The following is a 57,671-nucleotide window of genomic DNA, read 5'->3' on the forward strand; positions in this document are numbered from 1 at the left end:
CGGGGGACGAGTTATTACCGGCTTCGTCAGGTAGACCAGGACGGACGGAGTGAGACCTTCCGGTCGGCCTCGGTGGTGATCGATGCTCGGTACGGGGTGTATCCCAATCCGGTGAGTTCTGCAGGTTTTACGTTGGAACAAGATGAGCCGAATGCCTCGGTGTTACATCTCTACAATGCCAGTGGCGTAGAAATGAGTATAAATAAATCGGCGCTTTCAGAAGCCAGTACTCAGGTGAAGCCTTTGACCAAACTAGCGAGTGGTGTTTATATTCTGACCGTCGAGGAAAGAGGTACTGTACGCAAACATCGTCTGGTAGTCCAATAAATCTCACTTTTTGGTACTTATGAATATTTGGCCTAATTTTGAAAAGTCTAACAACCTGAAACTGACAACCATGGGTATTAAAAGCAATCAAAATGTCTCTGAAAAGAAGACTTATCAAAGCCCCAAATTGAAAACGCTGGGCAGTGTAAAGCAACTGACGCTGAAAATCGGTTCAGTAAGTGATGGGGTATCGTTACACGTAGGATAATCGGTATCAAGTTCTTATAATGTAAAGTCTGATTCGTCAATGTACTGGTCGAATCAGACTTTTTGTTTTTATTCGTGTTAATTTTGGCGGGTTACCATCCACAGGATTCAGCCGCCTTTTTGAAATAACGTTTTCACTCGATGACACTTACACCTGAAACCCGTATCCAGCTGCTACCGACTCAATCCTCCTCCGTTCTGGGAAATGAAACTATTCTACTCAACTATGAACTGGGGAACTATTACGAGTTGAACGAGGTGGGTAGTTTCATTTGGGCGCTTCTGAACGAGAAGAAAGTGATGTCCGTTCAGGAAATTCAGGAAAAACTGCTTGACGAATTCGATGTAGATCCCGCTGTTTGCCAGGAAGAACTGGCGCTGTTTCTACAAAATCTACTGCAGGAAAAACTCATCGAGACAACCGCTTAGGAAAGCAAAAATAAACAGTTCGACAACCGTTTTCCGGCAGTAAACTTATAGCTCTGATCGGCTTTGCATAGCGGTTGGTTTTGCCAATATAATAGATTGTCGGGCGGCCCACGTGAAGAATGGATTTGTTCAGGTACTACTACACCGCATACGGACTAAAAATTAGTTCAGAAATTCCGCTTGCCTACCTAAAAGAGTTAGCTCCTACGCCAACCGACGTAACGATTCGACGGCAATCATTTGACGCAAATCCGTCCTGGCAACCGACGAAACTTCACCGGGCCGGGTTGTCGGCTCAAGTAGCCAGGGATGGAGCTGATCGACTTTGGCTGGACTGGTCACCGCTCGCCCGCTTCCTGGCCGTTGGGGGCAAAGATCTGTTCGTCGATACTGCCTCTGCAGACGAAGACCTGCTGTCGTTATTTACCATGAGCGAAGCTATGGGCTTACTGTTGTTTCAACGAGGCTATTTTCTATTGCATGGCAGTGCTATCCAACTGAATAACAAAGGTATTGTGTTTATAGGCGAACCGGGGGCCGGTAAATCGACAACCCTGGCCGCATTTGCGAATCGGGGCGTCAGCATCATGAGCGATGACCTAGTTTGTATCCGGGTGGATGAACAAGGGAAAGGAACCTTGATTCCAGCGTTCGCGCAGATTAAAATTTGGAAAAAAAGTGTTGATGGGCTTCAGATCGCCAAAGAAGGCCTGGAACGGGTCCGCGAAGGGGCAAACAAATTCTCCTGGTATGGCTCTGTTGCATTCGAAGAAAATGCGGTTCCGTTAGAGCAGATTTTTGTGTTGGCACCTAATGAATCATCGGAAACGCTGGTACGCGAGGTGCCCAAAAGCCAGCGGCCAATTGAATTACTGGGCTATTTTCCGTTGCCCGATTTCCTCTTACAGGGTTTGGCACTGAAAGATCACTTCGAAAAAAGCGTGGCACTTGCCAATTCGACTCCGCTGCATAAACTGAGCCGACCCGCTACTTTTGCAAAATTGTATGAGTTTGTCGACCATCTGAAAACAACGTTCTGATGAAAGCTGACCGTTCTCCCGAAATCGTGTTGCTGTTGATGGCCTGTACGGTTGAACTTACAACTGATCGGCAAGTGCAGTTAACCCAGTTTCTAGAGCAACGCCCGATCGACTGGGATCGACTTTATGCCCTGGCTAATCGGCATCGGGTCAGTCCGTTTCTGTACCGGACGCTTCAGCGCATGCCGAACCTGCCCCAGCCATTTCTGAATACTCTGCAGAACGATTGTCGACTGATAGCGACCGATAACCTGCTCAAACTTCATCATTACCGGGAGTTGAGCCAGCTTTTAACCAGTAAAGGTATCGATCATATTTCGCTGAAAGGAATTTATCTGGCGTCGACGGCTTATCCCGATAGTGGACTGCGCTCAGTGGGCGATCTGGATATTCTGGTTAAGGAGAAAGATGCCCTGCCAACGATACATCTGCTGCAGTCGGTCGGGTATCAGATGAACCAACGCCACGCGAGTTACCAGCACGAGGATGAACGAAGTATGTTGACCGACTTATCTGAGATTAGTCTGTTCAAACCTTTCTTCAATACCAGCCATTTCGATATCGACCTACACTGGGGCGTTGTTTGCTTCAATAAAGATTATAAGGTATTCGAGCTCGGTGAAATAGCTCGCCAGCCCGAGTTAGCCATCGAATGGCAGGTTATTTTACTGACGACGCATCATGGCGTAACCAATATCTGGCAGCATATCTACTATATAAACGATCTGTATTTCCTGATCCGAAACAAGTCGATCGATTGGGCATGGCTAATGCCGGAGTTAAGCCGTTATGGACTCGAAACGACTTTTTTGGCAGGAATGCATTGGTGCCAGGAAATCTGGCAGTTGCCTATCCCCCCCGCCATTCAGGACCTGATCAGTGCGAAAGTGCTTCGCTTGGTCGATGCCTACGAAAAAAACTGGGAAGCTTTACTCCCGGTGGCTTCCAGTCAGTTGATTATCGATCAGGTTTCGTTTTTTGCTAAAGCGCAGACCCAGCCGCGTAAACGGCTAAAAATGGGAGTTACCTTTTTCAGTAGCCGTGTGTTGCGAGCCAGTACGTTCAAAGTCGGACGTCGGCTGGTGTATATTCCGAAAGAGCTCGGGTTTATAACCGTATTTGTCCGCGCGCTTCGGTCGCTTTCCCGCTTCCTGCCATCGCACCGATAGCCACCAACCGATTCAGTGCCGTTTTTCAAACGAATCCAGCCAAAGCGCCAGATAAATCGTACGGCTTAACAGCCAGTTAAAGCGCGTTTTTCGGCGGGCCGGATAGTGGGGGCTATACACAAAGTCGATCAGCTTCATAAAGACACGCCGGTCGACCACCTCCCAGATCGGATGACTGGTCGAAGCTAGTTGTTCACGGGTAACTTCGTAAAGCTGCTTCACGGATACGGTACCGTATTCGACAAAATTGGCTTTTGTCACCCGCGACAGAATGGTGTCAGGAAGCACATGACGGAGACCCTGCCGAATCAGGCCACGACCGCGACCCTGATCAAAACGGACCGACATGGGGGTAGCCAGCCCCAGTTCGATCACATCCTTGTCGAAAAAAGGAAACGAATACGTGTGTCCGTAATAAGCGCCAATGTGGTTCATCTGCTCCGTGCAGACAACGTTCGTATTGTTAAGGACTTCGTCGAATGCAACGTGGTTTTCGGTCGATAGAGCATTGACGAGCGTTTCGGTCGAGTGAAGAAGCCGCGGGGGCACCTGGCGTTTGAAATCTTCGTTTAAAGCGGTATCGATCGCCCGAAGCTGCCCGAATTTGGCCGAAATTCGTTTGTAGACATAGGCTATAATGGCTGATTCCGAAAGGCCGAAGCGTTGTTGTTGCTGGCGGGCCAAGGCGAAAAAATCGCGGAGAGATCGGTTTTTAAACTGCTTTTTTAAACTACTCCCTACTACCGATAGAACGTATTTCTCATACCGGGCTTTTTGAGTCAATGTCGGCCAGTCTTCGCTGATATACTGAAGGTTACGCTCACGTGGGGCCAGAAACTGCTCCGCAGCCAGTTTGAAATCATCCCACTGGTCGGCCTTGGCCAGATCGCTCAAGTAATCGAACCCCGGCGTGACCACACTGTCGCCATCGTGTCCGGTCAGTAAAATATCGCAGCCAAGCTGTTGCGCCTGGAGCGAAACGCTCAGGTGAAAGCTGGAAGGAATAATGAACTGCTCGGGCTGGTCGAATTGATGGTGGATTTTCAGAATTGAATCCAGCACGTCGGGTACTGGAAGGACCCGGTGATGGTCTGTATGCCACTGCTCGACCACCGCTTTGACATAAGCTTGCTCTTCGGCATAAGGTTGTTCGGTATCGATGTTGAAGGTATGAAGCGACGGCCGGTGCTGCTGCATCAGCAGCGATTGAGCGACGCAGCTCACCGAGGACGAGTCCAGTCCACCGCTCAGTTGTGAGCCGACGCTTTTCTTTCCTTTGATCCGGTTATCGATGGCCTTAGTAAAACAGTCGTTGAACAGAGCTGAATAGTCCCCGATGCCTTTCAGACCATCGAACTTACTGAAATTTACCTGCCAGTAAGCGTGTTCAGTCAGACCTTGCGGGCCAATCCGGAGGTAATGACCCGGCAATACACTGTTAATGCCTTCGTGAAAGGTTTCGTTGGAATAAGCCAGGTAAGTCGTCGGCCAGGTGAGGTATTCCCGAAACTTGTGGCGATTAGGCTTGGCCGCCACCTCGTGCAGGGCTGTCAGGGCTTTAATTTCGGAGGCAAAGGCAAAAAAACGATTGGGCTGATAGATGTAGTAGAGCGGCTTTACGCCCATAACGTCGCGGGCGCAGTAGAGCGTTTGCTGGTGGGCATCCCATAGGGCTACCGCAAAATCGGCATTGGGCTCATTGAATGCGGCTGGCCCCGCCTGGGCATAATACTGACTAAACGGGTAGTCGCTGAACCGACTGACGAACATGTCGGCATCGACTGCGGCAACCAGCGGAGCAGTTGGATTGACTTCGATCGTTCCCCCAAAAGCCAGCAAGAGACCCTTCTCGACAGAATAGCTGAGGGGATTGCCGCGGTGCTTCAATAAGTCGATTATTTTATTCGTATCCGTCGGGTCAATTGCCTGCCCATCGAATCGAATCATTCCAGCGATTCCGCCCATGTTTGTGTTAAAGATGAAAATGCCTGCCTTATGAATCTAAAAGGTATCCTTACTGTGACAAGCGGCCAGTTAATTCGTCACTTACAAAGTAACAGAAAGCGCGGGCAATTCCTGTTATCTTTGTAAGTTCGTTGCCAACGAAAGATCGGTAGCTTGTACGTATCATTGACATGTCAGAAAATGGTGAAAAAATACAGTCTGTACCCCGCGATATTTTTCCTGCTTTTCCTGGGCCTGGGAGTAGGTTGTCAGAACAACCCTGATCCGGCGCTCGACGGGTCGGAATATTTTCCGCTGGAAATCGGCGATTACTGGATTTATCAGGTAACCCAGGAAAAATACGCCCCATCCAACTCAGTCACAAAGAGCGTGTATCAACTGCAGCAGAAAATCAGTAGTTCGTACACCCAGAACGGTCAACTGTTTTATTTACTCGAAGAGTCGATTAAAAGATCAGAACAGACCGGCTGGCAGTTGAACGCTATTCGGACGGTCTATAAAAACCTGAAGGAAGTGGTTGGCCAGGAACATAATGTGCCGATTGTGAAAATGGTTTTTCCGGTTTCAACCACGACATCCTGGAATATTAACACCTACAATGCCAATGCCGATACGACCCTTCGCTATCAGGATACCGGAAAAGCGTTCACCCTGGGTAAGCTGAACTTCGATCGTACGATTTCAGTGCTGGGGGCCGACGATTCTACCCTGGTCGACCAGGAACGCTACCGCCGGGTATATGCGCACAACGTCGGACTGGTATACAGCGAAAATATTTCCCTGGCGTACTGCCAATCGACTCCATCCTGCATCGGTCAGGCTATCATCGAGTCGGGTACCAAGCAGAAATGGGAACTTCTCTCCAGTAATCGCCTGCCGTAGGGCCGTTCTGAATTCGGTTCGTCGTCGGGGGGAGCGGTTAAGTTGCTGCCCCCGACGACGAGCCGGGGCCGAAAATTTACGGCAACCAGATGACTTTGCCTTTATACGTTTCGTTGCGTCCATCCTTCCAGTTAAGCCGAAGCGAATAAACGTACAGACCCGGAGCCGCTCCTTGCCACAGGAATGAATTCTTGCCCGGATTAATCGGGAAAGAACTCTCGTACACCAGTGCCCCCGATAGGCTGTAGATGGTGAAGTGCGAATCGGTTGGCAACTGCTGGGTGTTTAGCATCAGATCGAAATTCGCGTAGGTGGTCGCCGGATTTGGGTTCGCCTGAAACGTAATCGATTCTTCCTGACCCGTTACGGTCAAATTGAGAACATAGGGCGGCTGAGTCTGGTTACCGGCGGCATCTTTCCCGAAGATAATAAGCTGATACGTACTCCCGGCCTTCAGGTTGAGGTTCGTTGTCACCAGCAGTTGGTTGTCCGAAACGGCGGTTACCGATAGGGCACTCGACGAAATCTTTTGCTGGGGACAGGTGTCGCAGGTTTTTAAATAGACATTGATGGCCGACGTATCTTTGGCCGACAGCGGGTTTTGATCCAGCAGGTAGATAGCTACGCTTGGGGTCGTGTTGACCACGGCCTGATTCTCCCGGATGACGCCGTTCACAAAGACGTTCATCGCCGGTGCCACCACATCCGGCAGGGCATTGATCGGGTAACTGCTGCCCTGGATCTGCGACCAGTCGATAGTCAATACCGCCGAATTGTTGGTTTTATCCAGCTCCGTAATTTGGTTCGCCGGATCGATCATAACCTCTAACTTCTGCAGGTTGGCATCTTTGGCGATCGTATACACCAGCGTATCCCGGTAGCGGAAGGCGGTAAAGCCCAGGTTGTTTGTCGTTACTTTAGTCGTGTTGGTCTGTTTCAGCGATACGGCAACGGATTGACCCGCCACGAATTTGCCCAGGTTGGCCATTGGAATAACGATGCGCAGCGAATCGCTGGTTTTCAGGGAGTTTCCGCCAATGTTCGACTGAATGTAAAATCCTTTCTGATCAACCGAAAAATCAGGGTAAGGGAGCGGGTAAATGCTGACAGCCGGGTCGCCCTGTAAGACCATCTGCAGCAGTACGCCCACCTGGAAAAGATCGATATTTTCTTTCTCCAGCTTCTGATTCAATTGCTGCTGTAACAGTCCGAACGGCATGCCGAGCGTCGATGGATTGGTGAACAGGCTGGAGTAGAGCCGGTCCAGGTACCAGGTGGTCGACTGCTCATAGCTGTAATACGAGTGGGCCAATACCATACTCGCTCCTTTTTGGGGAGCCAGCAGCCAGTCGGTCGAGAGCGTGTTATATTTCGAGAAAATTTCGCCAACACCGCATCCGTTGAACACCATAAGCGGATAGTGCGTGTTTCGGAATCCGTTTTCTACCGGCGATGCATACCCGAAATTCATATCGGTAATGTTTGGGCCGGCGTGACCGAAAAACGTAATCAGGCTGACGCCGTCGTTGACGACCGGAGCAATGTTTATTTTCTCGACTTCCTGCGCGAACTGGCTTTTACTGAACGAAGTGACCTGTCCACCGAGCTGACCGTTGGTGAAGATAGCCCCGAAGCTATCCATGCCAGCCCGAAGCCCCTGCGCTTCGTCGGGGGTTTTGCCTCCGCTGATGTGCAGGATATTTTTACGCCACAGCCCGTTTGCCGATGAAGACTCAAATTGCTTGATCTTTTCGAGATACGCTAAAATCTGATCGCCGGTAGTTACGTTCAACCGTCCGGTCGGAATGGCGGGCGTATTAGCCGGATAGGTTCCTAAACCCGCCGTCAGCAGAATGTCTGAGCCAGGATAGCCAATGGTTGGCACCCAATCGTCCGATGTTATTTTGACCGTGTACGGATAACTATTGGCACGACCAACCAGAAACAAGTATTTGATGGCCGAATTGACCCGCATGTAATTGGCAAACCGCCGGAGCGCCAGCGGGCTCTTTTCGCCGTAATTGAACTGGTCGTAGAGCGAATCGGCTTCTACGATGAAAGGCGTATAGTGACCACCCTGATCGGAAGCCCGATAGGCTGCGTACGTGCTGGCTGCCTGACGCAGCGTAGCCTGGGTGATGATTACATAATCGGCGGTTTTAGGGAAGTTGGTCGAAAATCGAACTGCCTTGATAGACAGGGGCTTACTAATCTTGTTCGTAACGTAGATCGTTCGGTTCTGACTGGCTTCGCTAACAACGAGCTGCGTTTGGCTATCGGTGGTCTGGAAAGGTAAAAAGCGAGCGTTGGCTTTGTCGGTGATGTCGTAGGCAACGGAGCCTGTCGGAACACTTTTGATGTTCATCAGGGCCAGTTGCTTTGCATTCGGGAGTATGTGAAAAGTTTTGGTGGTCAGCCCCGTCATGTCCAGCGCCTGTGGATACGACAGTTTGGCGAAGGTAATCGAATAATTGTTGGTCAGGGGGCCTTTAAGTGACTTAAACCGCAAGGTAAGCTGCTCGTTGGGCAGGTCGTTTGCCGTTAAAGTTGTCTGGAATGTCTGGCTGGTAAAGCCGGTAAACGAGAAGGTCGTGAGGGGAGTGGTGGCCGAATTCAACGTCATTTGCACCTGACGGGAAGAGTTATCGCGACCGTTCAGCAAACCACTGAGGGTGATTGGCCAGTCTGCGGTTACCCGACCCGCCAATTTGAAGGTAACCATCCCGGTCGAATCGGTCGTCAGCAGCGTACCTGACCAGCCTTCGCCCGGTTCGAAATAGCTCTGCTGAACAAACGGCTCGATGCCGATCAGGCTGTTGAACGTATACTGGCTAGTAAATGCCTGGACAGTTTCTTCAACGTGAAATTTCTCGGCTGCAAGTCCCTGTGCCGAGGTCGTCAGCTCGGGGACGCGTTTACCGGGCGATGCCGCACTGGTCAGAAAATAAGCCGTTACGTCCGTATAAAGTGTCTGGTAGGGATGAAGCCGTTTTTGGGGGCGGTAGAGTAACGAATCCTGGGCGCCATCGTTGCCTTCGCCGTAAAATTCAACGTAATCCTGAGCATCGAAAACGCCATCTTTTTCGCCCACCACCCGAATGGCCATTTCCTGACCTCTGAAAAACAGTTGCCAGGTGGTCGGGTTGGTTTGTAAAAAAGCGGGGTCGACTGCCTGGATATCCTGATAGCTTACCCGATAGACGCCGGTTTGATTGACTGAAAATTTGAGATATTTCTGACTCGGACGTATCCAGTCGTTACCGAACTGACTTTGGGCGCTTACTGCCAGCGAACTCACTAAACACCAAAACAACAGTAATCCATTCTTCATACGGGGAACTCAATTTTAGGTACGCTTTGACTGTGCTCTCTATGCCTTAATTATAGTAAAGGACAGTCGTTAACCGAATCAGTAACAGGGTACTGACACTTTTCTTCAAAGATAAGAAGATTGCCCCAATTAATGAGCGTGTGACTGCCTGACCATATATACGCAGAATCGTCCCCGTTCGTTGTGGGCGCGTAAGGCAGTGGGGCAGAATGGGCAGCTGAGAACAGCCAGGCGAAACCCTAGGACGTGACCTGTTCGGTTGCCGGAATCAGGGGGACGATGACGTCGAAGACCTCGGATGATTCGCGAATATCGAGCGGTGGCTGATTCAGGAGTCGGTACTTCATGTTGATGTTCTGAAGACCTTTCTGGGTCGACGTGAGTCGATTGACGCCTTTGCGTTGCAGGTTGTTCCGGACGATCAATCCATGGGGAGGCTTCATGAAAATTTGAATCGTCAGCGGAGCGTTGGGCGAAACCACATTGTGTTTCACCGCATTTTCGAGCAGCAATTGCAGGGTCAAGGGCGGGAGTAAATAGTCCTGACTTGCGCTATCGATGGCCACGTTCAGCAAAATGCCCTGACCATAGCGGGTTTTCAGCAGATGATAATACGAGTTAAGAAACTTCAGTTCTGCGGCTAGGGTAGTGAGCTCACGGTCATTCGTCTGTAGCAGATATCGATATACGCTCGACAGCTCATCGACGAAGCGCTCGGCTTTAGACGGTTCGTCGGCAATCAGTACCGACAGTGAATTCAGGCTGTTGAAGAGAAAATGCGGGCTTAGCTGGGCCTGAAGCGCACGCATGTGCATTTCGTCGACTTCCTGCTGCAGGGACTGAACAATCTGCTCGGCAACGGTATGATCCCGCTGACGCTGCGCCCGTTCGCGGGTCAGCGCCTGCTTCAGTACGGCTTTTCGGAGCACTTCACGCCGGTGACGGTATGCCAGCCCTGTTGAAAAAAAGATCAGTTCCAGGACGATGCCAACCTGTAGATAGGTAAGGGGAGCCCGCCAGAAGACGTCCGGGCCATTGGCTGGTAAACCCAGTGTCAGACCCATGGCCGCCAGCGCACCCAGCACCAGTAGGGCGGAGCCGGTAATGAAAAACCGGCTAATCGGATCTTTCCGCTGGTAGATGGTGACGACGATGTAGCCGGACAACACCGCGAGGCTCAGGCGGACTAACGTGTGCACAAGCTCGTGAACCGGCTGCTGCCAGAAGTCGGATAAAAAGCAAAAGACCACTTCCAGCGCCAGATAAGCGACCAGCCCCCACTGCACCTTCCGAAATAAGCCCAGTAACCCAGGTCGGTAGTCTCGCAGATGAAGAAAGGCAATCGTGAAATCGTAATAGACGAAGTAAGCCGCCATGGGCCCAATGATGCGGATAAAATGACCCACATTATCGGGAAACGCACTAACTGTTCGGAGTGGAAAATAGCCCAGCCAGACTAGCAGGTAGATGGTATAAAGGCCGTAAATCCGCTCCCGGTACAGGCACCATTGTACAATGTTGTACAGGAACAGTGCGATCATCATACCCAGAAAAAGAATCAGCCAGGATTCGTACCCCATAAGTCTTTACTTCCCGTAGATTAAAAAGACAGGATAAAGTTAAGAAAGCTGCGTCAGAAAGTTGTGAACTATTTCACTAGCGGTAATAACGCGAGCCTGTCGGCTTCATTGCCCGGATTTATGGAGTAAGCCTGAAGGTAGGCAGGCTTGTAAAAAAACAAGGACTCTCATAGCTGAGAGTCCTTGCGCCTATAAACAATGCGAGTCGATTACTTGATCGAATCTTTCTTCGTTGTGTCGGTCGACATCGTTGAAGACGAGTCACTCGACATGGTCGAAGACGAATCGGTAGACATGGTCGAAGACGAATCCGTTACGGCTGTTGTCGACTCGGTGGTTTCGGTTTTCGTGCTTGAGCAGGCGGTTGCCAGTGCCAGGATGGAAAGAAAGAAGAATGCAGATTTTGCCATGTTTGTAGTTGAATTTGATCCGTTAGTAAGTGATAAACCCCTCTTTAATCCGTTTAAATAAGAAAAGTAACCCATGTTCCTGCATAAATTTCGTGCCAGACTGCGTATTTATTCGCCAAAGCCAGCGGACTAGGCAATTACCCAGCCCCATAATTGGCTCGCTTATAAACCCATCATTGGGTCTTGTCTTTGAACAGAAATTTTGCAAGGTTACTGATACGTAAGTAGATAGCTTGAATAATTGTTTTCAGAAGTGACCATTGGGAGAGTACAGTAGCCCTTCGTCGGTAGTTTATAAGCTGAGTTTAGTATAAGCAAAGTAGCTACGCAGATAGTAAGCTACTTTAATCGGCTGTCAAACGGATGCGGTTCAATACTGATTAATTTGAGTGTTGTGTGTTCAGGATGAAGTGGATTCAGGAGGTAATTCTTTTCTAAAGGGGATTGCGCAGATGGCACACACATAATCCAGTATTGCTGGGCAAGAATCCAGCGCTCCGCTATGTCGGCAAGATCTTCTGAGTAGGGGATCGCATCCCATCCTGTTGGTAATTCATCAGAAGTTACCGATAATATGCTGGCGTTGTCAGGAACCTCGACTATCACCAGCGATTGATTCTTAGGGATGATGCGGGAGTTGGCTAAAACTTCTAACTTGGCTAATGAAACGTGCTCCGAAAGATAAAGTAGTTGGGTGCCCTCCCGGTGCCAGCGCCCAGGTCCATATAAACAGCCTGTGCCATTTAAATCAGTTGCAAACTGAGTTTTGGTGATTCGGTACAGCTTCATGAAGGTAAAATGATGACTTCACTACGCAAAATGGATGGTAAATTTTATTGCTTAGAAAGCGCTTTTTACGAAAATAACCCATGGAGCAGGGCATTCAGTACATGTAGTATCTGTTGGCGGCCAACCATCGTATTTAAGAGATCAATCGGTTTTTTTTCCTGTAATGCCGGAATAGGCGAATTCAGCCAGTACTCCAGATCAGCTTTGTCTTCGAACACCTCCATGCCTCTCTGATACACTTCAGCCAGTGAGATCGCTTTTTCCGTCTCATCCTGTGACAATTTTGATTTAGTTCGAATTCGGCGTTGGTACGTGCTTTCAGAAATGCTTAAAATAAGACTCATTTCTTTATTCGTAAACCCAAAGTTGTTTTGCAAAAAGGCGACCGACTCCATTGGTAAACCTTCTTTGACAAGTTCAATAAGGTCAAGTTCATGCCTGATAGGTCGGTTTATAAAGCGCTCCCCGCCTAGGCCAGCAATGAGTTGTCGGACGGATATCTGCATTGTCTTTTGACAGTTTTTTTTCTGTTATTTGATAACGACCAGACAAAGATAAGAATTCATTTCAACGCTGTTCTGCTGGGTCCTACCTTTGCCGGCAAAAGTCGTCAGTCGATAACCACACTGGCAACTATCGGCTCCCGGCTAATCACTAACGACTGTTTTCATGGAATACCGCATCGAAAAAGATACGATGGGCCAGGTGCAAGTACCGGCCAACGTCTATTGGGGCGCCCAAACCCAGCGCTCGATCGAGAACTTCAAAATTGCGCAGGACATTAATAAAATGCCCCGCGAAATTATCCGGGCTTTTGCCTACCTCAAAAAAGCCGCTGCCCTGACCAACCTCGACGCGGGCGTATTGACGAAAGAAAAATGTGACCTGATCGGTCAGGCCTGCGACGAAATTCTGGCCGGAAAACTCGATGATCAGTTCCCGCTGGTAGTCTGGCAAACGGGTTCGGGTACGCAGTCGAACATGAACGTCAACGAAGTGATTGCCTACCGCGCGCACGTGCTGCACGGCGGTCAGCTGACCGACGAGAAAAAATACCTGCACCCCAACGACGACGTCAATAAGTCGCAGTCGTCGAACGACACCTTCCCGACGGCCATGCACATCGCGGCCTACAAAATTCTGCTGGACGTAACGATTCCGGGCATCACGAAACTGCGGAATACCCTGGCCGAAAAGTCGAAGCAGTTCATGCATATCGTCAAAATCGGTCGGACGCACTTCATGGATGCCACTCCGCTGACGGTCGGGCAGGAGTTTTCAGGCTATGTGTCTCAACTGGACCATGGGCTGCGGGCCATCAACAATTCTCTGGCGCACCTGAGCGAACTAGCGCTGGGCGGTACGGCGGTTGGAACGGGTATCAATACGCCCCCGAATTACTCGGAGAATGTAGCCAAACACATTGCCAGCGTGACAGGCCTGCCATTCATAACGGCCGAAAATAAATTCGAAGCCCTGGCTGCCCACGACGCCATTGTGGAAGCTCACGGCGCCCTGAAAACCGTAGCGGCCAGCCTGATGAAAATCGGAAACGATATCCGGATGCTGTCGAGCGGCCCACGGGCGGGTATCGGCGAACTACACATTCCGGATAACGAGCCCGGTTCGTCCATCATGCCCGGTAAAGTAAACCCCACCCAGTGCGAGGCCATGACGATGGTAGCCGCGCAGGTTATGGGCAACGACGTAGCGATCAACTTCGGCGGAGCCATGGGTCACTTTGAGCTGAACGTATTCAAGCCAGTTATGATCTACAATTTCCTGCATTCGGCCCGGCTAATTGGCGACGTCTGCGTATCGTTCAACGACAAATGTGCGGAAGGAATCGAACCGATTGAAGCGAACATTCGGAAGCACGTCGAATCGTCGCTGATGCTGGTAACGGCCCTGAACACCAAAATTGGCTATTACAAAGCCGCTGAAATTGCGCAGACAGCCCATAAAAACGGTTCGACCCTGAAAGAAACTGCCCTCAAGCTCGGCTACCTAACTGAAGAGGAATTTAACGAATGGGTGAAGCCCGAAGATATGGTTGGCGAGATCAAATAGATCGCTTCAGCGTGTCAGTCATGCAAGTCCAGCAGAGGTCAGCCGTTCAGACGGCTGACCTCTGCTGCTTTAGGACGGGGCCAGCTAATTCCCGGAGAAAGCCCATGGCCGATTAAAAAAGCGTTAAAATTTCTACTGCTGAATCGGGGAAAGTAATGCGGTAAGAGTCGCTAAAGGTATGTTCTGGTAGACAAATGACAATTGTATTATTTTAATGCGGTGATATTCTTGTACTAATTCCAGGTCATTAATCTTTTACCTATTCCGGGATGGTACAGCCACTGAAAATTTTCTGTTTAAACGAAATTTGTTCAAACAAATATTGGTTATACATTTGTCACGCTATCAGAAATCATGGAAAACGAGTTCCGAAATGAGTACCACCGGTTGATTGTTAATCTGCACAAAACAGATGGGTATGTGTTTAATTACTTTCAACAGAAACTGACCCCATTCGATCTCTCTGTGCAGCAATACAAGACGCTTCGGCTGCTTTCGGATGTTTATCCAAATAGCCTGACAGCGGGTGAGTTGAAGGAGAAAATGACCGACATGAATTCGGATATGACCCGGCTCATCGATCGGTTGGTGGCCAAAAACCTGGTCGTGCGGGAAGTCGATACGCACAACCGCCGACGGGTCAATCTGCGCCTGACCGGAGAAGCTGCCCGGTTTATTCAAACAGTGGCGACCGAGTTCAAAAATTTTGAATCGATCGTCAGCCACCTGACTGACGAAGAAGCACGTACAATGAACACACTACTGGAAAAAATTAGAAATCGCTGATTATGAAAAAGTACGTAATGGGTGCTGGATTTTTGCTGGCTGGCCTGAGTCTGGCGGCTGCGCAACCTGCACCGACCGTAATGCCACTGGACAAGGCTGTTCAACTGGCTTTACAAAATAACAAAGGAGTCAAGCTGGCCGATGCGCGTACGCAGGCGGCTGAAGCCCGTTTGCAGGAAGCCAAAGATCGGAGTTTACCGACGGCAAATGCGTCGCTGGCTTATTCGCGTTATAGCCTGACCGGTCCGTTTGCGTTCGGACAAGGAGATGATGGCAAAGCGCTGTTTGGCATTCCGGCAGGGGCATTCAATGCAACCATGGGGGGCGCTACGATCAGTAAGGAAGTGTTTGGCGGCTTTGCCGAAAAATCCGCTGAAAAGTCGGCCGATCTGCTAGCCAAAGCCAGCCACCTGGATGCGCAGCGTAACCGGTCCGAACTGGTGTATACGGTTACAGACGCTTACTACAACATCGTCAAGCTGGCGCGCTCCATTGGCGTGATCGAACAGAATATCCGGGAGTTTGACGAAAAAGAGCGCGATGCGCAAAACCTGCAGAAAGAAGGGGTCGTTACGGCCAACGAGGTACTGAAGATTCAGTTGCAGAAAAATAACCTGAACCTGAGTCGGCTACAGGTCGAGAAAGCCCGTCAGACCGCTCTGTATAATTTCAACCTGCTGGTGGGCCTTCCCGAAAATCAGCAGATTGCGATCGACACCGTGCTGACAAATCCGTCTGTTGTGAGCGAACCGCTGAACGTGATTCTGGACCGGGCAGTACAGACGCGCCCCGAAGTAGAAGCCAACGCACTGCGGGTACAGTCGGCCGAACAGATGCTGCGCAACACCAAAAGCACCATGTATCCGCACCTGGGGGTGTCGGCGGGCTACAACTACATCAACCCGACGGCTCGCCTGATTCCCGAAGGGAGCTCATTCATCAGTGCCTGGAACGTCGGCGCAGGTATCAGCTACAACATTGGTTCGCTGTATAATATGAAGGGCCGACTCCACAGCGCACAGAACGCCATCGATCAGGCCGGTTTGCAGAGTCAGCAACAAAACGACCAGATTCGGTCGGAGGTCGTTACCGCATACAACAACTACCAACTGGCGCTCGAACAGCAGAACGTGATTCGCACGGCTGTGGAACAGGCTCGGGAAAACTACCGTCTGACTGAATCCCGGTTCCGCAATGGGCTGGTCGGTTCAACCGATCTGCTGGAAGCCGACAGCTTTTTATTGCAGGCTCAACTCAACGTTATCAACGCAACTGTAGATGCGCAACTGGCTTACCAGCGCCTGTTGAAAGCTACGGGTACTAATCTTAAGTAAATGAATAATGGATAATGAATACTGATTACCCGTCATCGTACATCATACATTATCCATTAATTATACATTCTTTTTAATAATAACCATGGATAAGAAAACTTTATTCCGCGTAGGGGGCGTCATCGTCCTGGCTATCGCTCTGTTTTTCGGGTATAGTGAATTCAAATACCTGCAACGCCACGAAACCACAGACGACGCACAGATCGACGGCGACGTGAACCCGGTTATTCCCAAAGCCAGCGGATACGTAAAAGAAATTCGTTTCAAAGATAACCAGTACGTGAAGGCAGGCGACACGCTGATCGTGCTTGACGATGCCGATTACCGGCTACGGGTGGCTCAGGCCGAAGCGGCTCTGCAGAGTGCAACAGCTTCTGACCGGGTGTCTCGTTCGCAGGTAAACGTGGCACTGGCAACGGTGCAGAGTTCGCAGGCGAGTGTACAAACGGCCCGCAACCAGGTTGCTACCGCACAGGCCAATGTGGCGGCTGCTCAGGCGCGGGCCCGGAAAGCAACCCAGGATTTTGAGCGGTATACCCGCCTGTTGGCAGAAAAAACCATACCGCAACAACAATTCGACGCAGCTCAGGCCGAACGGGATGCCGCTCAGGCTCAACTACTGGCCGCTCAGGCGCAGTTGCAAACGGCTCAATCGCAAGTGAATGCAGCGGGTACGCAAACTGGAGTGACCAGTTCGCAAAGCCGGGCTACCAAAGGCCAGATTTCAGTTGCCCAGGCGGCTATCAAACAACGCCAGGCTGACCTGGACGTGGCCAATCTGCAACTGTCGTATACGATTGTACGGGCTCCGGTATCGGGAGTGGTTTCGAAACGGTCGGTGCAGATCGGTCAGCTGGTACAGGCCGGTCAGGCGGTGTGCTCGATCGTTGGCAATCAGAATCTGTGGGTAACGGCTAACTTCAAAGAAACGCAGCTGAAGCAAATGCAGCCCGGCCAGGAAGTGGAAATCGACGTCGATGCCTTCGAGGGCGAAAAGCTGACGGGCAAAGTGGGTTCATTCGCGGGAGCCACGGGCGCTAAATTCTCGCTGCTGCCTCCCGACAACGCCACGGGTAACTATGTGAAAGTCGTACAGCGCGTTCCTGTCCGGATCGAGATCGATAAGAACAGTCCGCTCTTCGCCAAGATTCGCCCGGGTATGAGCGTAAACGTAGCTGTGGATTTGCAAGGCAAATAGTTTAAATGAATAATGGACAATGGATAATGAATAACGATGGAAACAAACCATTAGAGATTCAGCTGTTCACACAGCTAACCTTATCCATTGTTCATTATTCATTATCCATTTCTTTCTACGATTATGAAATTAGGATTTGATAAATGGATCGTCGTCATCACCGTGACGACGGCCGCGCTGCTACAAACCATCGACTCGTCCATCGTGAACGTTACCCTCAACCAGATGATGGGCAACCTGGGGGCCTCGCTGGGTGATATTAGCTGGGTCGTTACGGGCTACGCAGCCGCCAGCGCCGTTATGATTACCATGTCGGGCTGGCTGACGGCCAAGCTGGGCCGCCGGAATTACTTTGCCGCATCGATTGTCCTGTTTACGATTTCATCCATCTTCTGCGGTACATCGACCAACGTCTGGGAACTGGTGTTCTTTCGGGTAGTACAGGGTATCGGTGGGGGAGGGTTGCTCACGACGGCACAATCCATTCTGATTCAGACGTTTCCGAAAGAACAGCTTGGTATTGCCAACGCTATTTTCGGAATGGGCGTCATCATCGGGCCGTCTATTGGGCCTACGCTTGGAGGCTACATTACCGACAACCTGTCGTGGAACTGGGTATTCTATATAAACATCCCGTTTGGAATTGCGGCTACTGTACTGACCTACCTGTTCATTAAGGAACCCGCCGAAAAAGTACAGGCGGGAAACATGGACTGGCTGGCGCTGATCCTGCTCATAATGGGGATCGGTGGCCTACAGATCGTGCTGGAAAAAGGGCAGGAAGAAGACTGGTTCACCTCCGAATTTATTATTATCATGTCGGTTGCTGCGGGTATTGGTCTAATTGGGTTCATCTGGCGGCAACTGGCCGTAAAACTACCGATTCTCGATTTGGGCCTGCTCCGTCAGCGTCGGTTTGCGGTCGGCACGTTGTTCAACTTCATTCTCGGCTTCGGGCTGTTTGCATCGGTCTTTATCATTCCGGTGTTCTGTCAGACCATCCTGGGCTTTACCGCCAGTCAGACCGGACTGCTGCTGATGCCCGGTTCGATTGTCACCGGGATGATGATGCCGATCGTGGGTGGTTTGCTCAGTAAAAACTACATTTCGCCCGTCTGGTATGCAGCCATCGGATTCATCTTATTTTTTGGCTTCTGCTTCGATTTGTCGGCTATCAGCCTCGATGCCGGTCCGGATTATTTCTTCTGGCCGCTGATCGTGCGGGGTATCGGCATGGGGATGATCTTCATTCCGCTGACGACCATCACCCTGGCCGATCTGAAAAACGTTGAAATTCCGCAGGGATCGGCTCTGACGGGGATGATCCGTCAATTGGGCGGTACGTTCGGCACCGCTATCATGACCACCTACATCTCGACCCGTACCGTACTGCATTCCTCGCGGCTGGCCGACAATATTTCGATATACAATCCGCTGTCTGCCGAGCGTATCCGGCAATACACTAATCTGTTCCTGTCTAAGGGCGACGCGCTGATCACGGCAACGGGAAAAGCCTATGGGGTCATGCAGGGAGCCGTGATCAAACAGGCGTTGGTGATGACCTACGCTGATTCGTTCTTAATCATCGGCGGTTTCTTCCTGATCTGCGTGCCGCTGCTGCTGCTCTTTATCGGTAAGAAAATCGAAGCGCCCGCTCATACCGAAATGGTTATGGAGTAAGACGCCGGGATTATTGAAGAAAATAAGTAATGTTCTGTTTGTTGTTTGTTTCAGCGTCGGATAACCACATAGCTGGTTATCCGACGTTTTTTTGTGAATTGAGTTCTACGGAAATAATGGATTTAAATCCACTAGTTTGACTAATCTAGAATCTTATATATATTTTTTAAAAAGTTTAGCTCAAGTTGCTCCCTGAATTTTTTACCATTCCATGCTTTGTAGGCATTAGCTTGAATACCTTTAAATATAAGCTTGTTTTTTGGCCAGGTTTTGTTCTGAGATTGGTTATTTTGATTGGATAAATTATAGGACCCTTCAAAAACCAAACAACGGCATACGTACGTAAAAAATAATGAAAGAAGTTTTTCGTGATCTCTTTGCGCAAAACGATGGTTCGATTCATCCGGGGAGTGGCTCAAAAGGATAGGATCAATACTATTCGAGAAACCCCGCCGGTAAGTATATAGGCTGCTGACGGCTTTAAAACTAAAATCGTTATTTCTAAATACCGGCAGATTGTCCTTTCTGTAATAATCGCTTAAACTTTCTTTTTCTAAAAAAACAGTTACGTGATTGTGATGTTGCCATGAAGGCATCAATAATACGTCGACACATTCCTCTTTCCACCAGCTTCCGCAGATTCGTTTCTTGTGTGCCCTGATCAGGTCTGCTCCATCTGAGCCTGGATGGAGCATTTTGACAGCTTCATAACTACCGATGAATATCATTCGGCGTTTACCCAATAAAAGCTCTTTTTTAACATGCTCAATTTGTCTTTTGTGTTCGGGCTTAAGGCCATTTAATTCGGAGTCGAACTTCTTGTTTAAGAAGCCGGAAAGTCCTCCAGTCTCAGAAACGCATAACAATATATCCCATTTCTTGTGAAGGAATGCCTCCTTATACTCATACCTAAGGGCTAAGTTTGTATGTAAAACTTTCTTTTTTTGAAAGCTCTCCCAAATGAAATGCTTAGGATCCTGATGATTTGAATTAATGTAATAATAATGACTTCCAAATGATTTTTGTAAAGATCTAAATAATTCGGCCAGTAAACGGTTATCATTTATTAGATCCTGATTCAAGCTTGAAAGCCCGTTTATAGACGCATTAGCTTTTCTGCCGGAGAAGACTTCTTTTGAGTGGTTATTTAAAAAATTTTCTTTAAAAATATTAGATAGCTTGTCGCTTGCAAACAAGTGAAACATGACTGACAAGATAGGCTCCTCAACCGCCTTGTTTTTTCTGTATCTAATAATGGATTCATGAAGATTTTTTGCGAATTTATAGCCTGTAATGTTTTTATTTTCAGAGTTAATGATTTTTGTGGTTTGCCAGTTTTTATTTAGACTACTAGTTTGTTCTGGAGCGAGATCGTCATTTTTATATGCCAGGGATTTGACCTCGAAAATATTTCTTGCATACTGGAATTCTTCATTCGATTGCTGATCTGCTTGTGGAATATCCCCAGGCGTGGCAAATTCATTAACTAACTCATATAAGGAATAGGACTGTTTCGTAGCGCTACTTTTGGTAAAAGCGTTTCTATACGCTTGATAATATATACCAACTCGACCAAGAAGGATTTCTATTAAATCGATGATTCCGTTGTTTCGTATGATGGCAAGTGCTATCTCAACCAATGTTCTATCGCAGAAATATTCATAATTCTTCTCATAAGTGTCAGTAATAAACTGCCGTTGTTTCTGCCTTTCTTCTATGCTTTGCTTTTTTCCCCTGGCTCCTAAATCATATCTATAAAATAAGTAAGATATGATTTCATGACGTGCTATACTTCTTGGTCGGTAAGAGGGTTTGAAATTATTATATATCTCTCTCCATATCGTGCTAAATATTTGCCCTAAAGGAGAAGTTAAAGTATTTTCGAGATTATCGGAACAGAATTTATTTGTACTAAAACTTCGGAAAATCTCTCTGTAATTTTCTAGTGCCTGATCATCAGTATTGTCAATAGTATCATTTTGTCTGTTAAATCTTCCGGAGGCATTCGCTCTGTTATAAAATGATGGAAGATCCGATTTGAAAAGCTTCCTGAGGTCGGTTTCGTTGATCTCGCTTCTACTGATGTGATAAATTTTCGAATAAGGTGGTAAATATTGGTCTATTATTTCATTCAGCTCGAAGCTTTCCATCTTAAAGCCTACGCATATTACATTGACCCGCCGGATTGAATCATAACCTGCTCCCCGTTCCCCGCCTATGATTGATTTTAACATTAAGCGAATGTCTTCGGGCAGATCGAGGTAGTGGCGTTTCGTAAAACGGAGTGAAGTCTTATGGCTATGCGTGCCATGTGGTTTTATATAAATCGGCGCTTTCAAACGGCCATCTACTAATATTTCAGATAGTTTTACTGCATGTCCGTCGGAAAGGATATAGTGGTAATTCCCTTCTCCTATTTCTTCACTTATAGCTTGGTCTAATAACTCTTCGAAATTGAAATTAATGATTGCATCGATGAAGCCATGCTTCAGCATATGTGCAGTAATTTCGTAAAACAAGTTAGGGCTATTCCGAAACCCTGTCATTTCTGTTATTTTTTTTCTTAAATCATCCTGCTTAACAAAGAACGATGACAGAAGATATAAATAATTTTCAAAGTCGAGTTGATTACCAGTGAGTTTTTTTATTTCCTCTTCTTCCTGCCTGTATCGGTCAGCTAAAAAAGGAATAGTTTTTATTTTTTCTACATACTCTTTTTCGAGTTCCTCGATCATCTGACTGCCAATCGGAATCCCAGCATAGGCATCAGAGGAAGCACCAGCGCCAATAATTAGAATATTTCGACAACTCTGAAACTGTTTATCTTTACTTAAAAATTTATCTGCAAGATCTGTGTTGCTAAAGATTTCATTTGTTCTAATAGCTTCAATTCTAGGATCTCCGAAAGAGTTAGCAAAATAATCATAGGTAAGTTCTTCCGAAATTTCTTCAATAAATTTATTTAACTGATCATTCATTAATATATGTAGCTAATTTGGTGTGGCAATTATTTTCCTGAAAATAAAACTTGTGAATTACCCAGGTTGGCCAGATGTGATCAGGCTATAATGAGAAAAGTAGACGGAGGTCTATGGCAAAATGCTCCTGGCGGGTGAGTCCAATGACTAAACAGGACCTATGAGGTATTTGAGGGATATGCTCTGATAAAGACATAAATGAAAAATTTCTGGATAGAAGTTCACGATACTAGCCAGTTTGAACTATTTACACAAAAAATAGAATAGATACATTTTGAGAATTTACTATCCGGTATAGTTTATCTGATAAGCCAAAGATGTTGACGATGATGGCAACATAACTCTTACAAGCATAGGGTTATTTGCTTGCCTTATTTAATGAATATCACATGATACCTCTAACCCGTGGCTCTGGTGAACAAAGCGTTTAGCAAGCTGGTATCCGTTGTTTTTTTAACTGCCGGGTCGACGACGCTTATTCAATTTCAGCATCTATCAGACGATGATCCCAACGATTGCTGCAGCAATCGTTGGGCCTGTCGAGTGGAGGCCGATCTGTCGTAAACAGCAGCCAATAAATCTAGAGATAGTATACACATTTTTACGTCCAACTGGCCCGGTGGCTTATGTTGGCTATGATTTGTATTACAGCCGCTCGGAGAGCAGCCGCTGGGCAGCACCATCAATACACCTTACGCCGATGTTCCGACCTGTTTTGGCCGGGACATCGGCGTTACAATCAACTCATAACTTTCTCGTCCAACCGGCTGGGTGTGTACATGACTGGTGTTGATATGACAAAATAATAGCCAGGCCAGCATCGTACGGTTTCGCTGTACAACTTATTCGCTGTCTTCGGCATTGAGCCAGACTACTTTCTGCTCGGGGTCGTGGTGCTGACCCAGAATATTCCGGTACAGGTCGGGGCGACGGGCCTTTCGGTAGCGATAGCCGCCTGCCTGCTGCAATTTTTCGGGTGTGCAAGTCGCAATAGCGATCTCATTGCCTAACTGACGGCATTCCGCAATAATATCGCCAAACGGATCAAGAATCATCGAGCAGCCGTTCTTCAACTGATCGTCGTCCATACCGATGGGGTTGGCGAAAACGACGTAGATGCCGTTGTCGTAGGCACGGGCGGGTAACCATTTCATTAGCCAGGCTCGGCCTTTCATGCCATCGAATTCCAGACGAAGAGACGTTGGATCGCTGGTGCGGTTTTCCCAGAGTTTAGGATCGACGAACCCCGCCCCAGGACGGGTTGAGGGCGTCAGCATGGTGACGTGGGGCATAAAAATGATATCGGCTCCCAATAGCGCCGTTGCCCGCACGTTTTCGACGATATTGTTATCGTAACAAATCAGAATCCCGCACTTCCAGCCCAGCAGATCGAAGACCACGTACTGATCGCCCGGCAGCAGATGCGGATTGATGAACGGGTGGAGCTTCCGGTATTTGGCTATCAGGCCATTTTTATCTACGCACACATACGCCTTGAAAAGCTGATCCTGTTCGTCTTTCTCGAACAGCCCTGCCAGTATAACCATGTCATTGTCGCGGGCAATCTGCGTAAGTGCCTGTATGCTTTCGCCGTCGGGAATGGGCTCGGCCAAAGCCAGCATCTGCTCTTTCGATAAATGACGGGCGAAGGTATAGCCTGTAATGGAGCATTCGTGGAAAGCAATGACCTGAGCGCCTTGCTGGGCTGCCTGAGAGGTTAACTGACGGATAATGCCCAGGTTATAGGCTTTGTCGCCACTGGCATTTTCGAACTGGGCCGTCGCAATCTTAAGGTTTTGCATGACACAAAAGAAGGTGACTGCCAAAGATCGGGGAAAAGCCTGAAAAAATAGAACCGAATAATAAGCGAAACGTCTACACGCTGTCGGGCTGCTGCTTTCGCTGGTTTTTTACCAAAAACAGCAGGATAATAATCTCCTTTTCTTATAAACCGCGTAAACGTTTTTGAGAAAAACGAAAGCAATGATTTTGTCCTGCTGACGCAGGAAGCATCGCAAAGCACGCTTACCCGCGAGCGATGACGTTTTAAGATGCTTCCTGCGTCAGCAGGACAAAAAGCTATCTAACAAAGTTTTTGACATATTTTTACATATCGTCTGACAGAAACTTCCGGATAGTCTGGTAAGGCCGCAGGCTCTGTGGTTTCCCGTTGGTGGCTTTCTCAGACGATGTTCCGTTCGGCCGCGGCTCGGTAGGGCGTGTTCGGGAGCTGTTTTGCAGCGCCAGCATCTCTTTTCGCAATTGCCGCTGTTCGTCGTCGCTCAGGCTATTGAGGGTCGCTTCGCCCTGGCCATACCCGTCGTTGAAGTTACTGATGCGGCTATCCGTCTGAGCCAGTTTCAGCTCGGCCAGCAACTCAGCCATATCTTCCGAAATGGTCTGTCGGCGCTCTTTCAGTTCGGTCAGGCTGGGCAGCAGATCAAGATTATGCTGGAGTACGTTTTGTTGCGTTCGCTGTTCGGCCAGCTGTGCTTCCAGCGGATTGATTTCATTCGTGATTCGCTTGATCCGACGTCGTAATTTCCAAAGCTTGATATCGGCCTGCAACCATCGAAACCAGAATGCCGACAGAACCGGCAGGGCGATACCCAGGCAAACGGCTCCCGCCAGGGCGAATAAAATTCCGCTCAATACGAACGATAAAAGTGCCCACGGACTGTTGACCAGGGCAAGATTCAGTTCGCTCGATTCGTTGAGCTGCTTCTCAATTTTGCTTAGCGTCGATGGACTCAGGACCTGCGTGGCGGCCGTTGGATCGGTATTGAGCTGAAGCTGTCGAACGGATTTATTGATAGCCGCTTTGAGCTGATCTGTGCGGTAAGCTTCGTACCGAAACCAACCCAGTACGGCCAGGGTCAGTACCGAAAACACGGCCAGCGCTATCTTGAACCGTTGGTATTTGGTCTGGTTCTGCGCTGGGTTTTCCTGATATGGTTTCTCGATGAGCCGATCGTAAGCGGGTTTCAGCAGAATCGATACCATCGCCAGCCCCACGGCAAACGCCCAGGCTTCGTTGGTGTTCCGGATGTTGAGCGCGTAGGCGACGATCTCGTGCGAGATGATCAGATCACCAGCCAGAAATGAAATCCCGGCGATGAGAAACAGCAGACCCGCCAGCAGCGAATAATCGGGAGCTGCTTTTGTCCGGCGTTCCCGCAGGTTGTCGCGGTCGGCTTCGAGTGCCTGTCGGTCGGCTTCCTTCTGCTTTACCTGCTTATCCAGCCGCTCGACCTGAAGCGCGTGATTCTGCAACTCCGCAAAGGCCGACCGGTTGGCTTCGGTTGCTTCGGTTAGCTGGCGTTCCGTATTCGCCAGGTCGGTCCGCTTTTCCTGAATGCGTTCCGAAAGCCAGTCTGTATTGACCTGGCTCGATAAATATCCTTCGTATGTTTCCCGATTGGTTCCTTCCACACCGCTGGCGTAGCCGTGCTGAAAATCGGGGTTATTGGTTGGTTCCATAATCAATGATAACTGATGAACGATAAATTGAGTGTTCAGTATCAATTAGTCATAGGTCATGATCAGTTTACGTTGTTGTTCGGAAAGCCGCTCACGCAGGCTGCGGGCGAGTTCGAACTCGCTCATATATAGGTTAACAAGCCGATCGCGCCGGGTGTTCAATTGAGTCGAATTTGCCTGTGCCTGATTTAGGGCCGTAACGATGGGCCACTTCTGCGCCCGAATCTCATCTACCTCCCGCTCCAGCCGCTCAATGTCGCTGGCCAGAAGGGGTAAGTGCTGGGCTTTCTCGATAAGATGCTGCTGGTTTTGCCGGATCACTGTCAGGTCTGTTTGGAGGGCGGTCAGGGTACTGAGCAGTAATTTACCCGCCAGTAAAAACAGGAAAGAAACAAAGACAAACAGACCCAGAGCGGCCCCGGTCGATTGGGTCTGTAAGGCATGAACCAGGATGAAAACCGAAGCGGCCAGTGGCAATCCAGTTTCCTCCATGATCCGTCGTCCCGAAAGTCGGCTATCGGTTTCATAGAAGAACGAAGTCCGACCGAATAAATTGAACATGCCGGCCAGAAACACGCCTACCGCTACCCAGCGATTCGGAAAAGCAGGCCGCAGGGTTTCGTCGATCAGGAAAAAATTGCCGATACACAACGTTATCGACAGGCAGAGGCTGGCTACCGTACGAATTAGGTTATTGGGAGCCGGCTGACGGTCACTCAGTTCCGTAAACTGGTTTTGCAGAGCTGTGAGTCGGTTCTCGCGTTGTTCTATGAATAGATTCAGCTCACCGATCTTTTCGGTACAGTGCTCAATGACCTCTTCCAGCGGAGCTGCCAATTGCCCAAAAGCCGCCCGTATCTCCGCCACTTTTCCATCCGGAGGGGCGTCGGAAAGTCCGAACAAAACGCCTTCATCCCGCAGGGTTTCCTCGTCGAGGAGCCAGGCTGGTAGCGGTTCAGGCGCACTAAATTCCGGTAAGGGTTCGGGGCCGATCAGGGTACTCTCCGATAGACTGGTTCCTGGCGTATTCGTAAATCTGGGCAGGGGTGTATACACGGGAGGCAAGGTGCCGGAATCTGGTCCTGAAGCCTTGCGTGAAAAAAGCAATCGAAATCGTTGAATGAGCGTCATCAGAAATACCAAGCAAGCTCCGGCTTGCGTGGATCAGGTTGTTTGACAGGAAAACGGCCGTAAATACGTAAATAGTACTCCAAGAATGCAATGGCCGGGCGCAGGAACTGTAAAATATTATTTATTCCCGCCGGTAAACGACTTCACAGCTGCGTTTTTTATACCAGAAATTCCACCACCTGTTTAGCCAGATGCCCCCGCTGTTCAGTCGCTCTGGTTTCGCTCTTTTTTACCCATCAGCTTTGCAATCGATGCAGGAAGGCCACTGTAGGCTGCCTCACTAACGCGTCGATATAACCATGGGAAATGTAAAAACGCTTATCGACCAATGGTCGGTGAGAGACCTGGAGGACAATTCATCATTAACCGTTGTAGTACAGGGTTGTACCGAACTGGGAAATCAATCGGTACCCGGTATTCAGATTTACACAATGGGTTCAATCCTGAACTATGAGCCGGGCATTGTCGAGCAGTGGGTTTATAAAGCCACCAAAGCGAACGAAACCGAGTATCTGCTCGAAAATAACTCTTGGATGGTGCACGAGGATCAGTACATCAAGCATTATCTGCTTGTCGGTAGCCCGCTCAAAGCCCGGGTCATTGTAAAAACCCGGAGCTCGAAGCCCGTCAGCAAAGACTATGAGCTTCCGTTTGACCTCTGAGTCGGGATGCCAACTAGTAAACTAGCTTATGAAGGCATTGATCGGCCAATAGCACCGAGCGCTACTACCGCAGGAAAACGCGCTGTAGAGCGCCCCAGAGCCGTTTTTTTAGGTTCTGATCGGCTTCGATGGTGGGCAGGGAGTCGGCCATCAGAAATGTGATGCCCTCGAACCGAACGGGCGCGTACCGGTCCATCATGATGTCGAGGTGAATGCGTTCGAACGGAACCCCGAAGGTGATGAAATGATGAATGTATTTGCCGCGTAGCAGCTCGGTAAAATTCACATCCTGAACTCCATGCAGATTCAATAAATCGACGCCGTTGACGTTCAGATTCACGGCTTTCAGGATTTTCTCCAGAAAAAGCAGATTGCTGGGGTCCAGCGCTTCATCGGCCAGCAACAGCACTTTATGGTTGAGTTGCGGCAGGCGGGATGGCTGTTGAATAGGGGGTAAGATCGAAGGGGTCGTCGGGCGGGGTGGGGGCTGGGGCAGTGGTTCCGGTGTTGAAACGATCACAACCGGCTCCGGCACGAGACCTTGTTTCGCTGTTTCCTGACGGGTAGGCGCCGGTTCGAGTGCACCACCGCTCACGCCCGTCGACAGGGCGTCCAGTTCGGTTAATAAATCCAGCTTTGGCTGAAGCTCAGCAGGATGCTCAACCTCAACCGACGATTCCTCTATACTTTCGGCTGTGGTCTGGTTTACCACGCCCCACGGGTCGTCGGCCAGCCGAAAAAGCGCATCGGTCTGGTAGAAGGTCTGGTAAAAATTCTTTGACGACATGGGTGGTGATACGAGAAGCTAACCAGCAGAACCGAAGCCTTTACTGAAAGGATTTTTATCGCCGGAAAGGCCAGGGTTATGCACAAAACTCACTGGGCAGTATCTGCTTAGTAAACTCTGAGCATAACCTTTGGGCGCTCTACGGTTATAAACTTATTGTTTGAACGACAGGTCGTTAGGCAATGACCGCCTGGCGGTGAATGATCGCTTCGCGGTCGGGGCTGGTAGAAATATAATTGATGGGCAGCCCCAGCGTGTCTTCCAGGAAATAAACGTACGCAGCCAGTTCAGCCGGTACGTCGCTGAACGAACGGATATCTGTCAGATCTGTCTGCCATCCTTTGAAGGTCTTGTAGATCGGCTTCACCACCGTGTCGCACAGGTCGTAAGGCAACTGCTCGGTGATGGTTCCGTCGGGTAGCTGGTAGTGCGTACAAACGTCGATTTCCTCGAAAATATTCAGTACGTCTACCTTCATCATCACTAGCTGCGTAACGCCGTTGATCATAATGGCATACTTCAGCGCGGGCAGATCCAGCCAGCCGCACCGGCGCGGACGCCCGGTGGTAGCCCCAAACTCACGCCCTTCCTTGCGGATTCGCTCGCCAGTTTCGTCGGACAGTTCCGTCGGGAAAGGGCCGCTGCCGACGCGGGTGCAGTAAGCCTTGAAAATCCCGTATACCTCGCCAATTTGGCTGGGTGCTACGCCTAAGCCGGTGCAGGCTCCGGCGGTCATGGTGTTCGACGACGTGACGAACGGGTAGGAGCCAAAGTCGATGTCGAGCAACGAACCCTGCGCACCTTCGGCCAGTACTTTCCGGTCGCTGCTCAGCGCGTCGTTGACTACGTATTCGCTGTCCGTTAGTTGAAACTGCTTCATGAAAGCAACGGCTGCGAAAAATTCTGCTTCCGCCTGCGGCAATACAGACGCATAATCGAACTGGTTCTGTTCCAGAATGATCTTGTGAATAGCTACCAGTTTGTTGTACTTCTGCTGAAAGTTTGGTGACAGCACATCGCCTACGCGCAACCCCTGTCGGGCCACTTTATCCTGGTAGGTCGGGCCAATGCCGCGCAGGGTCGACCCGATTTTCGATTCGCCTTTGGCCTGTTCGTAAGCGGCATCCAGAAGCCGGTGCGTCGGAAGGATAATGGAAGCTTTTTTGGAAATCTGCAGATTCTCGGTTAGCGACAGGTTGAATTTAGCGAGCCCTTCGATTTCCTTTTTAAAGACAATAGGGTCCAGCACCACACCGTTGCCGATGATGTTGAGAATGTCGTTCCGGAAAATTCCGGACGGAATCTGGTGCAATACGTGCTTGATTCCGTTGAATTCAAGGGTATGCCCGGCATTGGGGCCGCCCTGAAAACGAGCTACGACCTGATACTGTGGTGCCAGAACATCCACGATTTTACCTTTTCCTTCATCGCCCCACTGGAGGCCCAATAAAACATCGATCATTATGAATGGCCGTTGATACGGCTGTGGTTATACGACTTCACTACGTTTATTCACACCCCTGGTCCAGATGGATCACCCCTCAATCGGCACCTGAACGCCCTGTTCTTCCTTTTCCGTCTCCTGCCGATTTTCGCACAAATCGCGGGCGCAGGAGCCGTAGAAAATGAGCGAGTGGTGCATGACGTTGAATTTGAGCAGATCGCCCACCATATTCTGAATGTTCTGAACCCGGGGGTCGCAGAATTCCATCACTTTATGACAGTCCGTGCAGATCAGGTGATCATGCTGACGGTATCCGTACGATTTCTCGTACTGGGCCAGGTTGCGCCCAAACTGATGTTTCGTCACCAGGTCGCAGTCGACCAGCACGTCCAGTGTATTGTATACCGTGGCCCGGCTGACGCGGTACTTCTTGTTTTTCATGGAGATGTACAGTTCATCCACGTCGAAGTGATCCTGCCGGTTATATATTTCTTCCAGTATGGCAAAGCGTTCGGGGGTTTTCCGGAGCCCCTTCCGTTCGAGGTAGGCCCGGAAAATCATCATTGCAGCCTCTAAATTGGTTTGTGTCGGAGCAGGCATATCCAGAGACAATTAGTTTAAAGTACAAAGGTAGAAGTTTGTGGTTAACGGTATTCGGTTTGCGAACAGGAATGCACGGCTTATTTCCACAAAAGCCAAGCAAGCGACCGAATCCATAGGTCCCGAACCGATTCTAGGAGTCGAACCGGACCACTTCGTAAACACCCTGAACGTGTTCCAGCTTCCGCATGAGGATTTCCAGATGGCTGGTGTCGTGCACGTACAGTCGGATGTTTCCCTCGAAGACGCCGTCTTTCGAGTCGATCGCTACCGACCGCATGTTGATGTGCAACTCATTACTGATCACCCGGGTTACGTCGTTGATCAGCCCGACGCGATCGGTACCCGTAATCCGCAGACCGGCCAGAAACGCCAGCTCTTTCTGCGACGTCCATTTGGCTTTGATGATTCGGTTGCCGTGGTTCGACATCAGTTCGACGGCGTTCGGGCAGGTTACCCGGTGAATCTTGATGCCGTCGTTGATCGTTACGAAGCCAAAGACGTCATCGCCCGAAATCGGGTTGCAGCACTTCGACAGGGTGTAGTCGATCCGGTCCATGTCTTCGCCGATGAGCAGCATATCCGCATCCGCCCGCTCGCCATGAATCTTTTTAAGTTCCTTGACGAACGCTTTGGCGTCGGGCAGCGTATCGGTATTGAGCTTGTTGGCCCGATTTTCTTTCGCTTCTTTGTCGGATTTGAACTTTTTCAGCTCCTGAACGTCGATGTGCCCTTTGCCGACGCGGTAGAAAAAATCATCGGACGTCTTCGAGCCGAAATATGCCCGCAACTGGTTAATGACCTCGTTGGTCATTTCCATTCGCAGCACGCGCAGCTTCTTGTTCACCAACTCGCGGCCATCCGTGATGTAGCGCTTGTTTTCTTCCTTGATTAAATCCTTGATCTTGGTCTTGGCCTTCGACGTAACGACAAACCGCAGCCAGTCTTCGCTGGGTTTCTGCCGGTTGGACGTGATCACTTCGACCTGATCGCCGTTCTGCAGTACGTAGCTAAGCGGCACAAGCGTGTTGTTGACTTTAGCCGCCATACACCGGGCCCCAATCTGCGTGTGGATATCGAAGGCAAAGTCCAGGGCGGTGGCTCCGCGCTGCAACACCTGCAGATCACCCTTGGGTGTAAAAACAAATACCTCTTCGTTGTACAGGTTGCTCCGGAAGTCGTCTACGAATTCGATAGCGGCTTTCTTTTCGCCACTACCCGCCGACTCGATCATATCCCGCACCTGATTGATCCAGGCTTCGATGCCAGCGCCCGTCTGGGTGTCGTTGCCTTTGTATTTCCAGTGAGCCGCGTAGCCTTTTTCGGCGATTTCGTTCATGCGCTCCGTTCGAATCTGCACTTCGACCCACTGACCCAATCGGCTCATCACTGTCGTATGTAGCGATTCGTACCCGTTGGCGCGTGGAGTACTGATCCAGTCTTTCAGCCGGTCGGGGTTTGGTTTGTAATGGTCCGTTACGATCGAATAGGCACGCCAGCAGGCGGCTTTTTCTTCCTCCTGCGGCACGTCCAGAATAATCCGGACGGCAAACAGATCATAAATCTCGTCGAACGGCTTTTTTGATTTATTTAGCTTGTTCCAGATCGAATAAATGGACTTCGGCCGGCCCTTGATAACGAACTTGATCCCGGTTTCGATGAGTCCCTTTTCAATCGGGTCAATAAACCGGTTGATGAAGCGGTCGCGGGCGAGCCGGGTTTCGCGCAGTTTTCGGGCAATGTCCTTATACGCTTCGGGCTCTACATGCTTCAGGTAAAGGTCTTCCAACTCCGATTTAATGGTGTACAGCCCCAGCCGGTGGGCAAGTGGTGCGTAGATGTAAATCGTTTCGGAAGCGATTTTCAACTGCTTGTCGCGCGGCATCGATTCCAGCGTACGCATATTGTGAAGCCGGTCGGCGAGTTTGATCAAAATAACCCGCACGTCGTCCGACAGCGTCAGTAGCATTTTCCGGAAGTTCTCTGCCTGCTGCGACGTGCCGTATTCGAAATAACCCGAAATTTTGGTCAGTCCATCGATGATTCGGGCCACTTTAGGGCCAAAAGCCCGGTCGATATCGGCAATGGTGGTGTCGGTGTCTTCGACCACGTCGTGCAGCAGAGCCGCTACGATACTAGTCGTTCCCAGTCCAATTTCCTCCACGGCAATCTGAGCGACCGCCAGGGGGTGGTAGATATACGGCTCCCCCGACCGGCGTCGCATATTTTTATGCGCTTCGGCCGAAGTATTGAACGCTTTCTTAATCAGTTTGGCGTCGTCGCCCTTCAGCATAGGTTTAGCCGCTCGCAATAATCGCCGATAGCGTTTCAGGATTTCCTGCCGCTCCAGCTCCAAATCGATAACGGGCTCCGGACTGGGCCGACGGTCAATGGTATTCATCATTGGTGGCTTCTTTACGGGTAAGTGCCTGTAGGTTGTAGTCGTACTACCAAGATAACAAAATAATAATCGAAAATTGATGTTGAAGACGGAGGAAATTTATCCGCTCCATTTATCTTACGCCCTGTCTAACAGAACGAACTACCACAGCGTCAGCCAGTAGGGTAGGGGCGGGGCGGGTCTTCCTCAAAGATCCAGGTGAAGAAATAAATAAAATATTGCCTGGTGTGAAATCTTTTCTTACTTTTGCAGCCTGAAAAGAAAGCAACACCGATTTGCGGTGGGTTTAGCGCCGGCCAGGTCGATTGCTTTCGAGTCACGAATGCGGGCGTGGCGAAATTGGTAGACGTGCCAGACTTAGGATCTGGTGCCGCAAGGCATGGGGGTTCGAGTCCCTCCGCCCGTACGAAGTTGAAAGAGTGGAAGGATGAAAGAGCGAAAAGCTACGCGGTTTTTTTCACTCTTTCTTTCTTTTGCTCTTTTCCGTTTTTAAACCGATACGAACGTGGATATTACCTTAGAAAAAGCCAGCGATACAAACGCTTCGCTAAAAATTACGCTGACACCGGCTGACTATAAGCCCGAAGTCGATAAGAAACTGAAAGACTATGGTCGTAAGGTTCAACTGAAAGGGTTTCGCCCCGGCCACGTTCCGGCATCGCTCGTGCAGAAAATGTACGGGAAAAGCATACTGGTCGATGAGATCAACTCCATGCTGAGCAAAACCGTCAGCCAGTATATCCGCGAAAATAAATTGCAGGTTGTCGGCGATCCGGTGCCGAACCGCGAGCAGGCCGATGCCATCGATTGGGACAATCAGACGGATTTCGCTTTTAGCTACACATTGGGACTGGCATCTGAATTCGATATCGATTTCAACGATCTGCCCAGCGTAACCCAATACGATATTCAGGCGGGTGAGGCCGAAATTGACAGCACCATCGCCGATCTGCAACAACGCTTTCACACTCACGCACATGGCGAAGAAGTGGGCGATGGCGATACCATTTATGGCGAACTGAAGCAGGTGAACGGTGAGTTTTCCTCGAAAACAGCGTTCCCGATGAACCAGATGGCCGAAGAAGCCAAAGGTCAGTTCGTTGGAAAGAAAAAAGGCGATGTGATCACGTTCGCCCTGGAGCAGGCTTTCCCGGATGAGAAAGCTCGGGCCAATGCCACCGGTGCCAAAAAAGAGGAAGTGGGTGACCTGGCGGGTGAGTTTACCTTTGCCATCGACGACATTACCCGCCACGAACCCGCTGAACTGAATCAGGAGTTCTTCGATAAAGTACTGGGCGTTGGCGCTGTAGAAGATGAAGAACAGTTCCGGACTAAAGTGGCTGAAGTCATTCGGGGAAACTACGCCCGTGAGTCGGCTCAGTTGCTCCGGTTAGACATCGAGAAAACGCTGCTCGACAGCACGCCGATTCTGCTGCCCGATGAATTCCTGAAAAACTGGCTGCTGGAAGTGAACGAAGGAAAGTTTACTCCTGATCAGATCGATGAGCAGTACGACGACTTTACCAAGTCGGTGAAGCTACAGCTGATCAAGAATAAAATTGCTGAAAAGGCCGATATCAAAGTCGAATTCGATGAAGTGCTGGCCGTAACCCGCCAGATGGTTCGGGAACAGTTTGGCTTTGCCGGCACCGAAGACGAGGAGATGACCAAAACCATCGACCGCATTGCCCGCAATTACCTGATGGACGAGAAAAATAACGGTCAGAATTATACCAGTACCTTCAACCGGGTATACGACGATAAAGTAATCGAGTATGCCAAAACGCAGCTTACGATTGTATCGCAGGATGTAACGGTAGATGAGTTCAAGGCGTTGGTTGAAAACCGCTAATCGATACTGACCAAGTCTAGAAACAGCAATGCCCCGACGAACTCGTCGGGGCATTGCTGTTTATGGGGTATCTACCTACTATTGTCGAATCAGTTTGATCGTTTTGGATTCGGTCGGAGTGCTTACCTGCAGGAAATACAGCCCTGGCGAGCGGCCAATCGATACTTTATGACGCTCGACAGATTCGGCCATCTCGACCGCATGCGTGCTGGTCAATTCTCCCAGGGTGTTGTTCACGCGAAGCTTCAGCGGCTGGCCCTGAGCGCCTTTTACTTCTACTTCCGCAAAATCAGCAGCAATCGGGTTGCCGATCACCGAAACCTGCAGACCGGTTCCTGGCTCGCCGGAAGCGGCTTCACGAGCGCGGTTCTGACCACTGCAATAAGCGGCAAAATTGAAATCGAAAACAACTTTCACGCCACCCTGCATGGCTGTAATGATGATCGACTTCGGATCGTTCCGCAGACCCGCTTCGACAATACCGGTGGTGCTGGTCGGCGACGTACGCGTAACACCGGGTGCCGTGAAGGTGATGGGCGAACCATCGCCACCGCTGGTTACGAAGGTAATTCTGCCCGTCTGGCAATCGTAGATCGGCTGTAACAAAACCAGCGGTTTACCATCGATCATCAGGGCTTTATCGGCCTGAATGAAACCGAAGCCGGTTCTGAAATCGAAGCCGGTGTCGAAGCCCGGTGTGGTTGGATCGTCCATGTCGATAGCCGTCGTTTCCAGTCGCTTCAGGATGTCGGTGGGGCTCATGGTGTTGCGGGCGCGTTCCTGCAACAGCGCAGCTACGGCGGCTGCGTGTGGAGCGGCTGCCGATGTACCGAAGAAGTTCGGGAACGTATCGCCGTCGTTGAGCTGCTGCCCAAAGAACGTGTTGTTGCCACCATCGGGAGCAACAATTTCAGGCTTCAGACGAATTTCGGCTGGGATGGGCTGACCGTAGGTCGTAAACAGAATGGGTGTACCACCAGCCGATGAGAAGCTCTCGATCAATGGCAGGGGATATAGTCTGGAACTGTAGCCAGGTGTCTGGAACCAGGCGGCTGCACCCACGGAAATGGCACTCTGCGCGTTCGAGTGGCCATAGGTCGTGCTGCTTTGCGTGACGAACTGAGCCGTTGCATTCCCAAAATCTACCCACTTGATGAGGCTAGGGTCTGGACCATCGTATTTGACGATGGCAATTTCGATTTCAAGAGGAGTAGTACCGTTATTGACGATGTCGACCGCTTCGATGGGGTCATCTCCGATGTTGCTGCCGAAGCTCGACAATTGCGGCTGCAGCACCCCTCTGTAATAGACGAAAATATCCAGATCAGTTCTCGCACCCGAAACACCGCCCGACTGAACGCTCTGCGAATAGAATGGATCTGACCACTGAAGAATCGGAAAGAACTCGCCACCGCGGGCCGGAATCGTTACTTTCTGAGTGATTACGCCCGTACCAGTGAAATCATGGGCATTTCCTTCAACTTTGAACGTCGGAATACTGGGGGACGGACGACCTGAGTTCAGGAAGTACTTCTGGTAAGACAGGCGATCCGTGTTACCAGCCGACGAGAAGTAGGTAACGTTCTGTTTCTTGACGACAAAATCAACCGCCTGGGCGATAATTCCATCCTGGAAGAACGGTTCGGCAAAGTAGATGATATCGTCTACAATGATGTTGCAGCCCGCATTGGCTAGTGCCAGAATACCCAGGGCAAAATCGACCTGGCTTTCGTAGGCCGTATGGAACGCAATTTTTGCACCGGGTGCTACATCGTGAACGATTTCGGCCATTGCCCGGCCTTCATCGGTTCCGTCTGGAATATCTTTCAGCACCTGCACATCGGCCGGCAGGTCGTCGGAAGCGACTCCGGCAGCTGCGCCGTTGAGCGAATTATAAGAGTCGGAGATGACCCCGACTTTCGAACCGGCGCCGGTAACGCCGTAATTTTTACGGGCATAGTTAGCGCGCATCACCGTATCGCCCTGCGACGTTACTTTGCCTGCATTCTTGAAGGGTTTGTAAGCAGGTCGGGCTACGTGCAGGGGGGTAACATTTTTCAGCTGGTCTAATTTGCTGATCGGAAAGTAGCCGAATACGATCCGTTGATAATACCGGCCATCCTGCAGACCCATTGCGGTGAGGTTCTCTAGCAGCGCTTTTCCATCGGCATCGTTCGACACGGCTTCAATAGCGATCAGGCCATTGCGCACCTGCGTCCGGTCGACTTTGGTCAGGGGAAGGTCGTCGTTGTCGGGAGCCGCCGATTGCCGAAGACCTTTGCTTTTGGTGGCGTTGGGCTGGGTGTCTTTCCGCTGAAGTTCCAGCAAATCTGGCGTAAGCTTGGCCGCTCTGGCCTCGTCCTTGATGGCAATTTGCCCAAAACTGGCAAAAGGAGTGCAGTAAGTTAGCCCGATTACAGCGATAATCAGGCTATTTCTTCGTAAAAAGTTTAACATAATACAGGGATTAATGGATGAGAATATTGGATTGGTTACCCAGGTGTGGACTTGGGCAGTAAGGTAGTAAGACAAATATCTATAATCAAGACGTAGAAGTCCAAGCAATAAGTAACAAAAATATTTTTTATCGTCACTTACTGCCTGGATAAGAATTGAATTTTTTAACTAACTCTCTGAATTATAGGGAATTGTCTATAAGAATAAGGTCTGCTGTACCGATTGTGAAAGGCATAAGCCGCTTTCCTTATTGATTTACCGGTCTAAGAAAGTTAAGCGGGTTTAACTCCGTTAGTAAATCCAAAAGCCCTTCAAACGTAGCTTTGCCAGGACATCCTGGCAAAGCTACGTTTGAAGGGCTTTTAGGCCTGATACTCGATTTACTGATATTGAATATACATCGGCTTCGGATCGAGCGCCAGCACTTCTTCGGGCGTCATTATCCGGGAACCTGGCTTGCGGAAGTCGTTGTCGTAAAATAGTTTGAATCCTGTATACTGAACCGGCTCCTTCTGAATGTAGTCGTGGTAAGAGTCTTTCTTCAGGACGGGCGGCCCCCAGCCGTCCATGTCCATAACGATCTGTACGTTCGGATTGAGCTTGATGTTCTTGTAATTCTTGATCATCCCCTGCGTGAAACGGTGTACGACCAGCACCTTGGGAGGTAATTTATTTTCCCGAACTACCCGGCTCAGGAACTGGACAGCCTCGTTGACATCGGCTGCATCGTAACTGCCAATTTTAGTACCTGGTTTAGCACCCGTTACCATCGAAAATTCAGGATCGATACCCAGATGAACAAATGGTAATTTGAGGTATTTTTCCAGATAAGCCATTTCGCCCCCCAGATCGGCATGGCCGCGCTGAATGTCGAGGAAAACAATGGCCTTGTGCTCATTTCCCCATTTGATAACTTTCTTGATGGTTTTGTCCGACATCCGCAGCCGGTAGCCGCCATCTTTGCCCGGAAGCCCCTGCGCCGAAATCGCGACCAGGTGCAGAGCAGGTTGAATAGGCGTGTTAGGATCGGCTTTCTGCCAGTTCTTGATTTCCTGATCCAGCCGTTGCAGCATTTCTTCCTTGGGGTATTTACCCAGAATCCCCATCTTCTTGGAATGAGGATTGCCGTAGTAGGCAAAAATCCGGTGTTTGGGTAAAATGGCGCCTGTGGGCGCGTAGGTCAGGGAATCGAGGGTTGAGTCGCCGGTTGAAACGCCCCGTGTCGACGAAAGACTACCGGTCGATGCGTTGCCAGCCGTATCGGTTTTGACAGGCTCGGCGGATGTTTCGCTAGTAAGTTTACCGGTTTTGGATGTATCGTCTTGTTTAGAGGGAGAAGAACAACCTGTAAGTTGACAAAAAGCCACTAAAGAGAGCGCGGCTAGGGAAAAACGCATATTAATATAATTATTATTAGATGATTCATAAAAAAAGGGTTACACTCCAAGGCGAGGAATGTTAACCCTACGGTGCAAGTATAGAATCAAATCCGAACTTTTCAAAGGATTAATTCTCCTAGGCCCTGCCGGATAATCGAAAAATCGTCGTCGGTGGCGTCTATAATGGTCGAGGCTATGTTACCGCCGTAGCCGCCATCGATTACGATATCGACCTGATTCTGGAACTTTTCAAAGATCAATTCCGGGTCGGTCGAGTACTCGATGATCTCATCTTCGTCCCGAATTGAAGTGGTAATGATGGGATGGCCCAGCTCGCGGACGATCTGCCTTGGAATATCGTTGTCGGGCACCCGTATACCTACCGTTTTTTTGTTGGTATTCAGCAGCTTGGGAACACTGCTGGTTGCTTCCAGGATAAAAGTAAACGGGCCCGGCAGCAACTTCTTCATGAGCTTGAAAGCCTGATTGCTGACGCGGGCGTAATCGGCAATGTGGCTCAGATCGTAGCAGATAAAAGAGAAGTCGTTCTTAGTCGGTTTGATGCCTTTGATGCGGGCCACCCGTTCGACCGAGCGGGTATTGTGGATGTCGCAGCCCAGCCCATAGATGGTGTCGGTCGGGTAAATAATGACCGCTCCGTCGCGCAATGCCTTGACAATGGCATCGATTCGGCGCGGATCTGGGTTTTTCGGATAAAGCTTGATGAATTCGGCAGCCATAAGTTTACGGTTTACAAGCCGCGATCTGTAGTCGCTGGTGCTCCCGGCGGCAACATCAGCAATCGAGGCTCACAACGCATAAACGCTAAACGATCTAAACCGGTTTTGTGGGAAGAAGTGGAGCAGAGCGCGAAGGTTGCCATTTCCGATAATACCGGTACAGATTATTGACCGGCAGATGCAGCCGGCTGAGGCTCAAAATCAGTTGGCTGCGCCAGTTGGGGGGCTCGATCTGCCGCAGTAATTTCCCGAATTGTAGTGCCAGATCGAACTGCTCAGCATAGAACGCTTTCCGAATAAATGTTTGAATGCGGCTAGCCAGCGTTCGGTACTCTTCGGGAGTAGCGCAACAGCGGAGGGCTTTCTGACAGACCACCAGCGTTGATTGAAGTAGTTCATTGCCGGGAAGGACCACCTGCGACGACAGCGAGTTGGGTAACTGACGCTTTTGCATCAGCACTTCATCTACATAGGCGTATTGATAATGGCGGGCCGAACGTACCCAGAAGTCGAAGTCTTCGAAAGCCAGGGTTTCGTCGTACCCACCGAGTTCGTTCAGCACATCCCGGCGCATCATCATCGTGGGTGTACAGATGAAGTACGATTCCAGGATAGGCCGAAAAACGTCGCCCGTTGGAATACGTTCCCGAGCATGCCCTTTACCATCGACGGCGTAATGAATGCCAATTTCCTGCCCCTCACTGTCGATGTAGGTTGCGTTGGAGAAAACAACGGCATACGGACCGGAAAGCTCCTCGAAAAGAGCCGTTTGTTTGGCGATCCGGCCGGGCAGTAAGACATCGTCGGCCGACAGGTCGATGATGTAGCGGCCGCTGGCCAGCGCCAGACCCTGGTTAAAGGCCCGGTTTAAGCCAAGGTTTTTCGGATTCTGAACAAACTGTATGGTAGGATGCTGCTGAATGAACGATTGAATGCGGGCCACCGATTGGTCGGTGCTGCCGTTGTCGATGACGATCAGCTCGACGTTCGGGTACGCCTGATCGACGACAGACTGGAGCGCCTGCCCGACGTACGCTTCATGGTTATAATTGGTGCAAATCACACTCACCCACGGCTTTATCTGGTTCAGATAAGGGCTCATGGGCAGGTGGTTCGTTTGGCTGGTGACAGATAGCATAAAACGAATAAGTAGGATTCTGTTAGACGACAGAAAGCCTAAAGGGACACAATTGGCTGATGGTAAGCCCTTAACTCAATGATGAGTTAGCGCGCCTGATTTCAGTAATACAAAATAAGGATCGAACCCAACTGGATGGGTCAATTTTTGAGCAAACGGAAGCGATATTGAGTTTTTGTTCACACAAACGGTAAATAGAGCGGTAATCGGTTACTCCGCCGGAGCGTTGTCGGTTGTTTTCGCCGATACACTTGGGTTCTTGTCGCCTTCGAGATTATACAGAGCGATGTTCATGTCGAAGCCGATGATCAGCAGCAGCGAGATCAGGTTGATCCAGATCATCAGGGCGATGAGCGTACCGATGGAGCCGTAGACCTTGTTGTACGAACCGAAATTAGACACATAATACGAAAAGCCGAGGGTGGTCAGCACGATCAGTACCGAAGCGGTAACCGCACCGGGCGTGATGAAAACCCACTTCAGCTTTACGTCGGGGCCGAACCGGTAGATTACTGAAACCGTCGCTACGAACACGGCGAAAACAATCAGGTAGCGGCCAATGACGAGCAGATTGATAAAAATGATGTTGTTGAGAATACCGAAACGCATCAGGTAATCGCTCACTATCCCACCGATAATCAGGACGAAAACTGCCAGAATCAACGCAAAGGCCAGCGTGAAAGTCAACCCGACGGCTATCGCCCGGACCTCAAAAAAGCCCCGCCGATCGGCCCACTCGTACGATGAGTTGAAGGCGTTCATCAAAGCGACCAGGCCGCTCGTAGCCGAATAGAGAGCCAGTAAAAAACCAAACGACAGAACCCCGCTTCGGGGCCGGCTGATGATGTCGCGAATGGTGGTATTGACTGTGCTGAAGGTGTCGCCGGGCAGCACTTCCCGTAAAAATCCCATGATCTGGTCTTCCAGTTCGGGAATGGGAATATAGGGGATCAGGGTAAAGAAAAAGATGACCGTAGGGAAAACTGCCAGAATAAGACTGTATGAAACCGAGGCTGCCCGTTCGCTGGTATCGTTGTCGGCAATCTTAGCAAACATGTTCTTCAGAAACGTGTACCAGTCATTCCGGGAGTTGAACGGATGATGATCGTACATCCAGACACGTACCCCCTGCAGTGCCCGTAAACCCATCAATTTGTCGAACATAGTAGCAGTAGTCGGTGGTCAACAGTCGATAGCCGTCGGCCGGTAGCGAGTAGGCAAACCTACTAACTATCGACTCACAAGGCCTTTTTTTGTAACCTACGGCACAAAAAAAGGTTTGGTGGCTGCGAGCAGTTCGGGGGGAGCGGCACAAGGACGGCCCGTGTCTGCCCGGACAAAGACAAGGGTCGTCTGCCCCACATTCAGCAGCTGACCAGCCTGATTGACGATTTCATAGTCGAAGATCAGCCGGGTTTTGGGCATTTGGGGAATGGTAACGCGAATGGTCAGCAGATCGTCGTATTTTGCCGGCCTGATGAAGCGGGAGGTAAGGTCGTATACGGGCATGGAAATTCCTCCCGCTTCGACTTCTTTGTACGTCAGGCCCAGGTGGCGCAGGGTTTCAACTCGCCCGATTTCATAAAAACGGGCGTAGTTGCCGTAATAAACGATACCCATCTGGTCGGTATCGTAGTAGCGGACCCGAATATTCGTAACGTCGTGTGTAAGCATAAAAAGGGTGATCAGTAGCTGGTAGACAGTAAGTAATAGTAGTTGCCAGCCACTGTTTACTATCTATCAGTTACTGACCACTATCGTCTTCTATTTCATGATTTTCATGCGGGTCAGCGCCTGCTGATACAGGCGGGCATTGGCCAGGTGTTCCGACAGGGTCTTCGAGAAGGTATGGTAGCCGTTGAAACTGGCGTTGACCACAAAATACAGGTAGTCGTGCTGTTCGGCATTCAGAACCGCGTCGATGGTCGTCGGAGAAGGGAGGTTGATGGGACCCGGCGGTAAGCCTGTGTATCGGTAGGTATTATACGGCGAATCGACCGCTAGTTGCCGATTCAGCAACCGCCGGATGGTAAAATCGCGCAGGGCAAAGATGACCGTTGGGTCGGCTTCGAGTTTCATGTCCTTCTTCAGCCGGTTCAGGTAAACCCCGGCCACGCGGGGCTGCTCGTCGCGCTTGTTGGTTTCGGCGGCTACGATCGAGGCCAGCACCTGCGCCTGGGTTTGGGTCAGGCCGAGGGCTTTGGCTTTGGCCTGACGTTCGGGCGTCCAGAATTTTTTGTACTCCCTGCCCATGCGTTCCAGGAGCGCTTCGGGTTTGATGGTCCAGAACAGCTCGTAGGTGTTGGGCAGAAACATGCAGACGATGGTCGTGGTATCGAAGCCAAACTTCTCGCAGGTGGCTGGGTCGTTGAGTAAATTACCCAGCGCATCAGGACCGAACTCGAACTTGCTGCCGAGCCGCTGAATCAGGTCGCTTTTCTGGCGCATGCTGGTGAATGTGACGGGCATGGCGTCCTGATTCCCGCTGCGTAGTTTTACCAGCAGGTCCCGGTTGCCCATTCGGGGTTTGATCTCGTAGCGCCCTTCTTTCACCCGCTCGGGGTATTTCATCAGCTTGGCCAGAAACCGAAAGGAGGTTTCGTCGTTGATGACCCGCTGCGTTTTGAGCGTGTCCATCACCGACTCAAAGGTAGCCCCCCGCCGAATCAGCAGGGCAAATGTTTTATCGTCGTCCTTGAGCTGGAAATTCGGACTTTTGAACACCTGCCAGAAATAGAACGTAAAGGTCGATAGCAGAATGGAAACGGTGAGGAAAATGGCAATTTTGACGTTACGGGACATAAGAGAAGAGTAAAAAATGAATAATGAACAATGGATAATGGACAATGAAAGACAGGGTTGACTAATGGCTTTTCAAGCTGCCAACCACGTTCATCACGCATCGTACATTATCCATTGTTCATTATTCATTATCCATTCATAAATGAATTGCAAAGGTAGAGCAAAACACAGTCAATTGGGTACTTCTTAAGCTGCTGAACTTTCTGAATGGTTCGGTTTAGTACGGTCCAACCGGTTACCTTTGCGGCTACCAACGACCAATCTCCAGCTTGTCCAGTATTCGAACCTTATCTGGCCGCCCGGTTTCGGGCAGCCCCTCGATTTACACCGTATCGTTCTGGTTACTGTGCGTCAGTAATTTCCTGTTTTCGGCCAGCTTTTCCATGATGATTCCCGAATTGCCGGCTTACCTGGCGAAGCTGGGTGGCCAGGAGTATGTGGGGTTGGTGATCTCGCTGTTTACGCTTACGGCGGGCCTTTCGCGACCCTTCAGCGGCAAAATTACCGACACGGTCGGGCGGGTTCCTGTCATGGCCTTTGGCTCGCTGGTGTGTTTTGTGTGTGGGTTTCTATATCCCTACCTGATTACCGTCGGGGGATTCCTGACCCTACGCCTGATACATGGCTTCTCGACCGGTACCAAACCCACGGCTACGTCGGCTTACGTAGCCGACGTGGTGCCTGCCGACCGGCGGGGCGAAGCGATGGGCATGCTGGGCCTGTTTACAGCCATGGGTATGTCGCTGGGACCCGCTATCGGGAGCTGGCTAGCCACCGATTTTTCCATGAACGTGATGTTCTGGACATCGTCGGCCTTTGCCCTGCTCTCCATCGGTATTTTGCTCCGTATGCCCGAAACGCTGGTGAATCGCCAACCATTTCGATTCGGTCTGCTACGACTTAAGAAAGATGAGATTTTCGATGTTCATGCCCTGCCCCCGTTTATCGTCCAGCTCCTGCAAGCCTTCTCCTCCGGAGTTATTCTAACCGTTATTTCTACCCTGAGTAGCTCACTTGGTATTGCCAATAAAGGGCTGTTTTTCACCGTCTACACGATTGCTTCGCTGGGGGTCCGGCTGCTGTTTAGCCGCACGTCGGACCTGTATGGCCGAATGCCGGTCCTATTCATTTCGTCGGTCATCCTGGCGGTATCGATGGTGCTGCTCATCCTGACCGATTCGCCGGTGTGGTTCTGGGCGGCCGCCATCTGTTATGGCATGTCGTGGGGCATGAACACGCCGACGCTACAGGCTTGGACCGCCGACCTGAGCGACGAACACACGCGGGGCCGTGCGATGGCTACTGTATACATCGCGCTCGAAGCAGGGATTGGCCTGGGGGCGGTTGCCTCAGGCTGGCTACTCAATCACGCCGTCGGCGAATCGGGTATCCAGGCGGCCTTCGCACTGGCGGGTGTTCTGGCGCTGGTTGCGGTCGGGTATCTGGGCTGGCGCTGGCAGAAGAGTCGCCAGCCTGCCCACCCGCACCGGACCGAAGAAGATGAAACCACCCTGCTCGACGGCGAACTGTGATGGATGAGCTGGAACCGAACATCCGACCGCTGGTCGAAGCGCTGAATCAGACCGGGGTTGTGCGCACGTTTTCGAGCTGCGAGGGCCATTTCCGGCCCGAAGAACAAACCCTGGTCGATCGTAACCGGGCTGAAGTCCGGTTCGTGCCAGCCGATACCGCTACGCTCACTGATGTCGAAAAACTGCTGGCTGACGTGTTGAGTCGGTTTAAAGTCCAGTATGGATTGATTCCGGTCAATCTAATCGGCTATAAGCTCTACACGCCGATTGATGAGGAGTTGATCGAAGAAACCTTCGTGCTCGAACTGCGCCCCTTCAATCGTTTCGACCCGCCCGATCGTAAACGCGCCGATGTTGACCGGGCGATCGGCCAGGTGACCAGCTTGATTAAAAAGCCATGAAGATTGGCCCATAATCGCTGATGATTGCCGAGGGTATCATACATTGCTGCTTCTTCAGGGACTATTTCATGATGAACTGGAACAGTGAATTATATACTCAGAAACACGCCTTCGTCTATCAATATGGAGAAGGATTGCTTGAGTTGCTGAACCCACAGCCAGCCGAACGAATTCTGGACCTGGGTTGCGGCTCCGGTGAACTGACCCAGCAAATAGCCGACTCGGGCGCTCAGGTAGTCGGGATCGATGCATCTGCGGAAATGCTGGAGAAAGCGCGCAGCCAGTTCCCGACTCTTGAACTCTACCCAATGAGTGCGACGGATTTCTCGTTCTCCGAACCGTTCGACGCTATTTTCTCAAATGCGGTGTTGCATTGGGTGCCCGAATATGAATCTGCTGTCCGCCAGATGGCAAAGGCACTTAAGCCGGGAGGACGGCTGGTTATCGAGTTTGGTGGAAAGGGCAACGTAGCCACCATTGTCAACGCGATTGCCGATCAACTGCTGGCGCTGGGATACCCCTTCAGACCATTCTGGTTTTTTCCGTCTATCGGTGAGTACACCCCCGTACTGGAAAAATACGGTTTTCTGATCCGACTGGCTCAGCACTACGACCGCGATACGATGTTGAGTGATCCGGAAACCGGCCTGACCGACTGGATCGAGCAGTTCGGCGGCTATTTTTTCGAGCCGGTCAGTGCCGCCGAAAAAGCGCTCATCCTAAAAAATGTGACCCAAACCCTGCGTCCCGCTCTTTTCCGCGACGGACACTGGTACGCCGATTACAAGCGCATCCGGATAGTAGCCGAGAAATTAGCCGAACCCCCTATAGCGGACTGAACTATTCATCGAAACCAACTAGATGTATGACCAATTTATTCATTAGCCTATTAGGAACGCAGGTGGAAACCCGCGATGATCAACCAAAAATTGCGGGTTTCCACCCGCGTTACGACAGGTTTGTTCAACGCATCGGCGCCTTGCTGGTAGGAATCGCCGTTCTTTCATCCTGTAGCCGTCCGGTCGCTTATTTTCAGCGAGGGCCGGTCGAATCTTCACTCCCTAAGGCATCGGTCGTTACGATCGCCAGCCCCGTCCAGACGGCGAATCCGGCAGTTCGGGAATTTCCAGAAACGGATCTAACATCCACACTGGCTGAAGCCTCCGTCGGGAATACCCGTAATGAATCGACAGGTCAACAGCTAGCCCGGCATGCTGTTCGGGCAAAGAGCCTGCTGGCTTCACCACAAGCTACTAAAGCGGTTGCGTCCTCCCGAAAGCTGAATCTGGTCGAGCGGCTGGTATTAAAGAAACTGAATAAAAAAATCAGCAAGCAACTAGCGCCGAACCATCCCGAACAGGCCATGCTGAAAACAGGAACGCTCATTGGCAGTCTCGTTTTGCTGGTAGGTGGTTTAATCCTATTGATCGCTGGTACCGGTACGGTCGCCTTTATTGGGCTGATTCTGTCGCTGATCGGCGCTGTCGGGACGATTGTCGCCCTATTCGGAATTTGACGTAGAGCGGGTAGAAACCCGCTGTTCACGGCCGATATGGCGGGTTTCCACCCGCTCTAGGTCAAGTCTAGTACTGTCGATGGGCCATTTTCCCGAAATAGAATCCCCGCACCGGATGGATCAGGTTTCAGGCTATCCTCATTTTAACTACAAATTCCCTCAATTCGACTACAGGTACCGAGTAGTATAGCCTGACCTTTGACCTAACATTAACTGTCAGATTATACATGGTACATCAGAATGAAAACACTGGTGCTCAAACAGTTCCAGCATCGGTCAAGTCTACGAAAGTCTGGTTCATAACAGGGGCTTCCCGCGGGTTCGGACGCATCTGGGCCGAGGCCGCCCTAAAGCGGGGCGACAAAGTGGCCGCTACCGCCCGCTCGCTGGCCAGTATCGACCACCTCAATGAAACGTACGGGGAAAACGTGTTAACCCTGGAACTCGACGTAACCAGGCCCGATCAGGTGAAAACAGCCGTGGCGCAGGCTCATGCGCATTTTGGACGGCTTGATATCGTACTCAATAATGCGGGTTATTCACTCGTCGGTACGATTGAAGAAGCCAGCCTCGCCGATGTTCGACAGCTCTACGAAACGAATGTTTTTGGATCGCTGGCTGTTATTCAGGCCGCCTTACCACTACTGCGCGAGCAGGGTGGAGGGCACATAGTGGGTGTATCGAGCAACCTGGGTCATGTGACGCTCCCCGTGATCGGCTATTACTGCTCCTCCAAATGGGCTTTCGAGGCCATTCATGAAAGTCTGGCGGCCGAGGTCAAATCGTTTGGCATAAACGTAACGATTATTGAACCCGGAGCCTATGCTACTGAGTTTGGAAGCCAGGAGTCGTTGAAATTTGCGGCAGGCCTCGATATCTATACCGGTTTTAAAGAACAGTTTTTTACGGGTTTGAGAAACCTGGAGCGGGGTAACCCTGAGGCAACGCTGGAGGCACTCTTTGCGGTTGTCGACGCCGAAAAGCCGCCATTACGGTTCTTCCTCGGCAGCCACGGTTTATCCTCAGTGCGTACCGCTTACGCTGAGCGGATGGCGGTCTGGGAAGCGTGGGAGACCGTTTCTAACTCCGCGCAGGGTGAAACAAAATAAAGAATTCGTCTCTCGATGAGATTAACTCATCGAGAGACGAACTATTCGGGATCTGATCATGGAAAAGAAAGAAAATAACCACCATAAGTTTAACTCCATATCCGACGCACACCGGGCCTTTGGCCTGCCGAAACCCCAGCATCCGTTGATCAGTCTGATCAGAAATGCACCAAACAGGGCTGATCCAACCAGCGGTGCTAATTCCCATGTGCTGGGTTTCTACAAGATAGCCTATAAGCCAAAACTCCATGGACGACTGAAATACGGTCAGGATTACTACGATTTTGATGAGGGCGGCTTGTTGTTCGCGGCTCCCAATCAACTCATTGGCGGCAACAACGATGAAAATACCAGCGTAGCCGCCTGTTCGCTCTATACCCTGCTGATACATCCCGATTTTTTATGGAATTATGGGCTGGCCAAAAAGATCAGACAGTACGGCTTTTTCTCCTACTCAGCCAACGAAGCGCTGCACCTTTCAGAGGCTGAAAAAACAACGATCATTTCCATTTTTGAAATGATTGAGAATGAACTGAACAGCCGGATCGATGATTTCAGCCAGGACGTGATTATTTCCCAGATCGAACTCTTGCTGAACTACGCCAATCGGTTTTACAAACGGCAATTCATTACCCGCAAGGCCGTCAACAGCGACCTATTGCAAAAGCTGGACGATCTGTTAGATACTTATTTCAACACGGAGACATCCCTGAATCAGGGGGTACCCACCGTTCAGTACCTGGCGGAGCATGTCAACCTCTCACCCAGCTATTTAAGTGACATGCTGCGGTCATTGATCGGTCAGAACGCGCAGCACTATCTGCACGATAAACTCATCGAAAAAGCGAAGGAAAAACTTTCGACCACCAGCCTATCCGTGAGCGAAGTGGCTTACACATTGGGATTTGAGCACTCGCAGTCGTTTAGCAAACTGTTCAAAACGAAAACGAACCTGTCGCCTTTGGAATTCAGGCGCTCATTTAATTAAGCCGTTTGGCGGCAATGGGGCTGGGCTTATAAGCTCACGATATGGCTCCAAAACCAAAGCCCCCGTAGTAGTTGGGTAGACCACAACGAGGGCTTGAGAAAATCCAATCCGTTCGTATAGCCTGGATTTGAATTTACCAGGGGCATGCTGCCGGTTCTGGAAAATACTCTTCACTGAAGAATTTTCCGGTCGGACCATCCTGGTCAATCAGCGCGTATTTGACGATACGCCGACCGGCCTCTTCAACAGTGCTTGTTCCCTGATGGTTGGTGAAATCGGTTTGCGTATAGCCAGGACAAACGGCGTTTACTTTAAAATGCGTATCCCGAAGTTCGTAAGCAAGATTGATCGTGTACATATTCAGGGCCGATTTAGACGATTGGTACACGGCAAACCGGGTGGGGTAGTTACCATTGGTCAGGTCGGCGGCCAGGGTAAGCGAAGCCATACTGGTACTTACATTCACGATGCGCGGTGCCGGCGATGCTTTCAGCAAATCGATAAAAGCCTGCGTTACACTGACCACGCCGAAAACGTTCGTTTCGTAAACCGTCCTGAACTGATCGATTGTAGCATCAAGGGCCGATTGCCGAAACCCTCCCGAAATGCCCGCATTATTGACGAGCACATCCAACACCTTTGTTTTTTCGCCGATGGCCAGGCGCGCGGCTTCGATCGATTCCTGATTGGTGACGTCCAGTTCTATGGCTTCGACCTTATCGAGACCATCGGCTTTGAGCTTCTCTACGGCTGATAAGCCACTTTCCGGATTACGGCTGCCCAAATAAACGAAGAATCCGTTTTGGGCGAGTTGTTTTACTACTTCCAGGCCAATGCCTCGATTGGCCCCCGTTACTAAGGCTGTCTTCATCCTGATCACTGTTTTAAACGAAAGCAAAAGTAGCTGGCCTTAAATCAGTCGATCTGGACAAATCACCTCAGTTGCTGGACAAACCGTGTCGGTCGGCCAGAAAGGCGCTAATGTTCTTTCCAGTCCGTTTCTTAAACAGCCGGGAAAAATAATCGGGGTCATTGAAGCCCAGCTCGTAAGCCAGTTCCTTGACCGAAAGTGGAGCGTATTGCAATTTCCGCTGGGCCTCCTGAATCAGTCGGTTGGTAATCCAGGCTTTAGGCGAAAGGCCCGAAAATTCCTTGACAATGCCATAGAGACTACTCGGGGTCATTGCCAGTTGTTCGGCGATGGTGTGTACGTCGGGCTGCTCGGTCAGCTGTGTTTCTACCGCAAGTTTAAACGCAACATATTTCGATAGCTTAGGATTTGACGGGGTTTGCTGATCACTACGCGCGAAGTAGGCACTGTTGAATTCGGTCAATAAGACATTTACATACGCCAGAATGATGTCGACCTTCGTTTGCTTCCCCGGCGAATGCAGCAACTGAAATAAAGCGGACAGAACCGCCTTTACCCGCTGTTTAGCCGCTGGATCGAACGTGATTACGTTTGAATTGAATGGATTGAGCAGAAAAGGGTAGGCCTGCGGAAGCAATGCCAGCGTATTTTCATCGAATCCAATTTTGTACTGCTGATTATGTATTTCTGGAGTTGAATGGGTAAAAATCTGATTGGGAAGACCAAAAACCACCTGGCTATCAGAAATAGTAATGTCCTGCAGGTCGACCCTGAAGCTTTCGGACCCCTGGTCCACGAACACAAAATAATAATAAGCCAGCTTGTGCGGCTGAAGCAGCTTCTGCAGGATATCATCCGGTAAGGAGATCGCACAGTTTTCGTTCACCGTGATGGGCAATGTATCGTGGTGCTTGATCTTATCCAGTAACCCTTTTGTGTCCTGCATGGCCCGTTTTGTTGTGAAACAATCGTAACGGCAACACTATTTGTGTCTTGTCTGGTTCTCCATGCACTCGTAGCTGTTGCGTAATGACACTCACCGATGATTCGGTTCCTATGCGACTGGTCTGGTGGATAGAAACCCGCCTGATGGGACGATTCTTTACAAACAAGCGAGTCCGGCAAACACGTATTGTTGCCGGACTCGCTTGCTTACAGGGTATGACCAGTGATTCGTCTACAAAATAAACTGGCTCAGATCCCGGTTTTTCACCAGCCCGTTGAGCTTCTCACCAACCAGTTCTTTGGTCACCACCACATGGGCGTTGGCACCGATGGCGTCGGGAATGTCGAACATGAAGTCGTTCATGAGGTGGCTCAGCACCGTCTGCAACCGACGTGCTCCGATATTCTCCACTTCGCTGTTCACGTCGAAGGCAATCCGGGCGAGCTCGCGCAGGGCTTCGTCCTGGAAATTCAGGGTTACACTCTCGGCGGCCAGCATCGCTTCGTACTGCTTGGTCAGCGCGTTTTTCGGCTCTTTCAGGATCTGATAAAAATCATCTTCCGACAGACTCTGCAGCTCTACCCGGATCGGAAAACGACCCTGTAATTCCGGAATCAGGTCGCTGGGCTTCGCTACGTGGAAAGCCCCGGCGGCAATGAACAGGATGTGGTCGGTATGAATCACCCCGTATTTGGTGTTGACGGCGCTGCCTTCCACAATCGGGAGTAGATCGCGCTGCACACCTTCGCGGCTGACATCCGGCCCGCCCCCGCCGTTGCCCGACCGGGCCGACGCTACCTTGTCGATTTCGTCGATGAAAATGATGCCCGCGTCTTCGGCTTTGCGAATGGCTTCTTCCTTCACCTCGTCCATGTCGATCAGCTTGGCAGCTTCTTCTTCGAGCAGGATGGTTCGCGCTTCGGCAATGGTTACTTTGCGTTTTTTGCCGCGCTTGGGCATCATGTTGCCGATCATTTCCTGAATGTTCATCATCGACAGATCGTCGACAGCTCCGCCCATAATGCCAATATTGGGCGTTTGGCTTTGCTGAACGTCGATCTCGATCTTGCGGTCGTCCATCTCGCCCGACTTGATTTTTTCGCGGAATCGTTCGCGGGTGCGTTCGTTCAGTTCGGCATCGGCGTCTTTTTTCTCGTTTTCGAAGCCCAGATGACCGTTTACGGGCTTAACAGGCGGAATCAGAATATCCAGGATAGCGTCTTCTACGAGCTGCTGGGCTTTAACCTGCACGGCTTCTTTCTTGGCGCTCCGCACCATATTGACAGCTTGTTCGACCAGATCCCGGACCATGCTCTCGACATCGCGCCCGACGTAGCCGACTTCGGTGAATTTGGAAGCTTCTACTTTAATAAATGGCGCGTCGGCAATTTTGGCCAGCCGACGGGCAATCTCGGTTTTGCCGACCCCCGTCGCCCCGATCATCAGAATATTGTTTGGGGTAATTTCCCGTTGCATATCCGCCGAGCTGTTCATCCGGCGCCAGCGGTTGCGGAGGGCAATGGCGACGTTGCGCTTGGCATCGTGCTGACCGATAATGTATTGATCCAGTTCGGCAACAATCTGCCGGGGGGTAAGGTCTTTTAGTGATTGGGTCATTGAAAAAATGGAGCGCATACGACGCTCCCTGCTATAGAAACACAGGAAATTGAAAATTGTGCCAATGCTACGGAAAAATTGGCATTTTTGCCCCCATCGTTATAATCCAGGCTGCGCGTGCTTTAGTCTGTAATTCTCCATTTCTTACCCTATGAAGTTTCGTTGTTTTCTGTTTGTTTTCTGGGCCACCCAGGCGGTTGCCCAGGTCCCAGTTTCGCTGATTCCCCAACCCGTTCGCATACAGCCGCAGAATGGAGTTTTTACCCTCGGCAAAGCCACATCCATTCAATATGACGGAGCAGAAAGCCGGGTCGTAGCCGATATGCTCGCGCAGCAGTTGAACGGACCGACGGGCTTTTCGATCACGTCGAAACCCGGAAAGTCTGGAAAAATTCAACTGAACCTCAATGCCACTCCCAACGCACAGCTTGGCCCCGAAGGGTATACGCTCGATGCATCGGCAAAAGGAGTGGTCATTACGGCGAATCGACCGGCGGGCCTGCTCTATGGCATGCAGACGATGCTGCAACTGTTGCCTAAAGAAATTGGGAGCAAAACGGCCGTGACCAAGGAATGGACGGTCCCGGCGGTCAAAATTACTGATTATCCGCGATTCGGCTGGCGGGGTATCATGCTCGATGTGAGCCGGAATTTCTTTACCAAAGCCGAAATTAAGGAATACATCGATCAGCTTGTGAAGTTCAAATACAACACGTTTCACTGGCACCTGACCGACGACAACGGCTGGCGAATCGAGATCAAATCCTTACCTAAACTCACTGAAGTGGGTGCCTGGCGGGTCCCAAGAGCCGGTCATTTCGGCGATCGGGCCGATCCGAAACCGGGCGAAGCCGCGTCGGCTGGGGGATTCTATACGCAGGACGACATCCGGGAAATTGTGGCTTATGCGCAGGCCCGCAACGTAACCATCGTTCCCGAAATCGACGTGCCGGGCCACAGCATGGCAGCCCTGGCGGCTTACCCCGAACTGAGCTGCACCAAAACCCCCGTGACGGTGAATCCGGGAACGCCCTTTTCGGAGTGGTACGGCAACGGTACCTTTAAGATGAAAGTCGAAAACACACTCAACCCATCGGATGAAAACGTCTATGCTTTTCTGGATAAGGTCTTTACGGAAATAGCCGCGCTGTTTCCTAATCCATACATCCATGTCGGGGGCGACGAGTGTTATAAGGGCTACTGGGCCAACGATCCCGGTTGTCAGGCGCTGATGAAGCAGCTGAATATCCGCCACGTCGAAGACTTGCAGGGGTATTTCATGGGCCGTGTCGAGAAGATTCTGACTGCCAAAGGTAAAAAGCTGCTGGGCTGGGACGAAATTCTGGAAGGTGGTATTTCGCCGGGGGCCACGGTCATGAGCTGGCGGGGCATCAAAGGTGGCATCGAAGCCGCGCAGGCGGGCCACAACGTGGTGATGACCCCAACGACCTTCGCCTATCTCGATTATAACCAGGGCGAGCCGACCGTCGATCCGCCCATCTATGCGAACCTACGCACTCAGAAAAGCTATAGCTATGAGCCCGTGCCGGATGGCGTCGATGCAAAATACATCCTGGGCGGGCAGGGTAACCTCTGGACCGAGCAGATTCCAACCCTGCGTTATGCCGAGTACATGACTTTTCCGCGTGCCTGGGCGTTGGCGGAGGTGTTCTGGTCACCAAAAGAAGTAAAGAACTGGTCCAATTTTGCGCAGCGGATGGAAACCCACTTCGACCGGGCCGATGTCGCGCAGGTGAGTTATTCGCGGGCGGTTTACGATGCTATTGTCCGGACGAGTATGAACAACGGCAAGCTCCGGCTCGAACTGGCAGGCGAAATTCCGGGTCTGGACATCTATTATACCATCGATGACACTATGCCGGATCAGTTCGCGACAAAGTACAGCCAGCCCGTCGATCTGCCCGATGGCCCGATTACGCTTCGGGTGATCACGTACCGGAATGGAAAGCCCATCGGTCATCTGATTACCCTCACGCGCGATGCCCTACAAAAGCGAATTGGGCGGTTTTAGTAAAGTCTTAGTTCAAGTCAGCGAAGTGATAAAAGTCAGCGATGTCGTGACGGAAGCGTGTTCAGAAGACACCTTCGTAGATATCGCTGACGGACAATTTAATACCAAGTGTCCGAACTTCGAACAAATCGGTTAGGTCCGTATAAAAAGCGTATTCCCAGTTGGAGCCGGTGCGTTGGTAAACTTCCACCAGCGGTTCGGCCTGAGAAACAATCAGATAGCATTCGATAGAAGGCATACCGACGTATTCGTGAAATTTCTGGCCATGGTACGTACCGGAAGAATTCTCGGAAGTGACTTCGACCGTTACGACGGCACGGTGAACGACGTGCGTATCATCGACATCGTCTGCCGGAACAACCATAATGTCCGGGTAGCGGTATTTCCGGCCAGGTACCGTGCGGAGTTTGACATCGTGGTTATAAACATCAAGCGGCTTACCTTTTAGACTCAAGCGCAGAGCTAAATAAATATTCCCGCAAACCTTGTTCGCTTTTTTTGATTCTCCGGGCACCTCAATCAGGATTCCATCTACAAACTCGTGCCGGACCTCCGAAACCTTTTCCAGTTCGAGGTATTCGTCCACCGTGTAGATGCGATTAGGGGTGCCTTCTCCGGTCATGTTGAGTTGTTTTTTCAGCGAAAGTGTTCCAGCTTGATAAAGTAATGCGTCAACTAAATTGATACTTGTTGTCTCTCTAATAATAAAACTGTTTGGGCCTTTGAAAAGTGAGTTTGTCATTCCGACCCTGATTAGTGGTCGAGTACCTATCAAATTTGAATTGATAAACAGACTTAATCCAACAAGATGAACAGAAGGGGTTATTGGATATCAGAATAGGCTTGGCGTTAATTACCCATTAAACCACTTATGCCGTTTTATGTCTTTTCCCTTTCGGAGTTTTAGCGCATGGTAGAAAGATGGCACATCGTTCATCCATGTTTTCAATGTCACTAATATAGCTATAATCTCAAGCCTGGTTAACAAACCGGTCCAGAAGAAAATTGTAAATAAAACGGTTGATTGGCAATGAATTATGAGTTCAATCAGCGTGGCAACTAATAAAAGAGTCCAGATTTTTGCTCCTATTGAGTGTGTTGCGACTTCTTTTCTAAACTTTAAAAAACTAATAATGTACGTTAATACTTCCGAGCCAAATAATACGATAAGTTCCGATGAGTTTTCTTTGAAAAAGACTGGGCACTGGATGTATGTAGCAACGGCAAAAGAAATAAAGAAAATTTGGTCAATAGTTGAGTCTAGGCGTCTCAGGTTTTGAGTGGAAACAGCTAGATATCTGGCAATGATGCCATCGAAGATATCGGTGAGTAAACCAATTATTAATAGCAGGATGGCAGCAAGTCTGTATTGGTCGATGTGAAGCAGACTCAACAACAAGATTGTCAGACCAATACACAGTCTTGAAAAAATCAAAGCAATTGGAATTCGTGTCCTCATGGTCAAGGGTAAGCAAAATTACAGTAGGTGATTTATGACTATGCTGATCCAGTGGAAATGACATGTATGCTACTTGAGTAGCCGGTCTAGATCGATTCGGAGCGATAGCTGGCTTGTTCCGGCGGTGGGAACCGACGTAAATCGGCCGTAGGTGAGTTGAAAACCGCGTGCCTGAACCGAAGCACCGAACGAGATGCCCGCCCCGCCACCACCGGTCGTGAGTTTGCCTTCCTGCCGCTTCTGGTGATTATACCCCACCAGCAGATGCACATTTCGGTGAACTAGTAGTTCCGCCCCCACGATCAGATGGCGGGCGATTTTCTCCGTCACGCTGGTCGTCTGCGGAATCGGATTGCCGCTGAGATCGTAGCGGATATTGAGGTTCGGGTCGTTATAGCTGATGTCGAACCGTTGCAGATGGTGGGCCGTCAGCGTCAGTCGGACGGGGGCGTGGCGGGGTTTGAGCGTTACGCCCGCCTGCAGATCAAAAGGCAGATCGGCATCGGTCGGCCCGTAGTTTTTGACCAGATACCCAACATTTTTAGCGACCAAGCCGAAGGTAAGCTCCTGATCCGGGTGTCGCCAGATACCACCAACATCCGCCAGCACCCCGAACGCAGAATAGGTTTCGATGGCCGATCCCACGGCTTTGATGGTAGCGCCGAGCGTAAAATTGCCTTCCGTCCGGGCGTGGGTTAGGCTTAACGCATAATCGTTGGCCGAAAACGTGCCGAGTGTATTCCCAACCGGGTCGGTCATGGTAAACTGACCGTAGTTGAGGTATTGTAAGCCCACTGCCCACTTGCCCTTACTCTGGACGGGAATCCCATACTGTAACGTGTAATACTTAGCCGCGGCCAGATACGGCATCAGGCTAATGGCAAGCTGACTCTGACCCATTGAATCGGCCAGCGCCGGATTGTTCAGGTGATACGCACCGTCGGGGCGAGTTGCCGAAGCCGTCTGGCCGCCAAGAGCAGCTACGCGGGCGTGGGTCGGCAAGTCCAGAAACGAAAAGACACGCTGTCCGCCCAGGGGCTGCGCCCGCATCGACGGGGCGAATCCAAAACTACCGAGAAAAAGAAAGAGCCAGCAACGCAACGGATCGAACCACAAGTGTACCGGACAAAGGTCAGAAAAAAAGTTAGTCCGTACTCAAAAGCCAAACCCAATTTTTGCGCCGAAACTCACGCTGGGCTGAAACGAATGGCCCTGCTGAAAACGGTCATACCCGCAGCCGCAGACTTCTGTGAACGGGTCGAGAGCCGTAGCACCGTAGCGAATGCCGATGCCCATGTAAAAATCCAGTAACACGCGGGACAGACTGGTCAGCGTCTCACCCGGAATGGCAATCTGGCGGCCCCATTTGATATGTCCGCCCGCAGCAAACCGGCTGACAGACTGTTGATTTGCCAGGACGTCACCGTATGAATCATAGATCGGGAATTTTTTGATGCCGTTAATCTGCTTGGCAAATCCTTCGAGGGCTACGTAATTACCCAGCGGAAACGCGCTCCGGATGTAGATGTTTTTCTGAGCATTGGTGCGGTAATGATTCGTGTAATGACGCCATTCCGACCGGACCCGCCAGATCGACCAGTCGGCAAAATTCTGCTTTTCATCCGATACCACCGACAGCCCTTTGTGGCCAAATCCTACTTCACCCTGAATCGAATTCCGTGGGCTGACCCGGACTTCCAGTGCCCCCTGAACCGTGGCGTCGGGATCGAGGAGAAGCGAAAGCGGAGCCAGTTTCAGAATAAGGCTGGGAGCTCGATACTGAATCGTCGAATCCTGAGCCAGGATTGGGACGACCGACAGGCAAAAAAAGACGAAAGCGAGAAAACCGATAGATCGGCTGATCAGAAAATCGTTCCTCATCATCGTGATCGTATTGGCAGGGCAGTAATGTTATAATTCTCTACTGCCCAAAGACATCTATAATTCTGGATTTACCCGTTGCTTTTCGGAGTCGCTACGACGGGCGAAGCCGGTCCGAACGGTCAGCAAAATAACCTGGACCCGTTGGAATTGGGAAGAAAAAGTAACTTTGTTCCGACTAGATTCCGACACAACGACCCGTATGCAAACCGAACCCCGATCCGATACCCCGTTTGACCCTACTACCAAGCCAGCCAAAACAGACGTTCTG

At 50.5% G+C, this 57,671-nt stretch carries 48 protein-coding genes and 1 tRNA gene (1 of these 49 running past the window's edge); 22 read left to right on the forward strand and 27 right to left on the reverse strand.

Translation table 11 applies throughout. The features are described 5' to 3' along the window. The 4 genes from ACYVC2_RS03460 to ACYVC2_RS03475 all read left to right on the forward strand — a co-directional run. On the forward strand, positions 1-327 hold a 327-nt coding region (locus tag ACYVC2_RS03460), incomplete at its 5' end, for a T9SS type A sorting domain-containing protein (protein ID WP_461100892.1). A 348-nt stretch (positions 328-675) separates the two neighbouring features. Continuing rightward, positions 676-963 carry a PqqD family protein gene (locus tag ACYVC2_RS03465; protein WP_461100893.1) on the forward strand — a complete coding sequence of 96 codons (288 nt, stop codon included), beginning with the start codon at positions 676-678 and terminating at the stop codon, positions 961-963. A 119-nt stretch (positions 964-1,082) separates the two neighbouring features. After that, positions 1,083-2,003 (forward strand): serine kinase, encoded by a 921-nt coding sequence (locus ACYVC2_RS03470; protein ID WP_461100894.1) that lies wholly within the window; start codon positions 1,083-1,085, stop codon positions 2,001-2,003. After that, positions 2,003-3,172: a nucleotidyltransferase domain-containing protein gene (locus ACYVC2_RS03475; RefSeq protein WP_461100895.1), complete on the forward strand. Its 1,170-nt coding sequence runs from the start codon at positions 2,003-2,005 to the stop codon at positions 3,170-3,172. The genes ACYVC2_RS03470 and ACYVC2_RS03475 overlap by 1 nt, the downstream gene beginning before the upstream one ends. Before the next feature lie 12 nt (positions 3,173-3,184). On the opposite strand, the gene ACYVC2_RS03480 is transcribed toward ACYVC2_RS03475, so the two are convergent. Next, positions 3,185-5,119 carry an asparagine synthase-related protein gene (locus tag ACYVC2_RS03480; RefSeq protein ID WP_461100896.1) on the reverse strand — a complete coding sequence of 645 codons (1,935 nt, stop codon included), beginning with the start codon at positions 5,117-5,119 and terminating at the stop codon, positions 3,185-3,187. Between the two features lie 198 nt (positions 5,120-5,317). On the opposite strand from ACYVC2_RS03480, the gene ACYVC2_RS03485 reads away from it, so the two are divergent. Beyond that, positions 5,318-6,019: a hypothetical protein gene (locus tag ACYVC2_RS03485; protein WP_461100897.1), complete on the forward strand. Its 702-nt coding sequence runs from the start codon at positions 5,318-5,320 to the stop codon at positions 6,017-6,019. Between the two features lie 76 nt (positions 6,020-6,095). Here ACYVC2_RS03485 and porU2 read toward each other — a convergent pair whose 3' ends face one another. Together porU2 and ACYVC2_RS03495 are read right to left on the reverse strand one after the other, a co-directional pair. Then, a complete protein-coding gene (gene porU2, locus ACYVC2_RS03490; RefSeq protein WP_461100898.1) occupies positions 6,096-9,350 on the reverse strand; it encodes a putative type IX secretion system sortase PorU2 in 3,255 nt (1,084 codons plus the stop codon). Positions 9,351-9,589: 239 nt separating this feature from the next. Beyond that, the gene (locus ACYVC2_RS03495; RefSeq protein WP_461100899.1) at positions 9,590-10,930 is read right to left on the reverse strand and encodes a sensor histidine kinase; all 1,341 of its coding nucleotides are present in this window, start codon (positions 10,928-10,930) and stop codon (positions 9,590-9,592) included. Between the two features lie 198 nt (positions 10,931-11,128). Here ACYVC2_RS03495 and ACYVC2_RS03500 point away from each other — a divergent pair, with 198 nt between their 5' ends. After that, positions 11,129-11,401 (forward strand): hypothetical protein, encoded by a 273-nt coding sequence (locus tag ACYVC2_RS03500; protein ID WP_461100900.1) that lies wholly within the window; start codon positions 11,129-11,131, stop codon positions 11,399-11,401. Between the two features lie 278 nt (positions 11,402-11,679). On the opposite strand, the gene ACYVC2_RS03505 is transcribed toward ACYVC2_RS03500, so the two are convergent. After that, positions 11,680-12,129, reverse strand: coding sequence for an RES family NAD+ phosphorylase (locus ACYVC2_RS03505; RefSeq protein ID WP_461100901.1), 450 nt, complete (start codon positions 12,127-12,129; stop codon positions 11,680-11,682). A 65-nt stretch (positions 12,130-12,194) separates the two neighbouring features. Beyond that, complete coding sequence (gene parS, locus ACYVC2_RS03510; RefSeq protein WP_461100902.1) at positions 12,195-12,635, reverse strand: type II RES/Xre toxin-antitoxin system antitoxin; 441 nt, start codon at positions 12,633-12,635, stop codon at positions 12,195-12,197. A 163-nt stretch (positions 12,636-12,798) separates the two neighbouring features. Here parS and fumC point away from each other — a divergent pair, with 163 nt between their 5' ends. The 5 genes from fumC to ACYVC2_RS03535 all read left to right on the forward strand — a co-directional run bounded on the left by fumC (position 12,799) and on the right by ACYVC2_RS03535 (position 19,197). Next, the gene (gene fumC, locus ACYVC2_RS03515) at positions 12,799-14,199 is read left to right on the forward strand and encodes a class II fumarate hydratase (protein WP_461100903.1); all 1,401 of its coding nucleotides are present in this window, start codon (positions 12,799-12,801) and stop codon (positions 14,197-14,199) included. Positions 14,200-14,553: 354 nt separating this feature from the next. Then, positions 14,554-14,985 (forward strand): MarR family winged helix-turn-helix transcriptional regulator, encoded by a 432-nt coding sequence (locus tag ACYVC2_RS03520; RefSeq protein WP_461100904.1) that lies wholly within the window; start codon positions 14,554-14,556, stop codon positions 14,983-14,985. A 2-nt stretch (positions 14,986-14,987) separates the two neighbouring features. Next, entirely contained in the window at positions 14,988-16,319 is a 1,332-nt protein-coding gene (locus tag ACYVC2_RS03525; protein ID WP_461100905.1) for a TolC family protein, read from the forward strand. 85 nt (positions 16,320-16,404) lie between these two features. Continuing rightward, on the forward strand, positions 16,405-17,517 hold the full coding sequence (locus ACYVC2_RS03530) for an HlyD family secretion protein (RefSeq protein ID WP_461100906.1): 1,113 nt from the start codon (positions 16,405-16,407) through the stop codon (positions 17,515-17,517). 123 nt (positions 17,518-17,640) lie between these two features. Next, the gene (locus ACYVC2_RS03535) at positions 17,641-19,197 is read left to right on the forward strand and encodes a DHA2 family efflux MFS transporter permease subunit (RefSeq protein WP_461100907.1); all 1,557 of its coding nucleotides are present in this window, start codon (positions 17,641-17,643) and stop codon (positions 19,195-19,197) included. A gap of 140 nt (positions 19,198-19,337) precedes the next feature. Here ACYVC2_RS03535 and ACYVC2_RS03540 read toward each other — a convergent pair whose 3' ends face one another. The 4 genes from ACYVC2_RS03540 to ACYVC2_RS03555 all read right to left on the reverse strand — a co-directional run bounded on the left by ACYVC2_RS03540 (position 19,338) and on the right by ACYVC2_RS03555 (position 26,711). Further along, a complete protein-coding gene (locus ACYVC2_RS03540) occupies positions 19,338-22,175 on the reverse strand; it encodes a hypothetical protein (RefSeq protein ID WP_461100908.1) in 2,838 nt (945 codons plus the stop codon). An 842-nt stretch (positions 22,176-23,017) separates the two neighbouring features. Continuing rightward, positions 23,018-23,977 carry a nitrilase family protein gene (locus tag ACYVC2_RS03545; protein WP_461100909.1) on the reverse strand — a complete coding sequence of 320 codons (960 nt, stop codon included), beginning with the start codon at positions 23,975-23,977 and terminating at the stop codon, positions 23,018-23,020. Positions 23,978-24,281: 304 nt separating this feature from the next. Beyond that, positions 24,282-25,655: an AAA family ATPase gene (locus ACYVC2_RS03550; RefSeq protein WP_461100910.1), complete on the reverse strand. Its 1,374-nt coding sequence runs from the start codon at positions 25,653-25,655 to the stop codon at positions 24,282-24,284. A 45-nt stretch (positions 25,656-25,700) separates the two neighbouring features. Continuing rightward, complete coding sequence (locus ACYVC2_RS03555) at positions 25,701-26,711, reverse strand: hypothetical protein (protein ID WP_461101335.1); 1,011 nt, start codon at positions 26,709-26,711, stop codon at positions 25,701-25,703. A gap of 374 nt (positions 26,712-27,085) precedes the next feature. Between ACYVC2_RS03555 and ACYVC2_RS03560 the strand changes: the two genes are divergently transcribed. Continuing rightward, positions 27,086-27,448 (forward strand): hypothetical protein, encoded by a 363-nt coding sequence (locus ACYVC2_RS03560; RefSeq protein ID WP_461100911.1) that lies wholly within the window; start codon positions 27,086-27,088, stop codon positions 27,446-27,448. A gap of 64 nt (positions 27,449-27,512) precedes the next feature. Here ACYVC2_RS03560 and ACYVC2_RS03565 read toward each other — a convergent pair whose 3' ends face one another. The 4 genes from ACYVC2_RS03565 to ACYVC2_RS03580 all read right to left on the reverse strand — a co-directional run bounded on the left by ACYVC2_RS03565 (position 27,513) and on the right by ACYVC2_RS03580 (position 32,683). After that, positions 27,513-28,235, reverse strand: a complete 723-nt coding sequence (locus tag ACYVC2_RS03565; RefSeq protein WP_461100912.1) for a hypothetical protein — start codon at positions 28,233-28,235, stop codon at positions 27,513-27,515. Between the two features lie 175 nt (positions 28,236-28,410). Then, on the reverse strand, positions 28,411-29,697 hold the full coding sequence (locus ACYVC2_RS03570; RefSeq protein ID WP_461100913.1) for an adenylosuccinate synthase: 1,287 nt from the start codon (positions 29,695-29,697) through the stop codon (positions 28,411-28,413). 72 nt (positions 29,698-29,769) lie between these two features. Further along, entirely contained in the window at positions 29,770-30,279 is a 510-nt protein-coding gene (locus tag ACYVC2_RS03575; protein ID WP_461100914.1) for a Fur family transcriptional regulator, read from the reverse strand. A 133-nt stretch (positions 30,280-30,412) separates the two neighbouring features. Beyond that, positions 30,413-32,683 carry a RelA/SpoT family protein gene (locus ACYVC2_RS03580; protein ID WP_461100915.1) on the reverse strand — a complete coding sequence of 757 codons (2,271 nt, stop codon included), beginning with the start codon at positions 32,681-32,683 and terminating at the stop codon, positions 30,413-30,415. Between the two features lie 321 nt (positions 32,684-33,004). Here ACYVC2_RS03580 and ACYVC2_RS03585 point away from each other — a divergent pair. After that, positions 33,005-33,086, forward strand: a tRNA-Leu gene (locus ACYVC2_RS03585). Between the two features lie 99 nt (positions 33,087-33,185). Continuing rightward, a complete protein-coding gene (tig, locus tag ACYVC2_RS03590) occupies positions 33,186-34,532 on the forward strand; it encodes a trigger factor (protein ID WP_461100916.1) in 1,347 nt (448 codons plus the stop codon). Positions 34,533-34,610: 78 nt separating this feature from the next. On the opposite strand, the gene ACYVC2_RS03595 is transcribed toward tig, so the two are convergent. The 7 genes from ACYVC2_RS03595 to mltG all read right to left on the reverse strand — a co-directional run bounded on the left by ACYVC2_RS03595 (position 34,611) and on the right by mltG (position 43,048). Continuing rightward, positions 34,611-36,989, reverse strand: a complete 2,379-nt coding sequence (locus ACYVC2_RS03595) for a S8 family serine peptidase (protein WP_461100917.1) — start codon at positions 36,987-36,989, stop codon at positions 34,611-34,613. 380 nt (positions 36,990-37,369) lie between these two features. Next, a complete protein-coding gene (locus tag ACYVC2_RS03600) occupies positions 37,370-38,386 on the reverse strand; it encodes a hypothetical protein (RefSeq protein WP_461100918.1) in 1,017 nt (338 codons plus the stop codon). Between the two features lie 101 nt (positions 38,387-38,487). Further along, positions 38,488-39,108 (reverse strand): L-threonylcarbamoyladenylate synthase, encoded by a 621-nt coding sequence (locus tag ACYVC2_RS03605; protein ID WP_461100919.1) that lies wholly within the window; start codon positions 39,106-39,108, stop codon positions 38,488-38,490. A 94-nt stretch (positions 39,109-39,202) separates the two neighbouring features. Then, complete coding sequence (locus ACYVC2_RS03610) at positions 39,203-40,246, reverse strand: glycosyltransferase (protein ID WP_461100920.1); 1,044 nt, start codon at positions 40,244-40,246, stop codon at positions 39,203-39,205. A 210-nt stretch (positions 40,247-40,456) separates the two neighbouring features. Further along, positions 40,457-41,410: a YihY/virulence factor BrkB family protein gene (locus tag ACYVC2_RS03615; RefSeq protein WP_461100921.1), complete on the reverse strand. Its 954-nt coding sequence runs from the start codon at positions 41,408-41,410 to the stop codon at positions 40,457-40,459. A gap of 96 nt (positions 41,411-41,506) precedes the next feature. Continuing rightward, positions 41,507-41,920, reverse strand: a complete 414-nt coding sequence (locus tag ACYVC2_RS03620; protein WP_461100922.1) for an acyl-CoA thioesterase — start codon at positions 41,918-41,920, stop codon at positions 41,507-41,509. Positions 41,921-42,010: 90 nt separating this feature from the next. Further along, positions 42,011-43,048 (reverse strand): endolytic transglycosylase MltG, encoded by a 1,038-nt coding sequence (gene mltG, locus ACYVC2_RS03625; RefSeq protein WP_461100923.1) that lies wholly within the window; start codon positions 43,046-43,048, stop codon positions 42,011-42,013. 269 nt (positions 43,049-43,317) lie between these two features. Here mltG and ACYVC2_RS03630 point away from each other — a divergent pair, with 269 nt between their 5' ends. The 6 genes from ACYVC2_RS03630 (at position 43,318) to ACYVC2_RS03655 (ending at position 48,594) form a co-directional block, all read left to right on the forward strand. Continuing rightward, complete coding sequence (locus ACYVC2_RS03630) at positions 43,318-44,580, forward strand: MFS transporter (protein ID WP_461100924.1); 1,263 nt, start codon at positions 43,318-43,320, stop codon at positions 44,578-44,580. After that, positions 44,580-44,981, forward strand: a complete 402-nt coding sequence (locus ACYVC2_RS03635; protein ID WP_461100925.1) for a hypothetical protein — start codon at positions 44,580-44,582, stop codon at positions 44,979-44,981. The genes ACYVC2_RS03630 and ACYVC2_RS03635 overlap by 1 nt, the downstream gene beginning before the upstream one ends. 68 nt (positions 44,982-45,049) lie before the next feature. Continuing rightward, positions 45,050-45,820: a class I SAM-dependent methyltransferase gene (locus ACYVC2_RS03640; protein WP_461100926.1), complete on the forward strand. Its 771-nt coding sequence runs from the start codon at positions 45,050-45,052 to the stop codon at positions 45,818-45,820. Between the two features lie 26 nt (positions 45,821-45,846). Continuing rightward, positions 45,847-46,497, forward strand: a complete 651-nt coding sequence (locus ACYVC2_RS03645) for a hypothetical protein (RefSeq protein WP_461100927.1) — start codon at positions 45,847-45,849, stop codon at positions 46,495-46,497. A 227-nt stretch (positions 46,498-46,724) separates the two neighbouring features. Beyond that, positions 46,725-47,606, forward strand: a complete 882-nt coding sequence (locus ACYVC2_RS03650) for an SDR family NAD(P)-dependent oxidoreductase (protein ID WP_461100928.1) — start codon at positions 46,725-46,727, stop codon at positions 47,604-47,606. Positions 47,607-47,664: 58 nt separating this feature from the next. Continuing rightward, positions 47,665-48,594: a helix-turn-helix domain-containing protein gene (locus tag ACYVC2_RS03655; RefSeq protein WP_461100929.1), complete on the forward strand. Its 930-nt coding sequence runs from the start codon at positions 47,665-47,667 to the stop codon at positions 48,592-48,594. 133 nt (positions 48,595-48,727) lie between these two features. On the opposite strand, the gene ACYVC2_RS03660 is transcribed toward ACYVC2_RS03655, so the two are convergent. The 3 genes from ACYVC2_RS03660 to hslU form a co-directional block, all read right to left on the reverse strand. After that, positions 48,728-49,465: an SDR family oxidoreductase gene (locus tag ACYVC2_RS03660; protein ID WP_461100930.1), complete on the reverse strand. Its 738-nt coding sequence runs from the start codon at positions 49,463-49,465 to the stop codon at positions 48,728-48,730. Positions 49,466-49,532: 67 nt separating this feature from the next. Next, the gene (locus ACYVC2_RS03665) at positions 49,533-50,411 is read right to left on the reverse strand and encodes a helix-turn-helix domain-containing protein (RefSeq protein WP_461100931.1); all 879 of its coding nucleotides are present in this window, start codon (positions 50,409-50,411) and stop codon (positions 49,533-49,535) included. 231 nt (positions 50,412-50,642) lie between these two features. Beyond that, entirely contained in the window at positions 50,643-52,028 is a 1,386-nt protein-coding gene (gene hslU / locus ACYVC2_RS03670) for an ATP-dependent protease ATPase subunit HslU (RefSeq protein WP_461100932.1), read from the reverse strand. A 151-nt stretch (positions 52,029-52,179) separates the two neighbouring features. Here hslU and ACYVC2_RS03675 point away from each other — a divergent pair, with 151 nt between their 5' ends. After that, positions 52,180-54,060: a beta-N-acetylhexosaminidase gene (locus ACYVC2_RS03675; RefSeq protein WP_461100933.1), complete on the forward strand. Its 1,881-nt coding sequence runs from the start codon at positions 52,180-52,182 to the stop codon at positions 54,058-54,060. A 61-nt stretch (positions 54,061-54,121) separates the two neighbouring features. On the opposite strand, the gene ACYVC2_RS03680 is transcribed toward ACYVC2_RS03675, so the two are convergent. The 4 genes from ACYVC2_RS03680 to ACYVC2_RS03695 form a co-directional block, all read right to left on the reverse strand. Further along, positions 54,122-54,802: a Uma2 family endonuclease gene (locus tag ACYVC2_RS03680; RefSeq protein ID WP_461100934.1), complete on the reverse strand. Its 681-nt coding sequence runs from the start codon at positions 54,800-54,802 to the stop codon at positions 54,122-54,124. 111 nt (positions 54,803-54,913) lie between these two features. Beyond that, entirely contained in the window at positions 54,914-55,519 is a 606-nt protein-coding gene (locus tag ACYVC2_RS03685; RefSeq protein WP_461100935.1) for a CDP-alcohol phosphatidyltransferase family protein, read from the reverse strand. 69 nt (positions 55,520-55,588) lie between these two features. Then, positions 55,589-56,635, reverse strand: coding sequence for a type IX secretion system protein PorQ (gene porQ, locus ACYVC2_RS03690; RefSeq protein WP_461100936.1), 1,047 nt, complete (start codon positions 56,633-56,635; stop codon positions 55,589-55,591). Positions 56,636-56,674: 39 nt separating this feature from the next. Then, on the reverse strand, positions 56,675-57,403 hold the full coding sequence (locus ACYVC2_RS03695) for a hypothetical protein (RefSeq protein WP_461100937.1): 729 nt from the start codon (positions 57,401-57,403) through the stop codon (positions 56,675-56,677). Positions 57,404-57,602: 199 nt separating this feature from the next. On the opposite strand from ACYVC2_RS03695, the gene ACYVC2_RS03700 reads away from it, so the two are divergent. Continuing rightward, positions 57,603-57,671, forward strand: partial view of an acyl-CoA carboxylase subunit beta gene (locus ACYVC2_RS03700; protein WP_461100938.1) — the start only. Its footprint extends 1,518 nt past the window's final position; the window shows 69 of its 1,587 coding nt (coding positions 1-69); its start codon is at positions 57,603-57,605; its stop codon lies beyond the right edge, outside the window.

It is taken from the genome of Spirosoma koreense, assembly GCF_054777875.1.

Excerpts from the sequence above, each read along its gene's own strand:
- ACYVC2_RS03465 (WP_461100893.1), top strand. The coding sequence starts at position 676 with ATGACACTTACACCTGAAACCCGTATCCAGCTGCTACCGACTCAATCC.
- ACYVC2_RS03470 (WP_461100894.1), top strand. The coding sequence starts at position 1,083 with ATGGATTTGTTCAGGTACTACTACACCGCATACGGACTAAAAATTAGT.
- ACYVC2_RS03475 (WP_461100895.1), top strand. The coding sequence starts at position 2,003 with ATGAAAGCTGACCGTTCTCCCGAAATCGTGTTGCTGTTGATGGCCTGT.
- ACYVC2_RS03480 (WP_461100896.1), bottom strand. The coding sequence starts at position 5,119 with ATGATTCGATTCGATGGGCAGGCAATTGACCCGACGGATACGAATAAA.
- ACYVC2_RS03485 (WP_461100897.1), top strand. The coding sequence starts at position 5,318 with ATGGTGAAAAAATACAGTCTGTACCCCGCGATATTTTTCCTGCTTTTC.
- porU2 (WP_461100898.1), bottom strand. The coding sequence starts at position 9,350 with ATGAAGAATGGATTACTGTTGTTTTGGTGTTTAGTGAGTTCGCTGGCA.
- ACYVC2_RS03495 (WP_461100899.1), bottom strand. The coding sequence starts at position 10,930 with ATGGGGTACGAATCCTGGCTGATTCTTTTTCTGGGTATGATGATCGCA.
- ACYVC2_RS03500 (WP_461100900.1), top strand. The coding sequence starts at position 11,129 with ATGCGAGTCGATTACTTGATCGAATCTTTCTTCGTTGTGTCGGTCGAC.
- ACYVC2_RS03505 (WP_461100901.1), bottom strand. The coding sequence starts at position 12,129 with ATGAAGCTGTACCGAATCACCAAAACTCAGTTTGCAACTGATTTAAAT.
- parS (WP_461100902.1), bottom strand. The coding sequence starts at position 12,635 with ATGCAGATATCCGTCCGACAACTCATTGCTGGCCTAGGCGGGGAGCGC.
- fumC (WP_461100903.1), top strand. The coding sequence starts at position 12,799 with ATGGAATACCGCATCGAAAAAGATACGATGGGCCAGGTGCAAGTACCG.
- ACYVC2_RS03520 (WP_461100904.1), top strand. The coding sequence starts at position 14,554 with ATGGAAAACGAGTTCCGAAATGAGTACCACCGGTTGATTGTTAATCTG.
- ACYVC2_RS03525 (WP_461100905.1), top strand. The coding sequence starts at position 14,988 with ATGAAAAAGTACGTAATGGGTGCTGGATTTTTGCTGGCTGGCCTGAGT.
- ACYVC2_RS03530 (WP_461100906.1), top strand. The coding sequence starts at position 16,405 with ATGGATAAGAAAACTTTATTCCGCGTAGGGGGCGTCATCGTCCTGGCT.
- ACYVC2_RS03535 (WP_461100907.1), top strand. The coding sequence starts at position 17,641 with ATGAAATTAGGATTTGATAAATGGATCGTCGTCATCACCGTGACGACG.
- ACYVC2_RS03540 (WP_461100908.1), bottom strand. The coding sequence starts at position 22,175 with ATGAATGATCAGTTAAATAAATTTATTGAAGAAATTTCGGAAGAACTT.
- ACYVC2_RS03545 (WP_461100909.1), bottom strand. The coding sequence starts at position 23,977 with ATGCAAAACCTTAAGATTGCGACGGCCCAGTTCGAAAATGCCAGTGGC.
- ACYVC2_RS03550 (WP_461100910.1), bottom strand. The coding sequence starts at position 25,655 with ATGGAACCAACCAATAACCCCGATTTTCAGCACGGCTACGCCAGCGGT.
- ACYVC2_RS03560 (WP_461100911.1), top strand. The coding sequence starts at position 27,086 with ATGGGAAATGTAAAAACGCTTATCGACCAATGGTCGGTGAGAGACCTG.
- ACYVC2_RS03565 (WP_461100912.1), bottom strand. The coding sequence starts at position 28,235 with ATGTCGTCAAAGAATTTTTACCAGACCTTCTACCAGACCGATGCGCTT.
- ACYVC2_RS03570 (WP_461100913.1), bottom strand. The coding sequence starts at position 29,697 with ATGATCGATGTTTTATTGGGCCTCCAGTGGGGCGATGAAGGAAAAGGT.
- ACYVC2_RS03575 (WP_461100914.1), bottom strand. The coding sequence starts at position 30,279 with ATGCCTGCTCCGACACAAACCAATTTAGAGGCTGCAATGATGATTTTC.
- ACYVC2_RS03580 (WP_461100915.1), bottom strand. The coding sequence starts at position 32,683 with ATGATGAATACCATTGACCGTCGGCCCAGTCCGGAGCCCGTTATCGAT.
- ACYVC2_RS03595 (WP_461100917.1), bottom strand. The coding sequence starts at position 36,989 with ATGTTAAACTTTTTACGAAGAAATAGCCTGATTATCGCTGTAATCGGG.
- ACYVC2_RS03600 (WP_461100918.1), bottom strand. The coding sequence starts at position 38,386 with ATGCGTTTTTCCCTAGCCGCGCTCTCTTTAGTGGCTTTTTGTCAACTT.
- ACYVC2_RS03605 (WP_461100919.1), bottom strand. The coding sequence starts at position 39,108 with ATGGCTGCCGAATTCATCAAGCTTTATCCGAAAAACCCAGATCCGCGC.
- ACYVC2_RS03610 (WP_461100920.1), bottom strand. The coding sequence starts at position 40,246 with ATGCTATCTGTCACCAGCCAAACGAACCACCTGCCCATGAGCCCTTAT.
- ACYVC2_RS03615 (WP_461100921.1), bottom strand. The coding sequence starts at position 41,410 with ATGTTCGACAAATTGATGGGTTTACGGGCACTGCAGGGGGTACGTGTC.
- ACYVC2_RS03620 (WP_461100922.1), bottom strand. The coding sequence starts at position 41,920 with ATGCTTACACACGACGTTACGAATATTCGGGTCCGCTACTACGATACC.
- mltG (WP_461100923.1), bottom strand. The coding sequence starts at position 43,048 with ATGTCCCGTAACGTCAAAATTGCCATTTTCCTCACCGTTTCCATTCTG.
- ACYVC2_RS03635 (WP_461100925.1), top strand. The coding sequence starts at position 44,580 with ATGGATGAGCTGGAACCGAACATCCGACCGCTGGTCGAAGCGCTGAAT.
- ACYVC2_RS03640 (WP_461100926.1), top strand. The coding sequence starts at position 45,050 with ATGATGAACTGGAACAGTGAATTATATACTCAGAAACACGCCTTCGTC.
- ACYVC2_RS03645 (WP_461100927.1), top strand. The coding sequence starts at position 45,847 with ATGACCAATTTATTCATTAGCCTATTAGGAACGCAGGTGGAAACCCGC.
- ACYVC2_RS03650 (WP_461100928.1), top strand. The coding sequence starts at position 46,725 with ATGGTACATCAGAATGAAAACACTGGTGCTCAAACAGTTCCAGCATCG.
- ACYVC2_RS03655 (WP_461100929.1), top strand. The coding sequence starts at position 47,665 with ATGGAAAAGAAAGAAAATAACCACCATAAGTTTAACTCCATATCCGAC.
- ACYVC2_RS03660 (WP_461100930.1), bottom strand. The coding sequence starts at position 49,465 with ATGAAGACAGCCTTAGTAACGGGGGCCAATCGAGGCATTGGCCTGGAA.
- ACYVC2_RS03665 (WP_461100931.1), bottom strand. The coding sequence starts at position 50,411 with ATGCAGGACACAAAAGGGTTACTGGATAAGATCAAGCACCACGATACA.
- hslU (WP_461100932.1), bottom strand. The coding sequence starts at position 52,028 with ATGACCCAATCACTAAAAGACCTTACCCCCCGGCAGATTGTTGCCGAA.
- ACYVC2_RS03675 (WP_461100933.1), top strand. The coding sequence starts at position 52,180 with ATGAAGTTTCGTTGTTTTCTGTTTGTTTTCTGGGCCACCCAGGCGGTT.
- ACYVC2_RS03680 (WP_461100934.1), bottom strand. The coding sequence starts at position 54,802 with ATGACAAACTCACTTTTCAAAGGCCCAAACAGTTTTATTATTAGAGAG.
- ACYVC2_RS03685 (WP_461100935.1), bottom strand. The coding sequence starts at position 55,519 with ATGAGGACACGAATTCCAATTGCTTTGATTTTTTCAAGACTGTGTATT.
- ACYVC2_RS03695 (WP_461100937.1), bottom strand. The coding sequence starts at position 57,403 with ATGATGAGGAACGATTTTCTGATCAGCCGATCTATCGGTTTTCTCGCT.